We start from the raw sequence: 57019 nt of genomic DNA, 5'->3' as shown, positions 1-57019 counted from the left end.
TGTGCGGGATCCTCGTGATCGCCGCCTGGGTCTGTCTGTCGTACGGGATCCCCGGGCGCCGCGCCCTGCTCGGCGGGGGCGGTGTGCTCGCGCTCATCGCGCTCGGCGCGGCCTTCAGCGAGCTGGTCTCGGCCTGGACGTATCCGCTGCTCGCCCTGGGCCTGGCGGCGGTCGTCGGCGGGCTGCTCCTGGCGCGGCGCGGCCGGCGCGGGCTCAGCCTCGTCGCGCTCGCCCTGCTGGCCGGGGCGCAGATCGCGCAGGCGGGCGTGACGGTGGCGTATGGGGACCAGCAGCGGGCCGCCCGCATGGACGGCTACCCCGCCTGGGGCGCCGAGCACACCGAACGGGCCGCCCTGGAGTCGGACGCCTCCGGCTGGCCCGCCTACCGCACCGACCCGGGGCAGCGTCAGATCACCAACAACGATCCACTGCTGCTCGGCGGCGAGGGCGGGGCGTACTACTCCAGCCTCACGCCGGAGGTCCTGAACCGTACGATGACCGCGCTCGGCGGCGGCTGGACCTCGCGGGGGCGGGCGCTGCAGAGCCTGGACAATCCGGTGACCGACGCGATCTTCTCCGTGGGGGCGCGGGTGCGGGTCGCCCAGAAGGGCGGCTCGCCCGCGCTGATCCGGGCCGGTGCGACTCCGCCGCTGGTCACCCTGCGGCCGCCCGGGCCGGAGCCGGTGTACGGCGACAACCCGTTCCGCAACCAGGAGTTGCTGCTCGGCGCGCGGGTCTACGCGACCCGCACCCTCGCGCAGGGGTGCCCCGCCGGGACCGACATCTTCCTGTGGGCTCCGGAGCACTTCGGCACGGCTCGGCTCGGCGACGGGCCCGTGGTCGAGATGCGCGGGGGCGCGCCCAGCCGGCGGGCGCCGCTGATCCCCTTCGGCCCCTCGGCGGGGCCGGGCCGTGCCTCCCGCGTCACCCTGTCCCCCGCCGATCGCGACGCGTCCCTCGGCTGCCTCGACCGGGCGGCCCTCGCCCGGGCGGTGGGGGTCCTCCGGGGTACGGGTGCGACCCGGGTCACCGTCTCGGACAGCTCGGTCCACGCGGAGCTGCCCGCCGGGGCTTCGGGGACGGCGGTGTTCGCGATGCCGCGTATCGCGGGGTGGTCGTGCGGGGTGAACGGCTCGGCCCCGGCTCCGGCGGGCGACCATCTGGGCCTGGTCGCGGTCGCGTTGCCGGCCGGGGCGCGGTCGGTGGACTGCGGCTTCCGTCCGCCCGGGCTGCGCTCGGGGTCACTGGTGGGCGGGGTGGCCCTGCTCGCCCTCGCGGGAGTGGGGGGGTGGGGGCGGGTGCGGCGCCGCTTCCGCCCTCGGAGGGATTAGCCCCCACCCCGCCCCTCCCCGAAACCCTCCGGGGGTTGAAGAGACCCTGGGGGCTCCGCCCCCAGACCCCCGTTCGCGCCTAAAGGGCGCTCGTCCTCAATCGCCGGACGGGCTATAGGTGTCCCAGCACCCGGCGCTGCTAGGGGCGCGGGGAACTGCGCGAGCGGGTACTCCGGGGCGGGGGTGGGCGGGATCGTCAGGTGCCGCGGAGTTCTCGTTGGTGGGCCAGCGCGCGGCGCAGCTCCGTGGGGAACGGGTGCTGCGCCCCGTAGACCCGCTCCGCGTCCCACAGCAGAGCCTGCCCGTACTGGTGGGCCGATCCGTGGTCGCCCACCGCGAGGAGCAGATGGCCGATGCGGTGGCGGACCTCGAACGGGCGGGCCGGGTCCGTCCCGGCGTACAGGGACTCGAAGCCGGGCAGCACCGCCCGGTACTCCGCGAGTGCCGCGGCCGCGTCCCCCAGCTGTTCCAGGCACTGCGCCACGTCGTGGCGGAAGTCCAGCGCCTGCGCGTCCCCCGCCCCCGCCTCGGCCGCCCGGTCCACGGCGAGGCGGCGCAGTTCGGGCAGGGCGCGGCGGTACTGGCCGTCGTCCATCAGCGTCGCCGCGTACTGCTTGCGCAGGATCCGCACCACCGGCGAACCTTCGCCGTGCTCGGCCGCCGCTGCGGGCAGGATCGAGCCGAGGATGTCGACGGCCTGGGTGATGCGGCCCTCGCCGAGCAGCCGCTTGACCTCGTCGACCGCGCCCGCCACGTCCGGCCTCGGCGGGGCCGCCGGCACCGGCGGCACGGACGGGGCGGCGGTGACCCGGTCGGGCCAGGGGGCGTGCGGACGCAGGAACGGACGGGTCGGGTCGAGCGGCCCCGCCGGGCCCGGGCCGCCGCGCGCGGGCAGCAGCGGCACCAGTGCCTCGTACACCTCCTGCGCACAACTCGGCCTGTCCTGAGGGTCCTTGGCGAGCAGCCGCAGCACCAGCGCTTCGAGCGGCTCGGGCACCTCGGGGCGCAGCCCGCGCACCGCGACCGGCGGCTCGTACAGATGGCGGTGCAGCACGCCGAGCGCGGTGGACCCCGCGAACGGGACGTCCCCGCTGAGCAGTTCGTGCAGCAGCACGCCGAGCGCGTACAGATCGGTGTACGGGCCGACGGCGCCGCCCATCGCCTGTTCGGGCGCCATGTAGGCGGGCGAGCCGATGGGTGAGCCGGTGTGGGTGAGCCGGGTCGTGTCGGCGTCCAGGACGGAGGCGACACCGAGGTCCAGGACGGTCAGCGTGCCGTCGGGGCGCACCATCACATTGCGCGGCTTGAGGTCGCGGTGGACGATCGGCACCGCGTGCACCGCCGAGAGCACCGCGCACAGCTGGGCGGCGACGGCCACCGTCCACGGCCACGGGTAGGGCTCGTGCTCCGCGAGGTGGTCGGCGAGGTCGGAGCCCTCGACGTACTGCATCACCAGGTACAGGTCGTCGCCGTCGCTGCCCGCGTCGTGCACGGTGACGAGCCCGGGGTGGTCGACCTGTGCGGTCACCCGGCATTCGCGCACGAAGCGGCGGCGCAGCTCCTCCGCGTCCCCTCCGGCACCGCCGCCCGCGACCCGGTCGGGCCGCAGCAGCTTCACCGCGACCCGGCGGTCCAGGCGCCGGTCGTAGGCCGTCCACACCTGGCCCATGCCGCCCTGGCCGAGGAGTGCCGCCAGCTCGTAGCGCCCGGCGACGACCCGCCCCACGGTCATCGGCCCTCGCCCTGGGGCCCCTTGCGCAGGTACTGCGACAGCTCGTCCAGCTCGGCCCTGACCTGGTCGATCCGGGGCGCGGCCGGGGTGCCCGGCTGCGGCGGCACGGGGGCCCGGGGCGCCGAGGCCGGGGGAGCCGGGAAGGGGGTGCCGCTCGGCACGGGGGTGTCGGCGTACGGATTCGGGTACGGCCCGAACCGCGGGGCCGTGGGGCCGGGTATGTGCGGCGGGCCGTATCCGGCGGGCGCGTACCCGCCGTACGCGAGCGGCGGGGCGTAGGCGTGCCGGATGTCGGCGTACAGGAAGAACGCGGTGCTGGCGACGGCGAGCGCGAGCAGGCCGATCATGCCGACGTCCATCCGCCAGTCGTTCTCGTCGGGCGCGCGCATGATGTAGGCGAAGAAGAAGACGGACACGGCCAGATCGGCCCAGAAGACCACCCAGTGCGCCCGGCGCCGGGTCACGATCGCGAGCCGCAGCGGCGCGGTCCACGCCAGCATGCCGATGCTCAGCAGCGGCAGCAGCGCGAACAGGACGCGCAGCACGATCTGCCCCGCCCCCGAGGGGCGTGTGGGCTGCGGCGGTCCATAGCCGGGGCCGTGCATCGCTGCTCCTGGGACTGGGACGGACGGTTCAGGGGTTCGAGCTCAGGGACATGAGCGTATACACCGCCACCGACAACGTCCCCGGCGATCCCCGGGCCGGTATCCAACCGTCATCAGTGCCCGGCCGGGCCCCGGTTCCGCCGTCTGGCCGCCGCACCCCGGACGTCCGGGTGCCGGCCCGTCACCCGGGGTCGACCGTGCCGTCCGTCAGGCCGTCGTGCAGGCCCTGCACGAGCTGTTCGCCGAGCCGTCCGGCGAGCCGCAGCGCGTCCTCGAACGCGGCGAGCGCGCGGAAGCGCTCGCCGTAGCGCCGCTGTTCGGCGAGCGGCAGCCGGGGCAGTTGCAGCCTGCGCACGTCGAGCCGGGACGCGGTGGTGGCGTGGCTGCTGGCCTGGCGGTTGTTGGCGGTGCCGCGCAGGTATCCGGCGAGGAACCACGGGTCGAGGGCGGCCGGGTCGGGCCGCAGGAGCTGGAGGCTGCGGCCGAGGGCGGCGCCCGCACCGGCCTCGTCCACGACCCGGGCGACGGTGCCGCCGCCGAGCACGGGCACCACGACATCGCCCGCCCGCGTCAGCACCGGCTCCTCCGCCGGCCCTTCGGGCAGCGTGCCCGAGGGCGCGGTGCCGGCCAGCACGTCGTGCTCGGTGAGGACGGCGGGCCCGGGGCCGGTGCCGGTGCCACCCGACCGCAGCACCAGGGCGCCCGCGCGGGCGAGTTCGCCGACGGTGGTGAGCTGCCGCCGGGCGCCCTCGCCCGGGGCGGGCGCGGCGGGCGGCGGGGTCAGCTCGGCGGTGCGGCGCAGGGTCGCGTCGAGGCGCTCGCGGACCTCGTCGAGCGCGGCGGTGCCGCCTTCGGCGGCGGGCGGCGGCAGATGGCGGGCCGGGGCGAGGTCGACGTCGTCGTCGAGGAGCTCGATGACGGGCACCGACCGGCTGACCCCGGGCTGTTCGGCGGCCGTGCCGTCGCGGTCGAAGGGGGCCCAGGCGTCGAGCACCGCGGACCGCAGGGCGGACCAGGGCAGCCGGTCGCGGCCGCCGTCGGCCGCGACGCCCTCGACGCCGGCGGTGTCCACGAGGAGCAGCTCGGGGGCGCCGCGCAGGGCGGCGCCCGGCTTGCGCAGCACCCACAGGTGCAGCGGGATGCCGTACGGGGGCGCGGCTCCGGCGGGCAGTGCGACGACCGCGCGCAGGGCGCCGCGGCGCAGCAGGTCGGCGCGGACGCGGCGCCCGGAGCGGCGGGACGCGGCGGCGGGCGGCATCAGGAGCACGGCGGTGCCGCCCTCGCGAAGGCGCGCCAACGCGTGCTGCACCCAGGCCAGTTCGGACTCGGTGCGGGCCGGGAGGCCGTACTCCCAGCGCGGGTCGTAGGCGAGTTCGTCGTGGCCCCAGGCCCGCTCGTTGAACGGCGGGTGGCACAGCACGGCATCGGCGGCGAGGTCGCCGAAGGCATCCGCGCGCAGCGAGTCGGCGGCCCCGGTACGGATGGCGGCGGAGCCCGCGAGGGCGAGCCGGAGCCCGGTGAGCGCGGCGAGGTCGGGGTCGGCGTCCTGGCCGTGCAGAGCGGTGGCGCCGGGCAGCGCGGCCAGCAGGGTGCCGGTGCCGCAGGCCGGGTCGAGCACGCTCTCGGCCGGCCCGGCGAGCGCGGCCATCAGCGCCGCGGGGCCCGGCGGAGTGAGCGTGTACTGACGGGGGTTGGCGTCCAGGTGGCGTCCGAGCAGGAACTCGAAGGCCCCCTGGGGCCCGTCCTCGGCGGCGAGTTCGGCGGCGCCGCGCAGGAGGGGGAGGGAGGCGGCGAGTTCGGCGGCGCCGGGACTGCGTACGGAGAGGCCGTGAACGCCGGGCGCCCCCGGAGGCAGGTCGCGTACCCCTGCGGACCCGTCGCGTCCCCCTGCGAGCTGGTCGCGCCCTCCACCGGACCGGTCGCGTCCGCGTCCGAGCCGTTCCCCCAGCACCCGCTCGACCAGGTCCGCCAGCGGCTCGGCGAGTCCATCGTCATCGAGGGCCGTCAACTTCCGCCATTTCAGCGGGTGTTGGCGTACGGCGAGGAGGGCACAGCCCACGTGGACCAGGGCGGTGAGGGCTCCCGCCGGGTGGCCCGAGACCTGTTGCCAGACCCGTTCGCGCAGCGACACCTCGGCCAACTTGCCCTGCGCGCGCAGCCATTGCTCGACCTCGCAGAGCGCGAACGAGGGGCTGGTCTCGGTGCCGCCGACCGGCTTGGGGAAGTCGGCATGCCTGCGGCGCCAGTTGCTGACGGCCGCCCGGCCCACCCCCGCGAGCCGGGCGATGGTGGCGGCGGTCACCTCCGAGGCGGCCACCTCTGCTGCGTGCTCCGGCACCTGACTGCTCCCCTCGTTGCCGTAACGCCGACCCTACCGAACGACAGCGGAGCACTCCATTCACACCGTGAACAATCTCAACTCCGTGAACCTTGTTGACTCGGTTCACAACCGTCTGCTCTGATGTGCCCGGGCCCGCCATCCGTCGGCGCACCCGACCCGCCTCGCTCCATGCCCCCAGGGGGAGTTCACGTCATGCGTCGCCGCACCATCGCCACCGCCACGGTCCTGTTCACCTGTGTCGCCACCACGGCCCTGACGGCCTGCTCGGGCTCCGGCTCGACTTCGGCGTCGGCCTCGGCTTCGGCTTCGGCTTCGGCTTCGGCCTCGGCCAAGGAGTCGCCGGCCACCGAGTCCCCGGCCGCCGCGAAGGGGCCGTACGCGAACCTCACCGGCGGGCAGATAGTGACCAACTCGTTCCGGGCCACCCGCCAGGCGACCTCGTTGCACCTCAAGGCGAACATCGCCGACGCCAAGGAGGGGCCCAGCATTTTGGACCTCTCCATGGACCACAAGGGGGACTGCACCGGCACCATGGGCCAGGGCAAGGACACCGTCAGGATCATCAAGACCGGCCACGTCGTGTATCTGAAGACGCGCGACTCGGGCACCAAGTGGGTGAAGACGAACACGGCGTCCTCGGACGGCAAGGAGCTGGCTTCGGCCTGCGACCTGAACACCTTCCTGAACGGCTTCCAGGGCAACGACACCGACACCGCGGCGAAGAAGGGCGCGACCAGCACGGTCGGCGGCCGGGCCGCGATCGTGATCACCGAGACCGATGGGCCCGAGCACTACACGCTCGACGTGGCAACCACCGGCAAGCCCTATCTCCTGAAGGAGGTCGTCGTGGGCGGCGACAGCCCCGGCACCATGGAGTTCTCCCAGTTCGACCAGCCGATCCGCGCGGTCGCCCCACCGAAGTCCAGCATCATCACCGGCTGACGCACCATCACGTCTTCCGGTGCCTCACCCCGCCGGAAGCTTCTGGTCGCGGCAGCCGTCCAGGACCGTCTTCATCGCGGACTTCTCCGCGTCGGTCAGCCACACGCCGTACTTCTTCTTCACGGCCACCTGGTCCGCCACGTACGTGCAGCGGTACGCCTTGTAGGGGGGCAGCCAGGTCGCCGCGTCGCCGTCGCTCTTGCGGCGGTTGGCGCTCGCGTCGACGGCGATCAGGTTGAGCGGGTCGTTGGCGAACGCGGCCCGCTTCTGCTTGTCCCACTGCTGGGCGCCCTTCTGCCAGGCGTCCGAGAGCGCCACCACGTGATCGATGTCGATCTTGCTGGCGCCGCGCTTGAAGGTGATGGACTCGCCCGTGTACGGGTCGTGCGTCAGCGTCCCCGACGCCACGTCGCACTTGTCCTTGAGCTTCACGTCCGTCAAGTCCCGCTTCAGTATGTCCTCGCGGGTCTCGCAGCCGTTGTGGTCGGTGTCGGTCCAGCCCTTGCCGAACTGGTCCCGGGTGTAGCCGGTCTTCGGCGCACGGCCCTTGACCGGCAGCGCGTCGACCGCGGCGAGCGCGGAGCCGGCCGCGCCCTTGGGTCCGGGGGCGCCGCTCTTCCCGGTGCCCACGTCGCCACCGCAGCCGGTGAGGACGAGGGAGGCCGCGAGGGCGGTCACGGGCAGGGCAATTCGGTACATACGCATCAAGGCGGGCCGTCCTGGCAGCAGTTGGCGGAACCTCGCAATCGTAGGTACTCCTACCCGGCATGCCGCGGGTCAACGGTCCCGAAAGGGACAGCCGTCCGGCCTTGATCACCCCGGCTCGACCGGCGCACGGGCCCGGGCGCGGGCCCGCCGGAGGGAGCGCCGGGAGCACAGCGGGCGGGCGGCACCCTTCGGCGCCGCCCGCCCGCACGCGGCTGTGGCTCAGGACCCCAGGATCGTGGTGAGGAACTCGCCGGTCCAGGCGAGCAGTTCCCGGCCGACGACCGGCTTGCCGCCGATCTTCCCGGCGGTCGGGCGCGGCACCAGGATCTGCCGGGCGGGCGCCTTGATGACGGTGCGGGGGTAGAGCCGCTTGAGGCGGAGCTCCTGCGACTCCCTCAACTCCACCGGCGCGAAGCGGATGTTGGGGCCCTGGAGCACGATCTCGCCGACCCCGCAGGCGCGGGCCAGCATGCGCAGTCCTGCCACGAGCAGCAGGTTCTCGACCGGCTCCGGCAGCTTGCCGTAGCGGTCGGTGAGCTCCTCGCGCACCGCCTTGACGTCCTCCTCGGAGTTGGCCGAAGCGATCGCCCGGTAGGCCTGGAGGCGCAGCCGCTCGCCCGGCGCGTAGTCGTGCGGGACGTGCGCGTCGACCGGCAGCTCGATCTTGACCTCGAGCGGCGCCTCCTCCTGCTCGCCGCCCTCCATCTGCGCCCGGTAGTCGGCGACCGCCTCGCCGACCATGCGCACGTACAGGTCGAAGCCGACGCCCGCGATGTGCCCGGACTGCTCGCCGCCGAGCAGGTTGCCCGCGCCGCGGATCTCCAGGTCCTTCATCGCCACGTACATGCCCGCGCCCATCTCGGTGTGCTGGGCGATGGTGGCGAGCCGCTCGTGCGCGGTCTCCGTCAGCGGCTTCTCCGGCGGGTACAGGAAGTAGGAGTAGCCACGGTCACGGCCGCGGCCGACCCGGCCGCGCAGCTGGTGCAGCTGGGAGAGGCCGAAGTTGTCGCCGCGCTCCACGATGAGGGTGTTGGCGTTGGAGATGTCGATGCCGGACTCGACGATCGTCGTCGACACCAGCACGTCGAACTTCTTCTCCCAGAAGTCGACCACGACCTGTTCGAGCTGGCTCTCGCCCATCTGGCCGTGCGCGGTCTGGATGCGCGCCTCCGGCACGATCTCGCGGAGACGGGCAGCCGCCCGGTCGATGGACTCGACCCGGTTGTGGATGTAGAAGACCTGGCCCTCGCGCAGCAGTTCACGCCGGATGGCCGCGCCGATCTGCTTCTCCTCGTACGGCCCGACGAAGGTGAGGACGGGGTGGCGCTCCTCGGGGGGCGTGGTGATCGTCGACATCTCGCGGATGCCGGTCACGGCCATTTCGAGCGTACGGGGGATCGGGGTCGCGGACATCGTCAGGACGTCCACGTTGGCGCGGAGCTTCTTCAGCTGCTCCTTGTGCTCGACGCCGAAGCGCTGCTCCTCGTCCACGATGACCAGGCCCAGGTCCTTGAACTTGGTCTCGGAGGAGAAGAGGCGGTGCGTGCCGATGACGAGGTCGACCGAGCCGTCCTTGAGCCCCTCAAGGGTCGCCTTCGCCTCGGTGTCGGTCTGGAAGCGGCTCAACGCCCTGACGTTGACCGGGAATTGGGCGTACCGCTCGGTGAACGTGCCGAAGTGCTGCTGCACCAGAAGCGTGGTGGGCACGAGGACGGCGACCTGCTTGCCGTCCTGTACGGCCTTGAACGCGGCGCGCACCGCGATCTCGGTCTTGCCGTAGCCGACGTCACCGCAGATCAGCCGGTCCATCGGGACCGTCTTCTCCATGTCCTCCTTGACCTCGGCGATCGTGGACAGCTGGTCGGGGGTCTCCGCGTACGGGAACGCGTCCTCCAGCTCGCGCTGCCAGGGGGTGTCGGCGCCGAAGGCGTGGCCGGGCGCGGCCATGCGCGCGCTGTACAGCCGGATCAGGTCGGCGGCGATCTCCTTGACGGCCTTCTTGGCGCGCGCCTTGGTCTTGGTCCAGTCGGCGCCGCCGAGCCGGTGCAGCGTCGGGGCCTCGCCGCCCACGTACTTGGTGACCTGCTCCAGCTGGTCGGTGGGGATGTAGAGCCGGTCGCCGGGCTGGCCGCGCTTGGCGGGCGCGTACTCGACGAGCAGGTACTCGCGGGTCGCGTTCTGCACGGTGCGCTGCACCATCTCGATGTAGCGGCCCACGCCGTGCTGCTCGTGCACGATGTAGTCGCCGACCTCAAGGGTGAGCGGGTCGATGGTCTTGCGGCGGCGGGCCGGCATCCGGCCGAGGTCCTTGGTGGCGCTGCGCTGACCGGTCAGGTCCGTCTCGGTCAGGACGGCGAGCCTCAGTGCCGGGTCGATGAACCCGAAGTCGATGGCGCCGCACGCCACATGGACGACCGAGGGGGTCAGCTCGTCCAGTTCCGCGTCGAGCCGGGCCGCGATGCCCTCGCCGCCGAGCACCTCGACGGTGCGCGACGCCGGTCCGTGCCCCGCCGTCACGTACACGGCGCGCCAGCCGTCGGCGAGCCACTGCTTGGTGTCGGCGAGCGCGCGCTGGGTGTCGCCTCGGTACGTCTCGGGGGCGTGCATCCCGAGCTTGAGGGTGTCCTCGTCGAAGTCCGCCTCGTCGGCGGCGAACGGGGACACCGACCACCACATCATGCCGAGCTCGCGGGCCCGGTCGCGGACGTCGGCGATGCCCCACAGCGATGCGGCGTCCACGTCGATGGGCGCCTGCCCGCCGCCGGCGCTCGCCGCCCAGGAGGCCTGGAGGAACTCCTGGCTGGTGGCGACCAGGTCCGCGGCCCTGGTCCGGACCCGCTCGGGGTCGCAGACCACGGCCATGGAGCCCTTGGGCAGCACGTCGATGAGGAGTTCCATCTCGTCGACGAGGACGGGGGCGAGGGACTCCATGCCCTCCACCGCGATGCCCTCGGCGATCTTCCCGAGCAGTTCGCCGAGCTCGGGATGCCGCTCGGCCAGGGCCGCGGCGCGGGTGCGCACGTCGTCGGTGAGCAGCAGCTCGCGGCAGGGCGGCGCCCACAGGCCGTGCTCGGCGACTTCGAGGGAGCGCTGGTCGGCGACCTTGAAGTAGCGGATCTCCTCGACGTCGTCGCCCCAGAACTCCACGCGCAGCGGGTGTTCCTCGGTGGGCGGGAACACGTCCAGGATGCCGCCCCGGACGGCGAACTCCCCACGCTTCTCGACGAGTTCGACGCGGGCGTACGCGGCGGCCGCGAGCCCCTCGACGACCTCGCCGAGGTCCGCGCTCTGCCCGGTGCGCAGTGCCACCGGGACCAGCTCCCCGAGCCCCTTGACCTGCGGCTGGAGGACCGAGCGGATCGGCGCGACGACCACGCTGACCGGGCCGGCCGAGGGGTCGTCCCCGCTGGGGTGGGTGAGGCGGCGCAGCACGGCGAGGCGGCGGCCCACGGTGTCGCTGCGCGGCGAGAGGCGTTCGTGCGGCAGCGTCTCCCAGGAGGGGTACTCGGCGATCTCCTCGGCGGGCAGCATCGAGCGCAGGGCCGCGGCGAGGTCCTCGGCCTCGCGGCCGGTGGCGGTCACCGCGAGGACCGGGCGCCCGGCCTCGCGGGCGAGGGCGGCGATCGCGAAGGGCCTCGCGGCCGGGGGGCCGACCAGGTCGACGTGCATCCGGTGGCCGTCGGTGGCGGCCTTCACCGCTTCGGCGAGCGCGGGGTCTCGTACGACGGCGTTCAGCAGACCGTGCAGGCTCATGAAGGGTTCCATCCCGGGGAGTGGGCAACGCGAACCGCCCGACACGTCGTACGGGCCGGGGTCTCCCAGCGTACGACGCCCCGCACCCCCTCGCCCCCGGGGTGCCCCGGGCCCCCCGGACCCCGCCGCCCCTGCGCCCCCCGCCCGGCGAGGCCCGTTTTGCGCAGTTACCCGCGCCCCTGACCCCGTTTTCGTCCGTCCACCGTGCGTGGTTGCTCGCGTGGTTGTCCCCCACCCCGCCCCTTCCCGAGACCCTCCGGGGGAGAGTTCTTCGGCTGCGGACCGTGGGGGCCGTTCGCGCAGTTCCCCGCGCCCCTAAATGCCTTGGTGTCGGCCAGCACCCGGTTCTTGAGCCCGTCCGGCGTTTGAGGACGAGCGCCCTTGAGGCGCGAACGGGGGTCTGGGGGCGGAGCCCCCAGGGGTGGCTGGGAGAAAGTTGGGGGCAGGTGTCAACCGAGGGCGGCACCGGGGGCGTATACCCCGTGAGACCTATCCAGCCACAGGAGCCGCATTGACCGACGCCGAGTTCGAGGAGTTCTACGCGCACTCCGTGAAACCGCTGGTCGGCCAGGTGTACCTGATGACCGGCGACCTCCACGAGGCCCAGGACGTCGTCCAGGAGGCCTTCGTCCGGGCCTGGGGGCGCCGAGGCCGCCTGGACACGGGCGCCGGCCCCGAGGCCTGGGTCCGCACCGTGGCGTGGCGCCTCGCCGTGAGCCGCTGGCGAAGGGGCCGCCGCGCCGCCGAGGCCTGGCGGCACCACAGCCGCGCGCACAGCGCCGAGGCCCCGGCCCCCGACGCCGGCACCGTCGCCCTCGTCGACGCCCTGCGCGGGCTTTCCGACCGCCAGCGCCGCGTCGCCGTACTGCACTACGTGTGCGACCTGAGCGTGGACCAGGTCGCACACGAGACCGGCATCTCCGCCGGCACCGTCAAGACGCACCTTTCGCGCGCCCGGGCCGCCCTCGCGCCCCGTCTCCTGGAGGAGGAACACGGTGTCTGACCTCGACGAGGCGCATCGGGGCGACGAACCCCTCGCCCGCGCCCTGAAGCGGGCCGCCGAAGCGGGCGGCGGCGCCACCCGGCCCGAGCCCGCCGCGCACGTGGCCGCCCGCGGGCTGCGGCGCCGGCGCCGCAACCTGGCCGCGCTCGCCGCCTGCGCGGTGTGTCTGCTCGCCGGGTCCGGCGCCGCGCTGGGCCTGCGCCTCGGGCAGACCCCGCCGGCGCCGCCCGCCTCCGTCCCCACCCAGGGCTCGCTCTCCCCCGCGTACAGCTCGGGCACCCCGTCCTCCGGCGCCACCCCGTCCTTCGGCCCGCCGCCGCCCTCAGACGCGACCCCGTCCGGCTCCCCCGTGGGCTCCGTCTCCTCCGGCTCCCCCACCCCCTCGGTCCCGCCCCCGTCCTTCTCCGTCACCCCGACCACTCCCAACCGCTGACCCAAGGAGCACCACCCGTGTCCGGAGTCCTCCTCGCCCTGCCCGAGACCGCCGCCCGGAAGGGGACGGCGGGGGAAAGGCCCGGCAAGAACGGGCCGCCCCGGCCGCGAATACGCCCGCGGCCGGCCGCCGATCCCTATCTGCTGGCCGCCGCGCTCTTCGCCGCGTACACCGCGCTCAGCGTCCTGCGCTACCGGCGCATGGAGACGCTGTCCTGGGATCTGGGGATCTTCGAGCAGGTGGTCCGCGCCTATGCGCACCTCCAGGCACCCGTCGCCGACCTCAAGGGGTCCGGCGCGAACGTCCTCGGAGACCACTTCAGCCCGGTGACCGCGCTGCTCGCCCCCGCCTACCGGCTGTTCCCCACGCCCGTCACGCTGCTCGTCGCCCAGTCCGCGCTCTTCGCCCTCGCCGCGATCCCCGTGGTCCGTGGCTCGGCCCGGCTGCTCGGGCGGTGGCCGGCGCTCGCGATCGGGGTCGCGTTCGGACTCTCCTGGGGGATCCAGCGGGCCGCCGACTTCGACTTCCACGAGATCTGCTTCGCCGTCCCGCTGATCGCGTTCGCCCTGGAGGCGGTGCTGCGCGGGCGGTGGCGCGCGGCCCTCCTGTACGCGCTGCCCCTCGTCCTGGTGAAGGAGGACCTCGGCCTGACGACGGCCGCGCTCGCCGCCGTGGTCGCGGTGCGCGCCCGGCGCACCTCGCCGCTCGCGGTGCGCTGGGCGGTGGTGGTCGCCGCGTTCGGGGCGGTGGCCGTCCTGGTCACGCTCACCCTCGTCATCCCGGCGTTCAACTCCGCGGACAGCTACGACTACTGGACCAAGATGCACGGCGGCGCGGGCCCGCTGGCCGCCTGGGACGTCAAGCTCAACACCCTGCTGTGGACACTGATCCCCACCACGGGACTCCTCGCCCTGCGCTCCCCGCTGCTCCTCGCCGCGCTGCCCACCCTCGGCTGGCGCTTCCTGGCGTCGGACGACCACTACTGGTCGACGGACTGGCACTACAGCGCCGTCCTGATGCCGGTCCTCGCGCTCGCCCTGGCCGACGCGGTGGCCACCGCCCGCACCAGCCCGCGCCCCTGGCTGCGCGCGTACGCCCGCAACCTGCCCGCCTGCGCGGCCGCCGCGGCCCTCGCCCTGACGCCCTCGCTGCCCCTCGCGTCGCTGACCGCTTCGGCCACGTACGGCAAGAGTCCTCAAGTGGCCGCCGTGGAGCGCCTGTTGGAGCGGATTCCGGACGGGGCGACGGTGGAGGCGGACATCGGGCCGATCGCCCGGCTCACCTCCCGCTGCCGGGTCTTCTGGGTGGGCACCGCCCGCCCGGTGGTCCCGCGCTACATCGCGATCGACAACTCCGACGGCTGGGCGGGCGACCCCGTCCGGTACGCGACGACCCTGCACCCCGGCGCCGCGTACACGGTCACCGGGGTGGCAGGGGGTTACGTACTGCTCAAGCTCCAGCCGCAGCAGGTGCGCTGACGGCGTCAGCCGTCCGCCGCGATCGCGTTCAGCACGTTCATCCGGCCCGCCCGGAAGGCGGGTATCAGGGCGGCGAACAGGCCCACGAACGCGGAGGCCACGAACACGGTGAGGATGGTCGGCCAGGGGATCTCCAGGACGCCCATGCCTTCCAGGGCGAGCAGCTTCTGCGCCGTGGTGCCCCAGCCCATGCCGAGCCCGAGGCCGAGCAGCGCGCCGAACAGGGCGATCACCACCGACTCCAGGCGGATCATCCGGCGCAGCTGCCGGCGCGAGAGGCCGATCGCCCGCATCAGGCCGATCTCCCGGGTCCGCTCGACCACCGAAAGGGCCAGCGTGTTCACCACGCCGAGCACCGCCACGATGATCGCGAGGGCGAGCAGCCCGTACACGATGTTCAGGAGCTGGCCGATCTGGTCCTTGAGGTCCTGCTTGAAGTCGGCCTGGTTCTGCACCTTGTACTGCGGATAGGACTTCAGGGACTCCTTCAGGGAGGCGTAGGCCTCCTTGGCCTTTCCGTCGTCGGCCTTGGCGAACATCAGCATGTTCTTGGGCATCTTGTCGGCCGGCAGATACCGCTCGACGGTCGTGATGTTGGTGTACATCGCGCCCTTGTCGACGTTGGTGTCGTCCGAGGTGATCGCCGCGACCCTCAGCCGGGCGGTGGTGCCGCCCTTGAAGGCGACGGTCATCGTGTCGCCGACCTTGATCCCGTGTTCCCCGGCGTAGGTGTCGCCGACCGACATGGCGCCGCTGCCGTACGCCGCCGCCAGGTCACCGGCGACGGTCTTGCGCCGCAGGTCGTCCTTGTAGGTGGGGTCGGCGGCGGTGACCTGGTCGTTCTGCGCCTTGCCGTCGGGGGCGGTCAGTCTGGCGTCCACCGACTTGTAGTTGGTGACGTGCTCGATGCCCGGCGTCTTCTTCAGGGCGTCGGCGGCCTGCGGCACGATCGGCTGGCCGGTGCCGGAGGAGACGATGAAGTCCGCGCCGACCGACTTGTCGAGCTCGCTGGTGGCCGAGGCGACCATCGAGGAGCCGACCACCGACAGGCAGGCCACCAGGGCGAGCCCGATCATCAGGGCGGCGCCCGTCGCCCCGGTGCGCCGCGGGTTGCGCAGCGCGTTGCGCTCGGCCATCCGCCCCACGGGGCCGAACATCCGCAGCACCAGCGCGCTGATCACCCGCACCACGACGCCCGCGAGCAGCGGTCCGACGACGACGAACCCGATCAGGGTGAGGACGACGCCGACGCCGAGCAGGCCCGAACCGGCCGCCGCCTTCGAGGAGTTGGCGCTGGCGAACAGGGCCGCGGTGCCGGCGGCGGTCAGGACGAGCCCGATCGCGGCCCGGATCGCGCCGGCCTTGCCGTCGGCGGGGGTGCCCGCGTCGCGCAGGGCGGCCATCGGCGAGATCTTCCCCGCGCGGCGGGCCGGGACGTAGGCGGCGACGATCGTCACCACGACGCCGAGGATCAGCCCGATGACGGGTGTCGTCCACTTGACGGTGAGGTCGCCGGTCGACAGGTCCATGCCGATCGAGCTCATCAGCTTCATCAGGCCGACCGCGAGGCCCACCCCGGCGCCGACGCCGAGGGCCGAGCCGAACACGCCGAGCAGCAGGGCCTCCACGAGCACCGAGCGGTTGACCTGCTTGCGGCTGGAGCCGATGGCGCGCATCAGGCCGATCTCGCGGGTGCGCTGGGCGACCAGCATCGAGAACGTGTTGATGATGAGGAAGATGCCGACGAGGAAGGCGATCCCGGCGAAGCCGAGCATCGCGTACTTCATCACGTCGAGGAACGAGCCGACGCTGTCGCGGCCGGCGTCGGCCGCCTCCTTCGCCGTCTGCAGCTTGTAGGGGCCCGAGCCGAGCGCGGCCGCCACGTCCTGCTTGAGCCGCACGTCGCTGACGCCGTCGGCCGCGGTGACGTTGACCTGGGTGAACTGGCCGGTGGCGCCCAGGAGTTCGCGCTGGGCGGTCGCGGTGTCGAAGTAGACGATGGCCGCGCCGGGGTTGGTCACCTTGAAGGTGGCGATGCCGGTGATCTTCGCGGTGAAGTCGCCGGTGACGGCGATGGTGCGCAGCTCGTCGCCGATCTTGAGGTGGTGCTTGTCGGCGGTGTCGGCGTCGACCATCATCTCGGTCGGCCCGCGCGGGGCGCGGCCCGAGGTGATCTCCATCGCCTTGAGGTCGTTGTCGGTCCAGTTGCCCGCGATGGTCGGGGCGCCGGTGGTGGAGCCCATGTTCTCGTTCTTGGCGTTGACGACCGTGACGCTGGTGCTGCCGATGCCGCCCTCGGCCTTGCGCACGCCGGGCACCTCCGCGACCTTGTCGACGAGGGACGCGGGCAGCGAATCGGGCTTGCCGGTCTGGGACGGGGCGCCGTCCCCGGAGGCCGACTTGGGGCTGACGGTCACATCGGCCGAGGTCGCCGCGAACAGCTTGTCGAAGGTGGTGTTCATGGTGTCGGTGAAGACGAGCGTGCCGCACACGAACGCCACCGACAGCAGGACCGCGACGGCGGAGAGCGCCATGCGTCCCTTGTGCGCGAGGAAGTTGCGCAGCGAGGTCTTGAACACGCTCATGACGTACGCCCCCGCGCGTCGAAATCCTTCATGCGGTCCAGGACGGCGTCGGCGGTGGGGCGGAACATCTCGTCCACGATGCGGCCGTCTGCCAGGTAGAGCACCCGGTCCGCGTAGGAGGCGGCGACCGGGTCGTGGGTGACCATCACGATGGTCTGGCCGAGCTCGTCGACGGACTGGCGCAGGAAGCCCAGCACCTCGGCGCCCGCCCGCGAGTCCAGGTTTCCGGTCGGCTCGTCACCGAAGATGATCTCCGGCCGGGCCGCCAACGCCCGTGCCACGGCCACCCGTTGCTGCTGGCCGCCCGAGAGCTGGGTCGGCCGGTGCTTGAGCCGCCCGGCCAGGCCCACCGTCTCCACCACGCGCTCCAGCCACCGCGCGTCCGGCTTGCGGCCCGCGATGTCCATCGGCAGCGTGATGTTCTCCAACGCGTTCAGCGTCGGCAGCAGGTTGAACGCCTGGAAGATGAACCCGATCCGGTCCCGGCGCAGCTGCGTCAGCTTCTTGTCCCTGAGCCCGGTGATCTCGGTCTCGTCCAGGTAGATCTGGCCGCTCGTCACCGTGTCGAGGCCGGCCAGGCAGTGCATGAGCGTGGACTTGCCGGAGCCCGACGGGCCCATGATCGCGGTGAACTGCCCCCGGGCTATGTCCACATCGACCTGGTCGAGGGCGACCACCCGGGTCTCCCCCGACCCGTACGCCTTCACGACCTGGCGCGCCCGTGCCGCGACCGCCGCACGCCCTCCAGTGCCCCCGTGCCGAGGAATGGTCACAGCCGTAGTCACGGTGATTCTCCTTGGTGTCATGCAGCCGGTCGCCCGCCAGTGCGGGCGCCCCCTTCGGCTTAAAACCAAGGTAAGGAACCGGCCGCGCCCGGCACCTCCTCCGCCGGGACGAACCCGCCCTCCCCCGAAGTAGGGCCCACCCCCTAGGGGTCTCCGTCCCAGGGACCACTACGTGTCAGGGCCTCCTCCACCCCTGCCGCCGCTCCAGCCCCCAGTGAGAAGGTGGGACCCCCAGATGCATGCACAGTGAAGGGATCTCGGTGAGCGTCTCCGACGGAACACCCCACACCGAAGCGATACCCGGCGCGGCACCCGCCGCCGTCGCCCCGCGCGGGCGCGGCCCGGTCGTCGCGGCCCTCATGATGGGCATGGCCCTGGCCGCCCTCGACGGCACCATCGTCTCGACGGCCGTCCCCCAGATCGTCGGCGACCTCGGCGGATTCGCCGTCTTCTCCTGGCTGTTCAGCGGCTATCTGCTCGCCGTGACCGTCACCCTGCCCGTGTACGGAAAGCTCTCCGACACCTTCGGCCGCAAGCCCGTCCTCATCGCCGGCGTCATCGTCTTCCTCGCCGGCTCCGTCCTGTGCGCGTTCGCCTGGAACATGGCCGCGCTCATCGCGTTCCGCATCGTCCAGGGCCTCGGCGGCGGCGCCCTCCAGGGCACCGTCCAGACGATCGCCGCCGACCTGTACCCGCTGAAGGAACGCCCCAAGATCCAGGCCAAGCTGTCCACGGTCTGGGCGACCTCCGCCGTGGCAGGACCCGCGCTCGGCGGGCTCCTCGCCGGCTACGCCGACTGGCGCTGGATCTTCCTCATCAACGTGCCCGTCGGCGCGGTCGCCCTGTACCTGGTGGCCCGGTACTTCATCGAACCCGCCCGCGAGGCCCCCGCCACCCGGCCGCGCATCGACTGGGCGGGCGCCCTGTGCGTCTTCGCCACCGGCGCGCTGCTGCTCACCGCGCTCGTCCAGGGCGGCGTCGCCTGGCCCTGGCTCTCGGCACCCTCGCTCGCCCTGCTCGCGGGCAGCGCCGCCTGCGCCGCCCTCACCGTGGCCGTGGAGCGCCGGGCCGCCGAACCCGTCATCCCCGGCTGGGTGTGGCGCCGGCGCACCATCGCCGCCGTCAACCTGGCGCTCGGCGGGCTCGGCCTGCTCATGGTCGCCCCCACCGTGTTCCTGCCCACCTACGCCCAGTCCGTGCTCGGCCTGAACCCGACCGCCGCCGGGTTCGTCCTGTCCGTGATGACACTGAGCTGGCCGGTCTCGGCCGCCCTTTCCAGCCGCGTCTACAACCGCATCGGCTTCCGCAACTCCGCGATCACCGGCATCGCGCTCGCCGCCCTGATCCTGGCCGCCTTCCCGCTGCTGCCCTTCCCCGGCCAGGCCTGGCAGCCCGCCCTCCTGATGCTGCTGCTCGGCGGCGCGCTCGGCCTCTTCCAACTCCCCTTGATCGTGGGCGTCCAGTCGACGGTCGGCTGGTCCGAGCGCGGCACCACCACCGCGTCCGTCCTGTTCTGCCGCCAGGTCGGCCAGTCGGTCGGCGCGGCCCTGTTCGGCGCCGTCGCCAACGCCACCCTCGCGGCCCGCCTGGCCCACGCCCCGATGCCGGGCCTGCCCGGCGACCTCGACTCCGTCTCGCGCGCCCTGCACCACCCGGCGTCCCTCACCGCCGACGCCGCCGACTACCTGCGCCGGGCGGTGGCGAGCGCGGTGGACCACGTCTACATCGGCGCCGCGATCGCGGCCGTCCTGTCCCTGCTCGTCCTGGTGTTCCTCGCCCCGCGCCGCTTCCCCGTCCTCACCGAACCCGGCAAGGACTGAACTGCCCTACAGGGCAAGCGAGTTGGCGGTCAGCTCTCGTTCTCCGGGGAGCGGCCGGTGAGGGTGGCCAGGCTGTTGCGGACATGCGTCATGTGCGCCTGCACCTCCTCGCGGGCCGCGGTGTGCTCGCGCAGCACCCGGTCCGTCTCCGCCCCGATCCGGTCCTCCCGTGCCCGCGCCCCCGCCACCAGCTCGGCGGCCCGCGCCTCCGCGTCCTCCTGACCGCGGTGCGCGTTCTCCTCGACCTCGGCGAACGTGCGCCGCGCCTCGTCGAGCCCCGCCTGTGCGGCCGCCGTCAGCTCGGCGATCCGCGCGTCCAACTCGGCCTCGCGGGCGGCCCGTTCACGCTCGTCCGCGGCCAGCGCATCGGCCCGTTCCCGGTCCTGCCCGGCCAGATAGGCCTCGCAGCGCCCGCGCATCCCGTCCAGGTCACCGGCCGCCTCCTCGCGGCGCTCCTTGGCCTCGGTACGGGCCGCGAGGCGCAGCTCGTCCGCCTCGGTGCGGGCGGCGAGCAGCGTCTGCCGCACCCGCGCCTCGGTCGCCGCGAGCAGGGCCTCGGCGCGCGCCCGCGCCGCGTCCCGCAGCGCCCGGCCCGCCTCCTGGGCGGCGAGCACCTGCCCGGCCGCGGCCTCCTCCGCGCCGGCCCGCACCGCCTCGGCCTCCTCGACCGTCAGGGCGAACAGCGAGGAGGCCCGGCTGCCGAGCACCTCGTACGTCTGCGGGGCGAGCGCCGCGACCTGCTCGGCGAGGACGGCCGCCTGGGCGCCCATCTGCTTGGCGAGGACGGTGAGCCGGGCCGCCCGCTCCCACGCCGCGTCCCGCTCCCGCGACAGCGTGGCCAGGGTGCGGTCGACCTGGTCCGTACGGTAGCCGCGGCCCCGGCCGACCCCGAACGGCTGTGCCGCCGGTGGCGACGATGCTGCGCTCATCCCTGAAGCCTCTCTCCCGCACCCACTGGCGCCCGGTACGCGTTCTGGCTGCCCGGCGCTCATCCTGGCCGATCGAAGCGAAATGGTCATAACGCGACACTCCGCCCACACGGCACGGTCAAGGATGCGTCAATCGGCGCCAGAACCCGGAATCACCCAGGTGCCACACGCCAGAGGCGCCCACCGCGACCCGCACGGTGAGCGCCCCGGCCCGACGAAGGCGACGCGAAGGCGACGCTCAGAGCAGCCCGTCCCACAGCTGCTCGAGAAGCACCGACCACCAGCTCTCCGGCGACGCGAGCGCCGCCGGGTCGAGCGCCGCGAGCTGTGCCTGGAAGTCGACCGTCCAGCGGCCCGCCTGCTCGGGGTTCAGCCCGAACCGCAGCCGCCACATCCGGCCGAGCAGCGCCAGCGAGCGGACGAACTCGGGCAGCCCCGAGTTCACGAACTGCGGCGGCACCGACTGCCCGCCGGGACCCGCCTCCACCGGCACGGCCACGATGTTCGCGGTCCCGTACTGGACACAGATCGCCCGCCCGAAGTCCGAGCCCATCACCAGATACGAACCCGCGTCCGCGGCCGGCCGCACCCCGCGCTGCTGCGCGAGCTCCGCCAGCGTCGGCACCGGCTGCCCCGGCACGGCCTGCGCCCAGAAGAACGGCCCGAAGTCCACCGGCAGACCCGCCCACACCAGGGTGACCGCCACGACCTCCGGCACGCCCTGACGCGACACCGCGCGCTGGTCGAAGCGGAACACGCCCTGCGGACCGAACGCGCCCGCCAGCTCGTGCGCCACGCCCTCCGGCGGCAGCGGCGGCACCGGCTGCACCGCCGGAATCGGCGCCCGCACCGGCTGCGGCCTGGCCGGACCGTCCGCGACCTGCGCCAACTCGCCCTGGTGGGTGAGCAGATGCTGGACGCCCTGCCGACGCGAGCCGTGGTCCTTGCCGTACGGGGCGACATGCGTGATCCGCACCTGCGGCCACTGCTCGCGGATCATCCGCGCACAGTAACCACCCGGCAGCTCGCACGACTCCAGCTCCGTGTGCAGCTCCAGGACGTGGTCGGCGGGCACGTTCATCGCCCGCAGCTCGTGGAAGATCTGCCACTCCGGGTGCGCGGTACCGGGCGCCGAGCGACGGATGAGCTGCTGCTCGGACCCGTCGGGCGCGCGATAGCGCAGCACCGCCTGATACCCGGGGCCGACCGTCGGAAGCCCCGCCGGGGGCTGCTGCGGATAGCCGTACGCGGGCGGCGCCTGCGGCCCGGGCCCACCGGGCGGCACACCGGGCGGCCCCGGCGGCAGCGGCGCACCGGGCCCGCCGGGCCCCATCTGCGCGGGCCCCGCCAGCATCGTGGCCGCCTGGTGCACCCCGCCACCGGGCACCCCGGGAGCGGCCGGCGGCTGCGGTCCCGGCTGACCGGGCGGACCGGGAGGCAGCGGCTGACCCGGCGCTCCGGGCGGGCCGGGCGGCATCGGCGTGCCCGGGCCGCCCTGGCCGGGCGGGCCCACGCGGTTGGGGTCCGCGAACATCGTCGCGGCGTGGTGCACCCCGCCCGGGGGCGTACCGGGTGCACCCGGAGCACCGGGCGGCATCGGGGCGCCGGGAGCGCCGGGCGGCCCAGGGGGCAGCGGCCGGCCCGGAGCACCGGGCGGGCCGGGCGGCACCGGAGCGCCCGGGCCGCCCTGACTCGGCGGGCCCACGTGGTTGGGGTCCGCGAACATCGTCGCGGCCTGGTGCACCCCGCCCTGCGCGGGCGGCGGCGTCGGCGCCGCCGAGCCAGGCGGCTTCGGCCCCTCGGGGCCGAGCTGCGAGACCAGCTGCGTCGGCAGGTAACCGCCCGCAGGAGCGCCCGGCGGCGGAGTCGCACCCGGCGCCGGAGGAGGCACCGGCGCACCCGGGCGGGCACCGGGAGTACCGGGCGCACCCGGCGGCGGCGGAGTCGTCGAACCCCCGCCCCGCGCGGCGCGCGCACCCGGAGGCGGGCCGGCCGCCTTGCTGGTGGCGGCATCCGAGATGTCCCCGGCACCGGCCGCCGGACCCGTCGGCGCGGCCGGGGCGGCCGGCGGCGGAGTCGAACCCTGCGGCGCCGCCTGCGGGTTGTACGCGGGCGCGAGCGCCGTCGGCGGCAGCTGACTGCCCCCCGCCATCAACGCCGTCTTCGCCTCGGGCAACACCCTCGGCGGCGCGGCGTCCTCACCGTCCGTACCGGAGAGCGGCGGCGCGAACACCGTCGCGGGCAGCGGCACCGAACCGTCGTCCGACCCCGCGTTGGTGTCCGTCCCCGCCCACGGGGTGGCCCCGGCGGGCGCACCGGAGGCCGAAGCCGCCGACGCGGGCTCGGGCCACGCGGGCGCGGCCGGTCCAGGAGCGGGAGCCTCGGGAGCGGGCGCGACGGAAGCCGGACCACCCTGGGACGCACCGGAACCGGAAGCCGAAGGGGAAACCGCCGAGGAGCCCTCGCCCCGCCGGTCCGGGATCCCCAGCTTGTCCGCCGCCTCCTGGAGCCACTCCGGCGGACTCAACAAGAACGACGTCTGGTTCAGGTCGATCCGTGCCGGCGGCTCCGGCGCGGCCGGCACGTCCTCGGGAACCCCGTACTCCTCCTCGTACCGCCGGATCACCTCACCGACCGGCAGCCCCGGCCACAGCGTCGCCTCGCCACTGTCCCGGGCGATCACCAGACGCTGCGCGCCGCCACCGCCCGAAGGGCCGTTCTCGCGGTCCTCCGCCCACACCACGAAACCCAGCTCGAACTCCCGCACCCGCACCTCACGGTGCTGATACGCGGGCACATCGCCATTGATCCACTCTTCGGCACGCTCCTGCGCCTGAGCGAAAGTCACCATCGGCCGGCTCACTCCCCTACCGAGGACGTCTCGACGGCGCGCGCGAAGCCGCCGTCCACCATCAGATTCGCCACGGTCTCCAGCTCCGGCGGATTGCCCGCCAGCCGCGCGAGGAACGCGTCGAAATCCTCACCGCAGGGCAGCAGCAGACGCTCCACCCGCTCGTTCACGCTCAGCCCGTCCTGATCCCGCGCGTCGTCGTACGCGCAGAACCACACCGAACCGACCGCCGAACCCTTCACCTTCACCGCGAGCAGCCCGCCCTGCACGAAGGCGACGCCCAGATAGTCCTTGGTGAGGTGGTCCCGCAGACACTTGTTGATGTAGACGAGGTCGTTGACCGCCGCCTCGTCCCGCACCGTGAAGAACGGCTGGTCCACCAGGAGGCCCAGCTCCGCGTCGAGCGCCGCGCCCACCGGGGCGCAGCCCCCCGCCGCCTTCAGGAACGACCGGTAGGCGCCCGGAAGCCGGTACCCCAAGTCCTCCTCCACGCCCAGGAGTTGGGACTCCGTCACCGACACCGAACCCTTCGGCAGACCGAAGTGCGCGGGCCGCGTCTCCTGCAACGGACGCGTACCGCGCTTGTCGTGCTCGACCCGCGCCGTCGCCAGACCGCCGTAGTGCCGCAGCAGCGCCTTCACCTCGACCGGCACCAGTTCGAGACGACGGCCCCCGGGCACGTGGTGCCACGTCCAGCCGTGCGGCGTCGCCACCGGCGCCACCGTGTCCCACAACTCGTGCCCCGCCGCGGCCAGCGCCGCGTTCGCCGACACGTAGTCGGTCAGCCGGAGCTCGTCCACCCCGAAGCCCTCGGGCGGCTCCGCGATCTCCGCCGCCGCACGCGCGTACGCCGAGAAAACCGGGAAGCCGTTCTCGTCCACCCGCACCCCTCTGGGATGCCGGGAGGCCCGGACCGGATCCGGGAAGTGCACGACCTGCCCGGCATAGGCCGCGTTCGGTGGCGCGGCATGCTGCCCGAGCCGACCTGTCGTCATGGCGGTTGCCCCCTGCTGCGTGCTGCTGCGTCTGGCTGGTGGGACCAGAGTATGCGGTGCCGCAATACCGGCGGCCGGCCCCGCAATTCGGTCACCAACCGTCACCCGCATATCACCCTGCGCCCGCGACGCGCGGCTTATCACGCCCCAGCTTCCGTATCAGCGCCCGCATTTGGCAGGCTGTCACCGCAACTCGGGGGCGCTGACACGTGCGGCTGAAGCCGCCGCCAGTGGGAGGAACACAGCACCATGCACACCGCACCAGGCGAAACATCCGCAACAAGCGCGATAAATGAGACACCCGCGCCCGGCGACCCGCGCCTGCGCTGGAGCGCCGCCGCCACCACCGCCACGCCCTTACTCAGACACCGCCGCGACGGCATCCTCCCCGCCATCGCCGCCGCCCTCTCCGTCCGCGGCGAAACCCTCACCTGCACCGCGGGCAAGGGCGAACAGCCACCCGCCCTGCACCCCCTCGTCCAGGACTACCTGGACACCCTCACCAGCGGCCAGCGCGAACGCTTCACCGGCCGCTGCCCCGAAGCGATCCTGCTCTCCCGACACCTGACCGCCGTCGAGACGGCCCGCTCCAAGCGCGCCCAGCGCAAACCCCTCACCCACGGCGAAGCCCGCCGCGCCCTCAAGCACGCCAAACTCACCGCCCGTCGCATACGCGAGGACGGCGACCCCCTCCACGGCAGCTACGCCCCGCCCTGCCGCTCCTGCGCCGCCCTGCTCGACCACTTCGGCGTCCGCAGCGTCGAACCCTGACCGACCCCCACCCCGCCGAACTCACGGAAAGGCCGCGGCCGATGCCGGACGTCTCCACCACCCGCTTCCCCGTCCCCGTCGACGCCGCCCTGCGCACCGCCGGCTGGCAGCCCGGCCGCTGGGACATCCGCCAGGCCGAAGCCTGGGCCGACGTCCTGCGCGCCCACACCTCCCCCGCCGGCCACCGCCACACCGTCTTCCCCGCGGCCGTCGAGGCCTGGGCCGAATTCGGCGGCCTGCGCCTCACCGCCCCCGGACCCGGCCGCCGCAACGCCCCCGCCGCCCTGCGCTTCGACCCCCTCGCCGGCCTCCACCTCGCCCGCACCCTCGCCGACCTCGGCCGCGCCCTGGAAACCGACATCGCGCCGCTCGGCGAGGAGGGCGACCAGCAGGCCGTCCTCGCCATCGACGCCGAAGGCCGCGTCTACTCCCTCGACCACAGCGGTGACTGGTACCTCGGCCCCGACATCGACCACGCCCTCAACACCCTGATCACCGGCACCCAGCCCATCCGCCTCACCTCCTCCTGACCCCGTCCACCCGTCACCCACACACGGGGCCAGGCCCCCCGCCCCCGCCCGCCCGGGGCGGCCCGCGCCCCCAAAACCCGTTCTCGGCTGCGGACCGTGCTCGCTTCTCGCGCAGTTCCCCGCGCCCCTTTTGCAGCGCCGGGTGCATGGGCATCCTCAGCCCGTCCGGCGATTGAGGACGAGCGCCTTTAGGGCGCGAACGGGGTCTGGGGCGGAGCCCCAGGGTCCTTCAACCCCCGGAGGGTCTCGGGAAGGGGCGGGGTGGGGAAAGGCTCCCAGGGCCCGGGGCCGAGCCCAGGGACTACGAGGCCACCGGGGCCCGGTCGGGCAGGACCGCCGACACCCGGAACCCGCCCGCATCCGTCGCACCCGACACGAACACCCCGCCCAGCGCCTTCACCCGCTCCCGCATCCCCACCAGCCCATTGCCCCCACTGGGCAGCCCCGCATCCGCCGTGACACCGTCCGCCGGACCGTTCTCCACCTGCATCGCCACCTCGGCCTCCCGCCGAGCGAGCCGCACCATCACCTTCGCGCCCGCCGCATGCTTGTGGACGTTGGTCAACGCCTCCTGCACCACCCGGTACGCCGTCTGCTCCACCAGCGCGTCATACCCCCGCGCCTCCCCCTGCACCATCAGCTCCACCACCATCCCGGCCTCCCGGGACTGCCCCACCAGCGCCTCGATGTCCGCAAGACAAGGCCCCTCCTCCGCGGCTGCCGCGGCCGCGGCAGCCGCCGCCCCCACCGCCGCCAACGGCACCGGATCCGCCCGCACCGCCACCGGCTGCTGATCCGCCCGCAACACCCCGAGCATCTCCCGCAACTCCGTCAGCGCCTGCCGGCCCATGTCGCCGACCAGCGCCGCGTTCTTCACCGCCTTCTCCGGATCCTTGCGCGCCACCGCCTGCAACGCCGCCGCGTGCACCACCATCAACGACACCCGGTGCGCCACCACGTCATGCATCTCCCGGGCGATACGCGTCCGCTCCTCCGTACGCGCCCACTCCGCCCGCTCCTCGGCCCGGTCCGCGAGCAGCGACAACTCCCGCTCCAGCGAATCCGCCCGCTCCCGCAACGACTCCATCAACCGCCGCCGCGCCCCTATATACAGCCCGTACAGCAGCGGCGGCCCCGTGATCCCCAGCGACATCACCGCCGACATCAGCGGCACGTACCAGTACCCCGGGTCGTAATCACCCCGTGCCACGCTCTGATGCAGCCTTACGAACGTGACGATGAACGTCCCCGCCACCGACATCCCCGCCAGCAGCGCCGTGATCCGGCGCGGCACGTCCGACGCGGCCAGCGTGTACAGGCCCACCACGCTCAGCAGAAAACCCATGCTGGCCGGCGTCACCGCGATCGAGACGAGCACCACGGCGATCGGCCACCGGCGCCGCAGCACCAGCGAAGCCCCCGCCACCAGGCCGAGCAACACCCCGGCCGGCACGGGCAAACCCGCGTTCCCGGCGAAACCCACACCCTCCAGCGCGCACTCCAGCGCGGAGAACACCCCGAGCGAGACATCCAGCACCGCGCTGCGCCTGCGCTCCCACCACCACCAGCCACGGGAGGTCAACCCCGTGGCTTCCTGGTAAGCCCCCGTTGCGGTCATGGCTCCCAGACTACGGGCGGGCGCGAACGATTTTCCTATGGCTTTCGTCCCGCGCGCGCTCCACAGAATCCGCCCCAACACGCCGTGAAGCGGTACGAATCCTACGATCCGGCGAATCGCCCGGATATTCGAGCGCGCGTCCGGGCGCCGGACGAACGTGTCCGTATGACATCAGCCACACCCGGCGAATACGCCGGCTTCGAGACCCCGCGACAGCCGAAGCGGACGAAGCGCCCGAACGCCAAGGACGACCTGCGCGAGCGGGCGAGAGCGCTCCGCACCCGGGGCATGACGTACGACGAGATCCAGGCCGAGCTCGGCTGCTCCAAGAGCTCGATATCGCTCTGGGTCCGCGACCTTCCGAAGCCCGAACCCCGCTACACCGACGAAGAAAGGCGCGCCCTGATGAACGAGGGCCTCGCGCGCCTGCGCGCGGCCCAGGACGAGCAGCGCCGAGAGACGAAGAGGGCGGCACGCGACGGGATCGGGCGACTGTCCGAACGGGAGCTCTTCATGGTGGGCGTCGGGCTCTACTGGGCAGAGGGAACCAAGGACAAGACCTACCGCCGCACCGAGCAGCTGCAGTTCATCAACAGCGATCCCGACGTGATCAAGGTGTACTTGCGGTGGCTGGAGCTGCTGGGAGTCCCACGCGAGCGGATGCGCTTCCGCGTCAGCATTCACGAGTCCGCCGACGTCGCCGAGGCCGAACGGTTCTGGGCCGGTCTGGCCGGAGTCGACGTCTCGACCTTCCAGCGGGCCACCCTCAAGAAGCACAACCCGCGCACCAAGCGGAAGAACACCGCGGAGGCGTACCGGGGGTGTTTGGTGGTCTACGTGGCGAAAGGTGCCCATCTATACCGTCGCATGGAAGGCGCCTGGTACGGCATAGTGTTGGGTGCCGACCCGGCGACCTGACCAAATGTCCGGTTTAGCCGGTTTCCATCCCCCGTGGTGTAATTGGCAGCACTGGGGCTTTTGGTGCCCTATGTCCGGGTTCGAGTCCTGGCGGGGGAGCTTCGTGGTTTCGGGTCCTGACTGGTACCAGTCAGGACCCGCCGCATTTCCCCCGCCCCCACCCCGATTTCATCCGCGAGACCCCCCGCTATCCTTCGGTTGTCCACCCCCCGAAGCCGAAGGGCACCTCCGTGAGCGCAACCCGCCCGGCCGCCGTCGTCGTCCTCGCCGCGGGTGAGGGCACCCGCATGAAGTCGGCCACTCCCAAGGTTCTGCACGAGATCTGCGGGCGTTCGCTCGTCGGGCACGTCGTGGCAGCCGCCCGTGAGCTGGATCCCGAGCACCTCGTCGTGGTCGTCGGCCACGCCCGTGAGCAGGTCTCCGCCCACCTGGGTGCGATCGACGCCGGAGTGCGCACCGCGGTCCAGTACGAGCAGAACGGCACCGGCCACGCGGTCCGGATGGCGCTGGAGGAGCTGGGCCAGTCCATCGAGGGCACGGTCGTGGTGGTGTGCGGCGACACCCCGCTGCTGACCGGCGCGACGCTGGCGGAGCTGACCCGCGCACACGAGAACGACCGCAACGCGGTGACCGTGCTGACCGCCGAGGTCGACGACTCCACCGGTTACGGCCGCATCGTGCGGGACGACGCCTCGGGTGCGGTGACCGCGATCGTCGAGCACAAGGACGCGTCCGAGGCGCAGCGCGCGATCCGGGAGATCAACTCGGGTGTGTTCGCGTTCGACGGGGCGCTGCTGGCCGACGCGTTGGGCAAGGTGCGTACGGACAACAGTCAGGGCGAGGAGTACCTGACGGACGTGCTGGGGATTCTGCGGGAGGCGGGGCACCGGGTGGGTGCGTCGCTGGCGGGGGACTTCCGGGAGATCCTGGGGATCAACAACCGGGTGCAGTTGGCGCAGGCGCGTCGTCTGCTGAACGACCGGCTGCTCGAGCGGGCGATGCTCGCGGGTGTGACGGTGGTGGATCCGGCCTCGACGTTCGTCGATGTGCAGGTGACGTTCGAGCAGGACGCGGTGGTGCTTCCGGGTACGCAGCTGCTGGGGTCGACGCATGTGGCCTCGGGTGCGGAGGTGGGTCCCAATTCGCGTCTGACGAACACGGTGGTGGGCCGGGACGCGCGCCTGGACAACGCGGTGTCGTACGACTCCGAGGTGGGCGAGGGCGCGACGGTGGGTCCGTACGCCTATCTGCGGCCGGGGACGCGGCTGGGCGCGAAGGCCAAGATCGGTACGTATGTGGAGACGAAGAACGCGTCGATCGGTGAGGGGACGAAGGTTCCGCATCTGTCGTACGTGGGTGACGCGACGATCGGCGAGTACACGAACATCGGCGCGGCCAGTGTGTTCGTGAATTACGACGGTGAGGCGAAGCATCACACGACGATCGGCTCACACTGCAAGACGGGTTCGGACAACATGTTTGTTGCTCCCGTCACAGTGGGGGACGGCGCTTACACCGCCGCGGGTTCGGTGATCACGAAGGACGTGCCGCCCGGTTCGCTGGCCGTCGCCCGTGGCCAGCAACGGAATATCGAGGGTTGGGTGGAGCGCAAGCGTCCGGGAAGTGCTGCCGCGCAGGCTGCTCAGGCTGCGGCCGAGCAGTCGGGCGGGGAGAACTGACCGGATTCGGGTGCACCTTTCTCGGGCTACCGTGATAGGTGCACATATTCGGCTGGCTCGCCGCGAAAGGGACCGCGCGGGTGCAGCAGCATCGAACACGTCTGAGGAGACTGTGCTGTGACCGGGATCAAGACGACCGGCGAGAAGAAGCTGATGCTCTTCTCCGGCCGCGCCCACCCCGAGCTGGCCGAGGAGGTCGCGCACCAGTTGGGTGTGGGCCTCGTGCCGACGAAGGCCTTCGACTTCGCGAACGGTGAGATCTACGTTCGTTTCCAGGAGTCGGCGCGTGGTGCGGACTGCTTCCTGATCCAGAGCCACACGGCTCCGATCAACAAGTGGATCATGGAGCAGCTGATCATGATCGACGCCCTGAAGCGGGCGTCGGCGCGATCCATCACCGTGATCGTTCCGTCGTACGGCTATGCCCGTCAGGACAAGAAGCACAAGGGCCGTGAGCCGATCTCGGCGCGGCTGGTGGCCGATCTGCTGAAGACCGCGGGTGCGGACCGCATTCTGACGGTCGATCTGCACACGGACCAGATCCAGGGCTTCTTCGACGGTCCGGTGGATCATCTGACGGCGCTGCCGGTCCTCGCGGACTACGTGGGCGCGAAGGTCGACCGCTCGAAGCTGACGATCGTGTCTCCGGACGCGGGCCGGGTGCGGGTCGCTGACCGCTGGTGCGACCGGCTGGACGCGCCGCTGGCGATCGTGCACAAGCGCCGTGACAAGGAAGTCGCGAACACGGTGACGGTGCACGAGGTCGTCGGTGACGTGAAGGGCCGTGTCTGCGTCCTGGTGGACGACATGATCGACACGGGTGGCACGATCTGTGCCGCCGCGGACGCCCTGTTCGCGCACGGCGCGGAGGACGTCATCGTGACGGCCACGCACGGCATCCTGTCGGGTCCGGCCGCGGACCGTCTGAAGAACTCCAAGGTCAGCGAGTTCGTGTTCACGAACACGCTGCCGGATCCGTCGGATCTGGAGCTCGACAAGATCACGGTGCTTTCGATCGCTCCGTCGATCGCCCGCGCGGTGCGCGAGGTGTTCGAGGACGGCTCGGTGACGAGCCTCTTCGAGGAGAACTAGCTTGTAGTTGCTGGGAGTTGGGGCCGCGTCCGGTTTCGGGCGCGGCCCTTTCTCATGTCCTCTCGCGGCTGTGGCGCAGGGCGTCGACGGCGATGCGGGCGGCGCGGCCGATGGCGGCGTCGGCGGCGGGCAGGGTCGCGGCGGTGGAGGCGGCGCGGGTGAAGACGGCGACGGCGTAGCGGCCGCCGTCGGGGTATTCGACGACGCCGGCCTCGTGGCGCTGGGTGGGCAGGGTGCCGGTCTTGCCGCTGACGCGTACGTCGTCGAAGGGGAAGCCGGAGGCGAGGCGGTGGCTCCAGGCCTGGACGCCGAGCACGGCGCGGAGTTCCTCGCCCCAGGCCCCCGCGCAGACGTCGTCGCGCCAGATGGCGGTGAGCAGGGCGGTGATCTCGCGGGGTGTGGAGCGGTTGGTGCGGGCGGGGTCGAGGACGGTGAGGCGGGCGACGGCGGCGGGGTCGACGAGGGCGGCGGGTCCGCTGTCGCCGGTGTCGTCGACCATCGTGGCGTAGAGGCCGGCCTGGTTGTGGACGGCGATGGTGCGGGTCAGGCCGAGGGCGTTCATGGTGACGTTGACGGTGTCGAGGCCGAGGTGGTCCCACAGGATGTCGGCGGCGGCGTTGTCGCTGACGGCGACGGCGAGGGAGGCGAGGTCGCGCAGGCTGAGGCGGGCGGCGTCGCGCATGACGGCGAGTCCGGTGGGCCCGGGTGCGCGGGCGCCGGCCGGGATGTCGACGGGGGTGGTGGGGTCGAGGCGGCCGGCGGCGGCTTCGCGGTAGAGGGTGGCGACGAGGCACAGCTTGTGGACGCTGGCGGTGGAGACGGGGGTGTCGGCGGCCAGGGCGACGGTGGCGCCGGTGTCGATGTCGGTGGCGCAGAGCGCCCCGCCGAGGCCGGCGTCGGTGAAGGCGGCGGTGATGCGGCCGCGTACGGGGGTGTTCACAGCGGGAACTCCGATGCGGGGCGGGGGAACAGGCGCCGCTGGGGGGCGGTGGGGACGAGGCCGGCGTGTTCGCGCAGGACGTCGTGGGCGGCTTCGGTGAAGAGGCGTACGGCGGGCCCGTCGCGTCCGGCGGGCCAGGCGGTGGAGGTGCGCCAGGTCAGGGGGTTGCCGCGCAGGGGGCGCCAGGTGGTGCCGGGTTCGGGGGCGGGCCGGGGCACGAGGGCGACGACGTGGGTGCCGGACAGGATGAGGGCGCGGGTGAATTCGATGCCGGCGACTTCGCGTACGGCGCTGGGGGTGCAGCCGTGGCGGGCGCAGGCGGTGAGGGTTTCGTCGTGCAGGGCGGGGGCGGTGGGGCGGGGGAAGAGGACGAGTTCGCGGCCGTCGAGGTCGGGCACGTCGATCTCGGGGTGTCCGGCGAGCGGGTCCTGGTCGGCGAGGAGGGCGCCGAGAGGCTGGTGGAGCTGGGGGCCGAAGCCGAGCCCGGTGGCGGGGCAGGGGTGGCGGACGATGCCGGCGTCGAGGGTGCCGGCGGCGAGTTCGGCGGTCAGCTCGGCGGTGGGCAGTTCGCGCAGGTCGAGTTCGCCGCCGGGGCTGCGTTCGCGGTAGGCGGTGAGCAGGGCGGCGACGGTGGCGCCGCCGAGCTGGGGCGGGACGGCGGCGCGCAGGGTGCCCGCCGCGCCGCCCTGGACGCGGCCGACGAGGGTGCGCAGCCGGTCGGCGGCGTCGAGCAGGGTGTCGGTTTCGGCCAGGACGAGGCGGCCGGCGGGGGTGAGGGTGGCGCCGGTGCGGCCGCGGTCCAGGAGGCGGACGCCGAGTTCGCGTTCCAGGCGCTGGATGCGCTGGGACAGGGAGGGCTGGGCGACGCGCAGGCGTTCGGCGGCGCGGCCGAAGTGCTGTTCTTCGGCGACGGTCCGGAAGTACCTGAGGTGCAGCAGCAGGTCCATGAACAGCAAGAATAGGCGAACGCCTATGGGAGCGGCTTCGATAAGTCCGTGCCGGTCATCGGCCCGGAGTTGATCCAATTGGGCGGCCGGGGGGTGGCCGGGTACTCTGGGTCAGTTGCTCGGCGAGGGAGGCCGTACCTGAGGTACGGCGGTCCGTTATCGACGCGCTCTTCGTAGCAGGCCAGTCGTGGCCGGGTGACCACCATCGCTGGATCACTTTTACGAGGAGTGCACATGTCCGAGGTCAAGCTCGCCGCTGAGGTCCGTTCCAACTTCGGCAAGGGCGCCGCCCGCAGCATCCGCCGCGAGAACAAGGTTCCCGGCGTCATCTACGGTCACGGCACCGAGCCGGTCCACGTCACCCTGCCGGGCCACGACCTGCTGCTCGCGCTGCGTACCGCGAACGTCCTGCTGTCCCTGGACATCGACGGCAAGACCGAGCTCGCGATCCCGAAGGCCGTCCAGCGTGACGCCATCAAGGGCTACCTGGTCCACGTCGACCTGCTGCTCGTCAAGAAGGGCGAGAAGGTCACGGTCGAGATCGCGGTCGAGACCGAGGGCGACCTGGCCCCGGGCAGCTTCCTGGTCGAGAACGTGCTGAACACGATCTCCGTCGAGGCCGAGGCCACCCACATCCCGACCTCCGTCTCCGTCTCCATCGAGGGCCTTGAGGCCGGCGCGGCCATCCACGCCAAGGACATCAAGCTGCCGGCCGGCACCACCCTGGCCACCGACCCCGAGGCCGTCGTCATCCAGATCCTGGCCGCGCAGGCCGAGGAGCCGGCCGCCGACGCCGAGGCCACCGAGGGCGCCGAGGCCTGAGCCGCACGCTCTGCCTGAGATCCGTGCCGGGCACGGACTCCGACGGGGCGGCGGGCCACACTTGGCCCGCCGCCCCGTTTTTTCTGTCTGTTCTTCTGTCTGTTTTTTCCGTCTGCACGTGATCGAGGAGACGCAGCCCCCATGACGACCGACGACGCGAACGCACCCTGGCTGATCGTGGGCCTGGGCAATCCGGGTCCGGAGTACAGCGCGAACCGGCACAACGTCGGGTTCATGGCGGCGGATCTGCTGGCCGAGCGGATGGGCGGCCGGTTCAAGGCGCACAAGGCGCGGGCGCAGGTGGTGGAGGGGCGGATCGGTCCGCCGGGGCCGCTGAACCGCCGGGTGGTGCTCGCCAAGCCGATGTCGTACATGAACCTGTCGGGCGGCCCGGTGACGGCGCTGCGCGACTTCTACAAGGTGCCGGTCGCCAACATCGTTGCCATTCATGACGAGTTGGACATCGACTACGGGGTGCTGCGGCTGAAGCTGGGCGGCGGGGACAACGGGCACAACGGTCTGAAGTCCATCACCAAGTCGCTGGGCGCGGACTATCACCGGGTGCGGTTCGGCATCGGGCGTCCGCCGGGGCGGATGCAGGTGGCGGACTTCGTGTTGAAGGACTTCTCCTCCACGGAGCGCAAGGAGCTCGGCTACTTCGTGGACCGGGCGGCGGACGCGGCCGAGGCGCTGGTGATCGAGGGCCTGGAGCGGGCCCAGTCGACGTACAACTCCTGACAACGGCTCCCAAAGGGGCCGCCGGCCCCGGCCGGGGTTTGACCGTGCGCGGTCATTGCCGCCAGGATCGCGCCCCATGACGAGGCGGAGCCGTACCTTCCTGCTGGTCGTGGTGCGGGCCGCGGCGGCCCTGGTCGCCGTGGTGCTCGTGGTGGCCGGGTTCTGGTCGTCGTGGGGCACCGCGCAGCACGTGGTCCTCGCGAAGGGGCGCGACCACGGCAGGCTGACGGTGACGTCCTGCGCGGACGACGTGTGCACGGGTCCCTTCGTGCCCGTGGGCGATTCCGCGCCGCACGCGCGCGTCACGATCCCCGAGTCGGTCGCGGCGAGCCGGGGCGACCGGCTGCCGGTCGTCCTGAAGCCCGGCACGGACGAGGCCGTCCGCACCGGCCTCGCGGGCCTCCTGTACGCCTGGCTCCCCCTGGCCGGAGCGCTGCTCCTGGCCTCGCTGCTGGTCGCGGGGGGTCTGCGGATGCCTCGGACGGCGTGGGCGATGGGTCTCCTCGGCGCCGCCGCGATGGCCTCGGCGTTCATCGCCCTGTAGCCCTCTGCTCCTCAAACGCCGGAGGGGCTGGGGGGCCTTGACCCCGCCTGCGAACCGCGCGGGCGGTGCGGGCCGTTCGCGCAGTTCCCCGCGCCCCTAAACCCGTTCTCGTCCGTCCACCGTGCGTGGCTGGTCGCGCAGTTCCCCGCGCCCCTAAATGCCTCGGTGCCGGCCAGCACGGGCATCTTCAGCCCGTCATGGGGGTCCCCCCTGGCCCTTGAGGCCTTGGGGGAGTTTGAGGACGAGCGCCCTCAAGGCGCGAACGGGGTCTGGGGCGGAGCCCCGGGAACGCACACCGCCCCTTCCCACATCCCCCGGAGGGTTGCGGGAAGGGGCGGGGCGGGGAACAAACCCCGGGGCCGGGGTCAGCCCGTGTTGCGCAGGCCCGCCGCCACGCCGTTCACCGTGAGGAGAAGGGCACGGGACAGGAGCGGGTCCGGGGCTTCGCCCCGGTCGGCCGCCGCGCGCTGGCGTGCGAGCAGCGCGACCTGGAGGTAGGAGATCGGGTCGAGATACGCGTCCCGGATCGCGAACGTCTGCTGCAACACCGGGCTGGCGCCGAGCAGTTCGTCCCGCCCGGTGATCCGCAGAACCTCCCGCACGGTCAGCTCGTGCTCCGCCTCGATCGTCGAGAACACGTGCTTCAGCTCGTCCGGCACGAGCGTGTCGACGTAGTGCCGGGCGATCCGCAGGTCCGTCTTCGCGAGCGTCATCTCCACGTTGGAGAGGAAGTTGCGGAAGAAGTGCCAGCGCTCGCTCATCTCGTCGAGCACCGTGTCGAGCCCGGCCTCGCGCAGCGCCTTGAGCCCGGAGCCGACGCCGAACCAGCCGGGCACGATCTGCCGGGACTGGGTCCAGCCGAACACCCACGGGATGGCCCGCAGCCCGTCGAGGCCCGCACCGGAGTCGGGGCGGCGCGAGGGCCGCGAGCCCAGGTGCAGCTCGGCGAGCTGGTCGACGGGGGTGGACGCGAAGAAGTACGCGGGCAGGTCGGGGTCCTCGACCAGCTTGCGGTACGCCGAGTGCGCGGCGTCGGACACCGTGTCCATGGCCGCGTCCCAGCGCGCGAGCGCCTCGTCGGACTGGCGGGGCGCGGTGTGCAGGGCGGAGGCCTGGAGCGTGGCCGCGACGGTCAGCTCCAGGTTCTCCCTGGCGAGGGACGGGATGAGGTACTTGTCGGAGATGACCTCGCCCTGCTCGGTGACCTTGATCTCGCCTTCGAGGGTGCCCCAGGGCTGGGCGAGGATCGCGTCGTGCGAGGGGCCGCCGCCACGGCCGACGGTGCCGCCGCGGCCGTGGAAGAGCCGCAGCCGTACGCCGTAGCGGTGGGCGACGTCGCGCAGCCGGCGCTGGGCGCGGTGGATCTCCCACTGGGAGGTGGTGATGCCGCCGAACTTGGAGGAGTCCGAGTAGCCGAGCATGACCTCCTGGACGTCGCCGCGCAGCGAGACGAGGCGCCGGTAGGAGGGGTCGGCCAGCATCTCGTCGAGGATGACGTCGGCGGCGCGCAGCTCGTCGGTGGTCTCCAGGAGCGGCACGATGCCGATCTTGGCCCAGCCGCCGTGCAGGTCGAGGAGGCCGGCCTCGCGGGCGAGGACGGCCGCGGCGAACACGTCGTCGGCGCCCTGGCACATCGAGATGATGTACGACTCGATGACCTCGGGCCCGAACCGCTCGAAGGCTTCCTTGATGGTGCCGAACACGCCGAGGGTCTTCTCGCCGGCCGCGTCCAGCGGGGCCGGGGTGGGGGCGAGCGGGCGGCGCGAGCGGAGCTCCTTGGCGAGGAGCTTCTGCCGGTAGTCGCGCGGCATGTCGGCGTAGCGCCAGGACTCCTCGCCGAGCCGGTCGAAGAGCTGGCCGAGCGCGTGGTGGTGGGCGTCGGCGTGTTCGCGGACGTCCATGGTGGCGAGCTGGAGGCCGAACGCCGCGAGGGTGCGGATGGTGCGGTCCATGCGGCCGTCGGCGAACAGGGCGCCGCGGTGGGCGCGCAGCGAGGTCTGGATGAGGGTGAGGTCGGCGATCAGGTCGGCGGTGCCGAGGTAGTCGCGGCCGGGCTGGTGGGTGGTGCCCTTGGCGAGCCGGTCCTTGGTGTGGACGAGCTTCTGCCGGATGGCGGTGGCCTTGAGCCGGTAGGGCTCCTCGGCGTTGAGGCGCTTGTAGCGGGGGCTGATCTCGGGGAGTGCTTCGAGGTCGGCCTGGAGCGAGCAGAGCAGCTCTTCGGTGGCGCCCGCGTAGCGGATGGAGTTGGAGAGCAGTCCGCGCAGGAAGTCGATCGTGTCGAGCGCGTCGTTGATGCCGTGCTCGTGCTGGAGGATCAGCACGTCCCAGGTGACCTTGGGGGTCACGTTGGGGTTGCCGTCGCGGTCGCCGCCGATCCAGGTGCCGAAGGTGAGCGGGCGGGTGCCGGGCGGCAGCTCGACGCCGACGCGCTCCAGCTCGGCCGCGAGGTCCTCCAGTACGTCCCCGACGGCGCCGGCGTGCAGCTCGTCGAGGTAGTAGATGGCGTTGCGGGCCTCGTCGGCCGGTTCGGGGCGTACGACGCGGAGCTCGTCGGTCTGCCAGATCAGGTCGATGTTCTCGGCCAGGCGCAGGTCGTGCCGGCGCCGGTCGGACTCGACGACCGGGGTTTCCAGGAGCTCCGCGATGCGGCGCAGCTTGTTCAGGACGGAACGGCGGGCGGCCTCGGTGGGGTGGGCGGTGAAGACCGGCCGGACGTTGAGGTTCTTGACGCTCTCGCGGACGTGCTCGGGGTCGCCGTCCTTGAGCATGTCGGCGGTGCGGGCGAGCAGGCTGCCCTCGGCTGCGCGGTGGGCGCGCAGTTCGCGCCCGCGGTGGACCTGCTCGGTGACGTTCGCGAGGTGGAAGTAGGTGGAGAACGCGCGCACCAGCTTGGCGGCGGTCTCGACTTCGGTGCCGCCGAGGAGTTCGGCGGCGGCTTCGCCGTCGCTCCGGGTCAGCGCGCGGACCCGCTCGACGAGCTCGAGGAGCTCGGGTCCCTCCTGTCGGACGAGGGTCTCGCCCAGGAGGTCACCCAGTCGGCGGATGTCGGCGCGCAGCTCGTTGCTGGCGGCGGGAGTCTGGTCGGCACTGCTCACAGGTGCGGCTCCTTGCAGTGTTTGAGCACGTCTGGAGGGTTCTGGAGGCTTGCGGACCGCGCTGTCCGACGACACCCAGGATAGGTGTCCCATTCCGCCCCGCCGTCACGGGCTCTTGTCCCCGGCCACGGCACTGCCATACTTACGTTGCCGTAGGTTACGCATCCGTAGCCAGGCAATTCCGCTCGTTTTCCTCACCCTGCCGGGGGTACTCCCCATGACCACCAGTCCCGATCTGCTTACTTCGTCGGACGAGGATCCGCTGCCGTCCGCGACGCTGGGCGGCGAGAAAAAACGCGGCATCGAACAGATCGCCCTGCTGCTCTTCATCACCGTCCCCTTCGTCGCGCTCGTCCTCGCGGTGCCGCTCGCCTGGGGCTGGGGTGGGGTCAGCTGGCTCGATCTCGGCCTTCTCGTCTTCATGTACTACCTGGGCTGCCACGGCGTGACGATCGGTTTCCACCGCTACTTCACGCACGGCTCGTTCAAGGCGAAGCGCCCGCTGCGGATCGCGCTCGCGGTCGCGGGCTCGATGGCCGTGGAGGGGCCGCTGGTGCGCTGGGTGGCCGACCACCGCAGGCACCACAAGTTCTCGGACGCGGAGGGCGACCCGCATTCGCCGTGGCGTTTCGGCGAGACGCTGCCCGCGCTGATGAAGGGCCTGTGGTGGGCGCACATCGCGTGGATGTTCGACGAGGAGCAGACCTCGCAGGAGAAGTACGCACCGGATCTCCTCGCCGACCCGGCGATCCGCCGCATCTCGCGCGACTTCGTGTGGTGGACGGTCCTGTCGCTCGCGATCCCGCCGCTGGTGGGGGGTCTGGTGACGATGTCGTGGTGGGGCGCGTTCACGGCGTTCTTCTGGGGCTCCCTGGTGCGGGTGGCGCTGCTGCACCACGTGACGTGGTCGATCAACTCGATCTGCCACGCGGTGGGCAAGCGTCCCTTCAAGTCGCGTGACCGCAGCGGCAACGTGTGGTGGCTGGCGGTGCTCTCGTGCGGCGAGTCGTGGCACAACCTGCATCACGCGGACCCGACGTCGGCCCGGCACGGGGTGATGCGGGGGCAGATCGACTCCAGTGCCCGGATCATCCGCTGGTGCGAGCAGCTGGGCCTGGCGTACGACGTGCGCTGGCCGAGCGAGGCCCGTATCGACTCCAAGCGGAACGAGGACGGCCGGTCCCGGCGCAAGGAAAGGGCCGCCGAGGCGGCATGATGGACGACGTGGCGACCGACTCCAGCACCACCCGTACCACCAGCACCACTGGTTCCTCCCGCTCCGCCGGGGCCTCCGGCTCGGCCGAGAAGCCCCGACGCACCCGCCGGACCCGGATGACCGGGGCCGAGCGCCGGGAGCAACTGCTGGACATCGGTCGCACGCTCTTCGCCGAGAAGGGCTTCGAGGGCACCTCGGTCGAGGAGATCGCCGCGAAGGCGGGGGTGTCCAAGCCGGTGGTGTACGAGCACTTCGGCGGCAAGGAGGGGCTGTACGCGGTCGTCGTGGACCGGGAGATGCGCTCGCTGCTCGACGGGGTGACGGGGGCGCTGACCGCGGGTCATCCGCGCGAGCTCCTGGAGCAGGCCGCGTTCGCGCTGCTCGACTACATCGAGACGTATACGGACGGGTTCCGCATCCTGGTGCGCGACTCCCCGGTCGCGCAGTCGACCGGGACGTTCGCCTCGCTGATCTCCGACATCGCCACCCAGGTCGAGGACATCCTGGGCCTGGAGTTCAAGGCGCGGGGCTTCGACGCGAAGCTGGCGCCGCTGTACGCGCAGGCGCTGGTCGGCATGGTGGCGCTGACCGGGCAGTGGTGGCTGGACGTGCGCAAGCCGAAGAAGGCGGAAGTCGCGGCGCATCTGGTGAATCTGGCCTGGCACGGTCTGGACGGTCTTGAGCAGAAGCCGCGCCTCATAGGTCACCGCAAGAGCTGACCCCTGACCGACGAGTACCGGCCGCGGGCGGCACCGCGGCAAACGGGAGCGCCCCGCCCCCTCTCCATGAGGGGGCGGGGCGCTCCCGTCTCAGGCCGTCGGCTCCAGAAACTCCAGGCGGTTGCCGACCGGGTCCTCGGAGTAGAACCGCCGGTGGCCCGGCAGGTTCTCGTCCCAGACGACCCGGGCGCCGTGTTCGCCGAGCCGGCGCGCGTACGCCTCGATCGCGGTGACGCGCAGCCCGGGGTGGGCCTTCCTCGCCGGCCTGAAGTCCTCCTCGATGCCCAGGTGGAGCTGCACGTCCCCGTACCGGAACCAGCAGCCGCCACGGGCGGCGAGGGGCGGGGGCTTGGGGATTTCGGTCATGCCGAGCACGTCCGCGTAGAACGCCCTCAGCCGTGGCTCGCTGCCCGGTGGGGCGGCGAGCTGGACGTGGTCGACAGCGGCGAGCATCGCCGGGGCCTCCTACTTCTTCCTGGCCACGGCGAAGATGCGGCGGAAGGGGAAGACGGTGCCGTGCGGGCCGGGCGGGTAGGCCTCGCGGAGGCGGTCGCGGTATTCGGCGAGCAGGGCGTCGATGGCCTCCTGGTCGCCGTCGAGGGCGGTCAGGACGGGGCGCAGGGCGGTGCCCTTGACCCAGTCGAGGACGGGGTCGGGGCCGGTCAGCAACTGGCAGTAGACGGTTTCCCAGACGTCGGTCTCGCAGCCGAGATCGGCGAGGCGGGTCAGGTAGTCGGCGGGTTCCAGAATGTGGACGTAGCGGCGGCCGTGGTCGTCGAGGCGGCCGCGCCAGCGCGGGGATTCGCAGAGTTCGGCGAGGATCGCGTGGCTGGGCGAGGTGAAATTGCCCGGGACCTGGAAGGCGAAGGTGCCGCCGGGGGTGAGCCCGTCGATCCAGGCCGGGAACGACTCGGGGTGGTTGGGGACCCACTGCAGCGCCGCGTTGGAGACGATCAGGTCGTACGGCTCGCCGGGCGTCCAGTGCGTGGCGTCGGCGACCTGGAAGTCGAGCCAGCCGCCGCCCGGGGTGGTGCCGGCGTAGTCCTTGTCGGCCTGGGCCAGCATCTGCGAGGAGAGGTCGAAGCCGGTGATGCGGGCGTCGGGCCAGCGGTCGGCGAGGCGGACGGTGACATTGCCGGGGCCGCAGCCGAGGTCGGCTATCCGGGGCGAGAGGCCGCCGGTCGCGGGCAGGTCGGGTATGCGGGTGAGCAGGTCCAGGAACGGGCGCGTGCGGTGCCCGGCGTGGCGCAGATACTGCTGCGGGTCCCAGACCGGAGGCCCGGGCGGTGTGGTCGGCGATGAATCGGAATACATGTTCGAGCCCCCTTGCAGGTACGGCTGGGCGAAGCGGAACAGGGTCCCGGCCCCTCCATGCCCAATGGTGGCTCGATATATATCTTGACGTCAAGAGACTTCACATCGAGGGACCCTCTACACTGATCGACATGGAGGACGAGGTCGACCGATTGGTCGCTGCATGGCGCCGAGAGCGCCCGGACCTCGACGTGGAACCACTCGAGGTGCTCAGCCGGGTCAGCAGACTGGCCCGCCATCTCGACCGGGCCCGCAGACTCGCGTTCGCGGAGCACAGCCTGGAGCCCTGGGAGTTCGACGTACTGACGTCGCTGCGCCGGGCCGGGGCGCCCTACCAGCTCTCCCCCGGCCAGCTCCTGACGCAGACGCTCGTCACCTCGGGCACGATGACCAACCGGATCGACCGGCTCGCCAAGAAGGGCCTGGTCGAGCGGCTGCCCGACCCCAGCGACCGGCGCGGGGTCCTGGTGCGACTCACGCCCGAGGGCCGCGACCGGGCCGACCAGGCGCTCGCGGGACTGCTCGAGCAGGAGCGGGCCATCCTCGGCGAGCTCAGCCGTCAGCAGCGGGGCGAACTGGCCGCGCTGCTACGCCAGTTGACCGCCCCGTTCGACAACATCCCCGGCTAGGTCGACCGGGCCCACACCGGCCCGTCGGGCCAGCGCGACGGCCGCGAGCGTGGAGTGCACGCCCAGCTTGCCCAGCACGTTCTGCATATGGGTACGCACCGTGTGCGGGGACAGGAACAGCCGCTCGGCGACCGCCTTGCGCCCGAGACCGGCCACCATGCAGCGCAGCACCTCGCGCTCGCGCGGGGTCAGCGACTCGACGAGCCGCTCCGACTCGGTGCGGTGCTTGCGCGCGGCCGTCAGCTCCCGCAGCACGCCGGTGAGCAGCGCGGGCGGCAGATGCGTCTCGTCCCGCAGTACGCCCCGGATGACGGCGAGCAGCCGCTGCAGCGAGCAGTCCTTGGCGACCCAGCCGCACGCACCGGCCTGCAGGGCGAGGGCGGCCCGGCGCGGGTCGTCCTTCTCGGCGAGCACGACGGTACGCACCGCGGGCTGGCCCGCCCGGACGCCCGCGACCAGCGAGATGCCGTCCACCAGGCCGTCCGCGCCGCCGCCCTCGGGCACCACGCGGGCGACCGGGACCGCGGCCGACGCGCCCAAGTCCGCGTCGACGAGCATCACATCGAATCTGCGGCCCTCGGCCGCGCCCCGCTCCAGGCAGCGCAGCGCCGCGGGGCCGCTGCCGGCCGCGGCGACGTCCACGTCGGGCTCCGCCGCCAGGGCCGCGGCGAGCGACTCGGCGAAGATGCGATGGTCGTCCACCACGAGAACTCGGATACGTACCAAGTGACACCCCCAGGGTCCGGTGACGGACCGGTACGGGTACGACGCCCGGAGCCGGGCGACCGCAGACGCACGGCCGCCGCCGTGCACTGAGTTCTACCCCACCCCGGGCGACGTACCCGACTGTCTCGCCCCCTGATCAACACCGGCCCCCACCGGTGCTGTGCATCAGCGTAGGGCCGTGAGCTGTGAGCGGAAGGCACTTTGCCGAACTCATTGAACCCGTGCGGCTACTTGGCGTGCGCGAATGTTTAGGGTGAGTTCCATGTTCCGTCTTGAGACAGAAGTGGACAAGGGCCGGCAGGCACAGCTGAGGCGGCGGCTGCGGGACACCAACACCGAGCGGTCCCCGGCGCTGCGCGCGCTGCGGGGCACCCCCGCCGAGCGGGAAGTGCCGCTCCACGTCTGGGGGTTGAACGAGGAAGGGCTGCTGGCCGGGGGCCTGACGGGGCGGACCTGGGCGGGCTGGCTGCACGTCGACCTCCTGTGGGTCGACGCGGGGCTCCGCGCGGGGGGTCTCGGCACCCAACTCCTGTACCGGGCCGAGGAGTTGGCGCGGGTGGAGCGGGGGTGCGGGTTCGCTCGGGTGGAGACGTGGGACTTCCAGGCGCCGGGGTTCTACCGGGCGCGGGGGTACGAGGTGGTGGCGGCGATCCCCGACTATCCGCCCGGGGTCACGGAGTACACCCTGACGAAAAGGCTCGGCTGACCCGGCCCCCCTGGGGCTCCGCCCCAGACCCCGGGGGTTTCCCCACCCCGCCCCTTCCCGCAACCCTCCGGGGGTTGAAAGGACCCTGGGGGCTCCGCCCCCAGACCCCCGTTCGCGCCTGAACGGCGCTCGTCCTCAAACGCCGGACGGGCTGAGGATGCCCATGCACCCGGTGCTGCAAAGGGGCGCGGGGAACTGCGCGAACGGCACCCACGGTCCGCAGTCGGGATCGCACACCGGGCGAGGGAACCCCTCAGACCAGCCGCCGCGCCCCCGCCGACGGCACCGCCTCGAACACCCGGGGTGAGGCCCACCCGGAACGTTCGAAGGCGACCACCACGGACTTCGCGACCGCCCCCAGCACCGCCTCCTCGGCCAGGACGATCGCCGAGCCCCCGAAGCCCCCGCCGGTCATCCGCGCCCCGAGGGCCCCCGCGGCCACCGCCGTCTCGACCACCAGGTCCAGCTCCGCGCAGGACACCCGCAGATCGTCCCGGAGGGAGGCGTGGCCCTCGGTCAGCACCGGGCCCACCCCGTGGACGTCGCCCGCCGCCAGCAGCTCCGCCACCCGCGCCACGCGCTCGTTGTCGCTCACCACGTGCCGCACATAGCCCCGCACGTTCGCGGAGGACAGCTCCCCCAGCGCGTCGGGGAGTCGCGCGAAGGGGAGTTCGCGCAGGGTGCGTACACCCAGCTCCCGCGCGCCCCGTTCGCAGCCGGCGCGCCGTTCGGCGTACGCGCCGTCTCCCAGCGCGTGTTTCACGCGGGTGTCCACGACCAGGAGCCGCAGACCTCGCGCGGGAAGGTCGAAGGGGATGTGGCGGGTCGTCAAGTCCCGTGCGTCCAGGTGCAGTACGTGACCCTCGGTGCAGCACGCCGACGCCGTCTGGTCCATGATTCCGCAGGGGACGCCCACGAACGCGTTCTCCGCCCGCTGGGACAGCGAGGCCAACTCCGGCATGGAGAGCGGGAGTTCGTACAGGTCACGCAGGGCGAGCGCCGTGACCACCTCAAGGGCCGCCGACGACGAAAGGCCCGCCCCCGTCGGCACCGTCGACGTGAGATGGACGTCGGCGCCCGGCACCGTGTGCCCCGCCTCGCGCAGGGCCCACACCACGCCCGCCGGGTAGGCCGCCCAGCCCGCGCCGGACAGCGGCTGGAGCTCGTCGGTGCGCAGCTCCACCACCGGGCCCTCGATGTCGGCCGAGTGGATCCGCAGGACCCCGTCCGTGCGCCGGGCCACCGCCGCCACCGCCGTGTGCGGCAGGGCGAGCGGCATGACGAAGCCCTCGTTGAAGTCGGTGTACTCGCCGATGAGGTTGACCCGGCCGGGTGCCGCCCACACGCCTTCGGGCTCGTACCCGTACAACTCCCGGAAGGCGGAGCTCACTTCACTCACCGGCGGGCTCCGTCCGGCGGGCGAACGCCCAGGCGTCCGCGACGATGTGGGCGAGGTCGGCGCGCGAGGGCTGCCAGCCCAGGCGGTCGTGGGCGCGCGCGGCGGAGGCGACCAGGACCGCCGGGTCGCCGCCGCGCCGGCCCGCGACGACCTCGGGGATCTCGTGCCCGGTCACCTTGCGTACGGTCTCGACGACCTCGCGGACCGAGAACCCGTTGCCGTTGCCGAGGTTGCAGACGAGGTGCTCGCCCGCCGTCGCCGCGTCCAGGGCGCGCAGGTGCGCCTCGGCGAGGTCCGCCACGTGGATGTAGTCGCGGACGCAGGTCCCGTCGGGGGTGGGGTAGTCATCGCCGTAGACCGAGATGAACTCCCGCTGTCCCAGGGCGACTTGGAGGACCAGGGGGATCAGGTGGGATTCCGGGGAGTGGCGCTCCCCGCAGCTTCCGTACGCGCCCGCCACGTTGAAGTAGCGCAGGGACACCGCGGCCAGGCCGTGGGCCGCGCACTCGCCGGCGATCATGTGGTCCACCGCCAGCTTGGAGGCGCCGTAGGGGCTGGTGGGGGCGGTGGGGTCGGTCTCGGTGATCGGGGTGGAGACGGGTTCGCCGTAGGTGGCCGCCGTGGAGGAGAACACCAGCGTCCGCACGCCCGCCCCGCGCATCGCGGCGAGCAGCGCCATCGTGCCGCCGACGTTGTTGGTCCAGTACTTCTCGGGGACCACCACCGACTCGCCCACCTGTGAGAACGCCGCGAAGTGGAGGACCGCGTCGAAGGAGGGGTCCAGCCATTCGGCGGCGTCCTGGATGCGGCCCTCGATGAACTCGGCCCCGGCCGGGACGGCCTCGCGAAAGCCGGTGGAGAGGTCGTCGAGGACGGTCACCGTGTGGCCGGCCTCGACCAGGTGGGCCGCCACCACGCTGCCCACGTATCCCGCGCCGCCCGTCACCAGGTACTTGCTCACGTGCTTGCCACCTCTCGCAGTCGCTCGGCCGCGGCCTCCGGCGGCACGTCGTTGATGAACACGCTCATGCCGGACTCGGAACCCGCGAGGTACTTCAGCTTGCCGGAAGTGCGGCGGATGGTGAAAAGCTCGAGATGCAGGCCGAACTCGGCCCGGTCGACGGCTCCCTCGCCCCGGAACGGCGCCTGGTGCCAGGCGGCGATGTAGGGGGTGGGCGGCTCGTCGGGGCCGAAGATCCGGTCGAAGCGCCTCAGGAGTTCCAGATAGATCCGTGGGAACTCCGCGCGCGCGTCCTCGTCGAGGGCCCGCAGGTCGGGCACGCGGCGCTTGGGGTGGAGGTGCACCTCGTAGGGCCAGTGGGCGGCGTACGGCACGAAGGCCACCCAGTGCTCGCCCTCCAGGACGATCCGGTCGCCCTCGGTGAGCTCCCGCTGGACCACGTCGTCGAAGAGGTTGCGGCCGCCGGTGCGCTCGCGGTGTTCGGCGAGCGAGCGGAGCATGAGGGCGGTGCGGGGGGTGGTGAAGGGATAGCCGTAGATCTGGCCGTGCGGGTGGCCGAGGGTGACGCCGATCTCGGCGCCCCGGTTCTCGAAGCAGAACACCTGCTGGACCTGCGGGAGTTCGAGGAGTTCGGCGGTGCGGTCGGTCCACGCCTCCAGGACGAGGGCGGCCTGGTCCTCGGTGAGGTCGGCGAAGGACGCGTCGTGGTCGGAGGTGAAGCAGACGACCTCGCAGCGGCCGGAGTCGCCGGCGAGCGAGGGGAAGCGGTTCTCGAAGACGACGACGTCGTAGTCGGCGGCCGGGATCTCGCTGTCGCGGCCCTCGCGCGAGGGGCACAGGGGGCAGGCGTCGGCGGGCGGCAGATAGGTGCGGCCCTGGCGGTGCGAGGCGACGACCACCGTGTCGCCGAGCAGTGGGTCGTGGCGCAGCTGGGACGCGGTGGACACCGGGTCGAGGGGGCGGCGGTCCGTCTCGTCCCGGACGAGGTCGTCCCGCGCGTCGTAGTAGAGCAGCTCACGGCCGTCGGCGAGCCGGGTCGACGTCTTCTTCACCTGCAACCTCCACCATCCAACAGAATCGCACACAAGAAACCACAAGCCAACAGGGTCCGTCAATGACCGTGCAAGCGGTTGCCACGCCGGGACCGATCCGGCCCGCCATGACGGCCCGATGCCCGTTCGATCACAATCAAACAAACAATCTCATCAAAACTGTTCAGTTTCTGAACATGGAGGCGTAGGTTCCCGTCCGGATCAGTAAGCGCGACGAAGCGAGTACGCATGCAATATCTGGCCGCGGGGCTTCGGCTCCCCACCAACGGGCTCGACTACACGATTCTGGCGATCTACTTCATCGTCGTTCTGGGCATCGGCTTCGCCGCCCGCGCCAGCGTGAAGACCAGCCTCGACTTCTTCCTGTCGGGCCGCTCACTGCCGGCCTGGGTGACCGGGCTCGCCTTCGTCGCGGCCAACCTCGGCGCCACCGAGATCCTCGGCATGTCCGCGACCAGCGCGGAGTACGGCGTGGCCGTCGTGCACTGGTACTGGATCGGCGCGATACCGGCGATGGTCTTCCTCGGGCTCGTGATGATGCCCTTCTACTACGGGTCGAAGGTCCGCTCCGTACCGGAGTTCCTGCTCCAGCGCTTCGACAAGTCGGCGCACCTGCTCGCCTCGGCGCTCTTCGCGTTCGCCGCGGTCCTGATCGCGGGCGTCAACCTCTACGCCCTCTCGATCGTCGTGGAGGCCCTGCTCGGCTGGCCGCAGTGGGTGGCGATCGTCGTCGCCGGGCTCTTCGTCCTGGCCTACATCACCATCGGCGGACTCTCCTCGGCGATCTACAACGAGGTGCTCCAGTTCTTCGTGATCATGGCCGCGCTCATACCGCTGACCATCCTCGGTCTCAAGCGGGTCGGCGGCTGGGACGGTCTGACCAGCTCGCTCAAGAGCAGCCACGGCGACAACTTCCTGTCCGCGTGGGGCGGTACCGGCATCGGCCAGTCCAACCCGCTCGGCGCGAACTGGCTGACCATCGTGCTCGGCCTCGGCTTCGTGCTGTCCTTCGGCTACTGGACGACCAACTTCGCCGAGGTGCAGCGGGCGCTGTCCGCGAAGAACCTGAGCGCCGCCCGGCGGACCCCGCTCATCGCCGCGTTCCCGAAGATGTTCATCGTGTTCCTGGTGATGATCCCGGGCCTGGTCGCGGCCGTCCTCGTGCCGAAGATCGGCACCCCCGGCTCGTCCCTGACGTACAACGACGCGATCCCGCTGCTCATGCAGGACCTGCTGCCCAACGGCGTGCTCGGCATCGCGGTGACCGGACTGCTCGCCGCGTTCATGGCGGGCATGGCGGCCAACGTGTCGTCCTTCAACACCGTGTTCACGTACGACATCTGGGCCAAGTACGTGAAGAAGGACCAGCCGGACGGCTACTACCTGCGCTTCGGGCGGCTGATCACGGCGATCGGAGTGCTCGCCTCCATCGGTACGGCGTTCATCGCCTCCTCGTTCACCAACATCATGGGCTACCTCCAGACCCTGTTCTCCTTCTTCAACGTGCCGATGTTCGTGGTGTTCGTGATCGGCATGTTCTGGAAGCGGGCGTCGGTGAAGTCGGGCGTGTGGGGCCTGTTCGCGGGCACCACGGCCGCGATGGTCAACTACTTCTGGATCTACAAGCAGGGCGTCATCTCGATCCCGACCGACCAGGGCGCCAACTTCGTCTCCGCGATCGTCGGGTTCGTGGCCGGCGCGGTCGTGATGGTGGCCGTCACCCTGTTCACGGCGCCCAAGCCCGCCGCCGAACTCGCGGGTCTGGTGTACGGGACGAAGTCGCCCGGCATCGAGGAGCCGCCCGCCGAGGGCGACAGCGCCTGGTACCGCCGGCCCGCCCTGCTCGGCTGGGGCGCGATCGTGCTCGCCGCGCTCTGCTACGTCCCCTACTCGTTCTGACCGGAGGCCTGACATGTCCGAACTACAGCGTGAAGTCTCCGAGTTGGAGAAGAAGTCGGCGTCGGCCGCGCGGCTCTTCGACATCCGCCGGATCATCGGTGGCCTGTTCACCCTGTACGGGGTGATCGTCGGGGCGGCGGGGGTCTTCGCCTCCGACGCGGATCTGAAGAAGGCGCAGGGGATCAACATCAACCTGTGGACCGGGCTCGGCATGCTGGTCCTCGGGGTGTTCTTCCTCGTGTGGCTGAAGCTGCGCCCCACCGCTCCCCCCGTCCCCGAGGACGGCTGAACCCCGAGGAAGACCGAGCCCGAGCGGAGCCGAGCGGCTCGCGGGGCGCCCCGGCTCCGGCTAGGGCGCCTTGGCGTGGGTGGCCCGGTCGAGCAGGCCCGTCCGGGCGGCGAGGGCCGCGGCCTCCAGGCGGGAGCCCACCCCCAGCTTCATCAGGACCCGCTGGACGTGGGTGCGGGCGGTGGACGGCGCTATGCCCATGCCCGCCGCGATCAAGCGGGTGTCCTCGCCGTCCGCCACCCGGACCAGGACCTCCACCTCGCGCGGGGTCAGCAGCTGCAGCAGCCGCTGGCCCTCGTCGTCGGGCTGGGCCGCGGGGTTGAGGAGTTCGGCGAAGGCGCCCTGGAGGAGCTGCGGGGCGACCGCCGCCTCCCCCGCCCTGGCCTTCACCATGGCCCGCTCGACGCCCTCGATGCGCTCGTCGTGGCGCACATAGCCGGACGCCCCGGCCGCGAACGCCGCCGCGATCCCGCGCGGGCTCGGCACCGGACCGAGCACCACCACGGCGACCTGCGGCCGCTCCCTTTTGATCCGTACGATCGGGTCGAACACACCGGGCTCGGCGGGTGCCGCCGTGCCGAGCAGGCACACCTCGGGTGCCCGGCTCACCACCAGATCGGCGGCCCCGGCGACCGGAGCCGCCGCGGCGAGGACCCGGTGGCCCCGCAGTTTCAGCGCCGAGGCGAGTGCCTCGGCGAGCAGCCGGTGGTCGTCGACCACCATGAGCCGCACGCCCATCGAGCTACCCCCATCCCCCGGCCCCTCTTGCCCCGGCAAGCTACACGCTTGTTCGACGCCGCGCGCCTCTTACCGGCAAGAAGCCCCCAGAATGCCGAATTCTCCTGCATTCAGGCCTGGTTGAGGAAGTGCGGGGGGGAAGCGAAACGACAGTCTCGGCCGTTTTCCGGCGGCTCGCGCGCCCTTGACCTGCGGTGGGAGACGCGGGTAAGGGCGGCGCGAAATGGGCGGGAAAAAGGCGAAAGCCCCGCCGGTGGAAGCGAACTCCGTCGGCGGGGCCTTCGTCGGGCGGCGGCTCAGCCGGTGCCGGTCGCCATGAACAGGAACTTCTTCTCGGCGTCGCTCGCCGAGTACGGCTTGCTCAGGAGCTGCGCGCCCAGGTACAGGCGGCCGTTGCCGTAGAGGATGTCTGCGTACTTCCCCGAGAACGACGTGATCGCGTCGCGGACGGTGCGTTCGGCCGGGTTCTCCAGGAGCAGCGTCGACTTGAGGCTGCCGCCGTCGATGCTGACGACCTGGGTGCCCTTGTCGTACGGGCCGTTCTTGTAGGCGATGACGTTGGTGCCGTCCATGCGCAGCGGGAACAGCGTGTAGCCGTCGCCCGCGTCCGCCTTGCCGGGCACGGCCTGGCCGGTGGTCAGGTCGAAGGCGACGAGCTCGTTGGTGCGGCCGAGCGAGCCGGAGCCGTTCGCGGCGTTCTCGTGCTCCTCGGTCGGCACGTACAGCTTGCCGCCGCCGGCCACGACCATCGTGCACTTCTCGACGGAGGTGCTGTCGCAGCTGGCCGAGTACTTGTCGCCGGGCGCCGGGATGCGCGCGAGCAGCTTGCCGGTCTTGTCGTCGACGGAGAAGAAGTCGGAGATGCCGCTGCCGTCGCCCGCGCTGTCACCGACGTCGGCGGCGAGCACCAGGGGCTTGGTGGAGACGATGTGGGCGTAGTCGATGCCGGGCAGCATCTTGTACGTGGAGATCGGCTGGCCGCTCTTGGGGTCGAGGGGCTGCACGTTGAGGGTGGGCTTGTCGTAGTCGCCGCACTTGCGGACGGCCACGAGCGCGTCACCGCCGCCGTAGCCGACGTCCTTGCACTGGTCGGCCGTGGTGGTGGGCTTCCACAGCTCCTTGCCGGTGTTCAGGTCCCAGGCCGCGCCGCCGTCGAGACCGCCGGCCGCGACGGTGCCCGCGCCGAGGGTGATCTCGTCGAAGCGGGTCTTGCGGTCGCCGTTGGCACCCTTGATGTCGGCCTGCCACAGCAGCTTGCCCGTGTTGAGGTCGAGGCCCGCGGCCTCGGTGCAGGAGGCGTACTTGGCGCCGTTCTCCTGGCTCTCGAAGGCGAACGCGGTCTTGCCGTCGGCCGAGACGTGCGTGGTCGACTCGCAGACGTTGCCGGTCAGCGGGAGCTTCCAGAGCTGGGTGCCCTTGGCGGGGTCGTAGCCGACGATCTCCTTGACGCCGGACTTGACGTACACCTTGTCGGTGAGCCAGGAGCCGTGCACGCCGGTGAGGTCGGTGACCTTGGGCTGCGGGGTCTGGAAGAGCACCTTGGCGGCCGTGTTGGAGGGCGCCTTCTCCTTGCCGCCGCCCCCGGTCGCGCTGCCGCCGTCGCCCTTGGCGCCGCCGGTGTCGCCCTGCTGGGCGTCGTTCTTGCCGTCGTCCTTGCCGGAGGCGTACCAGATGCCGCCGCCGACGATCAGGGCCACCGCGACGACCGCCGCGATGATGATCGTCAGCTGGGTGTTGGGCTTCTTGCCGCCGGGCTGTCCGCCGGGTCCCGGCGCGCCCGGCATCCCGTACTGCGGCTGCGCGGGCTGGGTCGGCGGCTGCCCGGGGTAGCCGTATCCGGGCTGCGCGGGCTGGCCCGGGTAGCCGTAGCCCGGCTGCTGGGGCGGCGGGGCCTGCGGGTAGCCGTAGCCGGGCTGCTGCGGAGGCGTCTGGGGGTAGCCGTAGGCCGGGGGTCCGGCCGGCGGCGGGGTGTTCGGGGGGCCCGCGGGCGGCGGCGGGGTGGGTGCGCCGAAGCCGCCGGCGGGCGGCGTCTGGGGGGCGCCGAACCCGGGGGCCGGGGGCTGCTGGGGTGCGCCGAAGCCCGGGGGCGTGTCCTCGGGCCTCGGGGGCTGCTGCGGTGGCTGGGGTGGCTGGCTCATGCCGGGAGAACCTCTGACTGGAGGGCGGGGAGGGGGAGTTGGGGCGTCACTTGCCGAAGGACAGGATCGCGTTGTCCTTCTTGGTGGCCTTGGGGCTGTTCACCCGCCCGTTGAGGAGGAACACCCGCCCGCCCGCATAGGTGAGGTGGGGACTGAAGAAGGCCTGCTCGGTACCGGCGGCCGCCGACGGGCTCTGCAGCGTGATCTGCGGAGTGCCGCCGGTGGCGGGCAGGGTCGCGACCGCGGCCCCCGTGTCGTCGACGCCGGGCTCGATGTAGACCACGACCTTGCCGTTCTCGACGGTCAGCGGCTGCATCATGCGGCCCTTGGGGGCGGCCGCGTGCCACTTCTCCTTGCCGGTGGCGAGGTCGATGGCGACCACGTCGTTGCTGCGGCCCACCCCGAGCTCGGGGCTGTCCTTGCCCTCGGTGGAGATGTAGAGGGTGTTGGCGTCGGCGGCCGTGCCCGAGCAGTCCTGGAGCTGGCGGTCCACGATGCCGAACCCACTACAGTTCGCGGTCAGTTGGGACTTGGAGTCGACCTGCGAGCGGATCTTGCCGTCAGCGGTGAAGGTGGAGATGTTCCACGACTTCTTGTCCTTGTTGGTGGCGTAGACGACCAGCGGGTCCATCGAGTAGATGCGCCGGATCGACCAGCCCTTCTCGTACTGGTAGTTCCACTTGGACTTGCCGGTGGCCGGGTCCAGCTCCTGCAGGAGCTCCGACTGCGGGGCGTCCATGCTGGTGTTCTTCGGGTCGTTGCAGGTGCCCACGGAGATCAGCTTGGGGCCGCCCGCGAACGCGTCCGAGCTGCAGTTGCCGGTCTTCGGGGTGCCGTAGAGCTTCTTGCCGTCGCTGATGGAGAAACCGCTCGCGCCGCCCATGCGGGCAAGGGCCACGGTGTTGCCGCTGATCGCCATGTCGAAGCTGACCATGATGTCGAAGGCGTTCTCGGACGGCACCGGCGCCTTCCAGCCCACCTTGCCCGCGGCCAGGTCGACCATCTGGAGCTGGTTGCACTTGGCGTCCTTGGTGTTGTTCTCCAGGACGCCGAAGACGATCTTTCCGTCGGCGGTGGTGTCGTGCGGGGCGCCGCAGATGGGGGTGTCCAGGGACACCTTCCACTTCTCCTTGCCGTCGCCCACGGCGTAGCCGACGGCCTCCTTGTACATGGCCTTGACGACCACGTCACCGAAGCGCCAAGGGCCGTACTGCTCGGCGCCGTTCTGGGTCAGCGCCGTCTCGTTCTCGTGCAGCCACACCGGCACCTCGCCCGCCTTGAGGCCGGCGTTGATGTCGTCGGACCCGGCGCGGCCGTCGCCCTTGCCGTCCCCCTTGTCGACGGAGGGGGCACCCGTGGGCAGCGCGCTGTGGCTCTTGTCGGCGACGGGCTTCTTGTCGTCGCCGCCACCGCTCGTCGCCAGGTACACGCCGCCGCCGATGACCAGGAGGCCCGCGACCGCCGCGGCCACGATCATCGCGGGCTTGCCCTTGAACGGGTTCTTGCCGCCACCGCCCTGCGGCGGCACCGGGCCGCCCGGGTACTGCGGCTGACCCGGGTAGCCGTAACCGCCCTGCTGGGTCTGCGCGTAGGGGTTGCCCTGCGTGGGGGGCCCGCCGGGCGCCCCGGGGTAGCCGTAGCCGCCCTGCTGGGGCGCCGTCGGGTAGCCGTGACCGCCCTGCTGCGGCGGGGCGGTGGGGTAGCCGTAACCCGGCTGCTGCCCGGGCGCCTGCGGGTAGCCGTACCCGGGCTGCCCGGCCGGCGGGGCCGGGGGCGCCTGCGGGGGCTGGGCGGGCGGGGTGGGCGGAGCGGCCGGCATCTGCGGCGGCTGGGGCGGCGGCCCCTGAGGCTTGTCCTGCGGCGCTCCGAAGCCACCCTGCGGTGGCTGAGAACTGGGCGGCTGGGTCACAGCGAGATACCCCCGAATTTGCGTCTTTGCGTCTTTACGTCAGTCGAACGGAGCTACTTTCTATCACTCGGAGCAGCGCGCGCCACGGGCCGGTCATCCCTGTTCCCAAGGGAGAACCGGCCCGTAATGCCGCCGTTACTGACTCTGTACGCCGTCTCTACGCGAGGGCCGCGAGACGTCCGCAGGAGTGTGCCTCAGGCCTCCTCGGCCAGTTCGAGCCAGCGCATCTCCAACTCGTCGCGCTCGACGATCAGTTCACGCAGTTCGGCATCCAGTTTCGCCACCTTCTCGAAGTCCGTGGCGTTATCGGCGATTTGCGCGTGCAGATGCGTCTCGCGCTCATTGATCTTGTTGAGCTGCCGCTCGACCTTCTGGAGTTCCTTCTTGGCGGCGCGGGCGTCCTGGGCCGAGACGGTGTTCGTCGGCCGGGCGGTGGGGGCCGCGCTCGGGGCGGGCGCGGACTCGATCATCCGCTGCCTGCGCTCCAGGTACTCGTCGATGCCGCGCGGCAGCATCCGCAGCGCCGCGTCGCCGAGCAGCGCCCACACGTGGTCGGTGGTGCGCTCGATGAAGAACCGGTCGTGGGAGATGACGACCATGGAGCCCGGCCAGCCGTCGAGGAGGTCCTCCAGCTGGGTCAGCGTCTCGATGTCGAGGTCGTTGGTGGGCTCGTCGAGGAACAGCACGTTGGGCTCGTCCATGAGGAGGCGCAGCAGCTGGAGCCGCCTGCGCTCGCCACCGGAGAGGTCGCCGACCGGAGTCCACTGCTTCTCCTTGGAGAAGCCGAACTGCTCACAGAGCTGACCGGCCGTCATCTCGCGGCCCTTGCCGAGGTCGACCCGGTCGCGGATCTGCTGGACGGCCTCCAACACCCTGAGCGCGGGCGGGAGTTCGGCCACGTCCTGGGAGAGGTAGGCGAGCTTGACGGTCTTGCCGACGACGACCTTGCCGGCGGCCGGCTGGGCCTCGCCCGCGGTGCGCCAGGCCTCGGTGAGCGCGCGGAGCAGCGAGGTCTTGCCCGCGCCGTTCACCCCGACCAGGCCGATGCGGTCGCCGGGGCCGAGCTGCCAGGTGAGGTGCTTGAGCAGCAGCTTCTCGCCCGCCTGTACGGTCACGTCCTCCAGGTCGAAGACGGTCTTGCCGAGCCGGGCGTTGGCGAACTTCATCAGCTCGCTGGTGTCGCGCGGCGGCGGCACGTCGGCGATGAGTTCGTTGGCGGCCTCGATGCGGTAGCGCGGCTTCGAGGTGCGGGCCGGGGCGCCCCGGCGCAGCCAGGCCAGCTCCTTGCGCATCAGGTTCTGCCGCTTGACCTCCTCGGTGGCGGCGATGCGCTCGCGCTCGGCGCGGGCGAAGACGTAGTCGGAGTAGCCGCCCTCGTACTCGAAGACCGAGCCGCGCTGGACGTCCCACATGCGGGTGCAGACCTGGTCGAGGAACCAGCGGTCGTGGGTGACGCAGACGAGCGCCGAGCGCCGGGCCTGGAGGTGCCGGGCGAGCCAGCTGATGCCCTCGACGTCCAGGTGGTTGGTCGGCTCGTCGAGCACGATCAGGTCGGGCTCGCCGATGAGCAGCTTGGCGAGCGCGATGCGGCGCCGCTCGCCGCCGGACAGCGGGGCGATGACGGTGTCCAGGCCCTGCGCGAACCCGGGCAGGTCGAGCCCGCCGAAAAGGCCCGTCAGAACATCGCGGATCTTGGCGTTGCCCGCCCACTCGTGGTCGGCGAGATCGCCGATGACCTCGTGCCGCACGGTGGCCTGCGGGTCGAGCGAGTCGTGCTGGGTGAGCACGCCGAGCCGCAGCCCGCCGACGTGGGTGACGCGGCCGGTGTCCGGCTCCTCCAGCTGCGCGAGCATCCGGATCAGGGTGGTCTTTCCGTCGCCGTTGCGCCCGACGACCCCGATCCGGTCCCCTTCGGAGACGCCGAGGGAGACTCCGTCGAGCAGGGCACGGGTCCCGTACACCTTGCTGACTGCCTCGACATTGACCAGGTTGACGGCCATTTCACTCCTGAGCAGGGGGATGGATCGTCGTCCAGAGTAGTCGCCGCGGCGGGCTCGACGGCTTCCGGCGGACGATCAAGGCAACGGAGGGTCCCTCGGGTCCGGCCTCAGCCCGCCAGTACGGTCGCGCCCGGGGCCGGGGACGTGGTGGTGCGGGCGGTGCGGCAGGTGCCCGACGCGGTGAGGGCGGTTGCCACCTGGTGGGCCGCTTCGGGGTCGGCGCACAGGAAGGCCGTGGTGGGGCCCGAGCCCGAGACCAGGGCGGCGAGCGCGCCGGCCGCCGTGCCCGCCGCGAGGGTGTCCGCGAGCGAGGGGCGCAGGGAGAGCGCGGCGGCCTGGAGGTCGTTGGTGAGGGCGGCCGCGAGCGCCTTGGCGTCGCCCGTGCGCAGCGCGTCCAGCAGGGCCGGGGCGGCGGCGGGTTCGGGGGCGTCCGGGCTGAGGCGGTCGAACTCGCGGTAGACGGCCGGGGTGGAGAGCCCGCCGTCGGCGACCGCGAACACCCAGTGGAAGGTGCCGCCGACGTCCAGCGGGGTGAGCTTCTCGCCGCGTCCGGTGCCGAGGGCCGCGCCGCCGACCAGGCTGAAGGGGACGTCGCTGCCCAACTCGGCGCAGATGTCGAGGAGTTCGGCCTGTGTGGACCCGGTGCCCCACAGGGTGTCGCAGGCCACGAGCGCGCCTGCGGCATCGGCGCTGCCGCCGGCCATGCCGCCCGCGACGGGGATGTCCTTGTCGATGTGGATGTGCACGTGGGGCTCGATGCCGTGGCGGGCGGCGAGGAGTTCGGCGGCCCGGGCGGCGAGGTTCGTGCGGTCGAGGGGGACCTGGGCGGCGTCCGGTCCCGCGCAGGTGATGCGGAGTTCGTCGGCCGGGGTCACCGTGACGGTGTCGTGGAGGGCGACCGCGAGGAAGACGTTGGCGAGGTCGTGGAAGCCGTCCGGTCGGGCGGGGCCCACGCTCAGCTGGGTGTTGACCTTGGCGGGGACGCGGACGGTGACGGTGCGGGGGGTCACGGGGGGCGGGCTCCTTCGGCTGGGGCGCCCTCATTTTCCCCCACCCCGCCCCTTCCCAAGACCCTCCGGGGGTTGAAGGACCCTGGGGGCTCCGCCCCCAGACCCCCGTTCGCGCCTGAACGGCGCTCGTCCTCAAACGCCGGACGGGCTGAAGAACCGGGTGCTGGCCGACACCAAGGCATTCAGGGGCGCGGGGAACTGCGCGAGAAGCGAGCACGGTCCGCAGCCGGAAACAGGGGGCCCGGGGCGCAGCCCCCGGAGCCCCCCCCCCCCCCCAACACCCCCCCCCGGGTAAAGGGCCGGGGGGCGCCGCACCCCCCCAACACCCC

General features: G+C 72.2%; 45 protein-coding genes and 1 tRNA gene (1 of these 46 only partly in view). 21 read left to right on the top strand and 25 right to left on the bottom strand.

The window, feature by feature from the left end:
• Positions 1–1331, top strand: partial view of a YfhO family protein gene (locus tag ACFYZA_RS35775; RefSeq protein ID WP_388494619.1) — the 3' portion only. Its footprint begins 1129 nt before the window's first position; the window shows 1331 of its 2460 coding nt (coding positions 1130–2460); the start codon falls outside the window, past its left edge; the stop codon is at positions 1329–1331.
• Positions 1332–1527: 196 nt separating this feature from the next.
• Here ACFYZA_RS35775 and ACFYZA_RS35770 read toward each other — a convergent pair whose 3' ends face one another.
• The 3 genes from ACFYZA_RS35770 to ACFYZA_RS35760 form a co-directional block, all read right to left on the bottom strand.
• Entirely contained in the window at positions 1528–3063 is a 1536-nt protein-coding gene (locus ACFYZA_RS35770; protein ID WP_388494618.1) for a serine/threonine-protein kinase, read from the bottom strand.
• Positions 3060–3668 carry a hypothetical protein gene (locus ACFYZA_RS35765; RefSeq protein WP_388494617.1) on the bottom strand — a complete coding sequence of 203 codons (609 nt, stop codon included), beginning with the start codon at positions 3666–3668 and terminating at the stop codon, positions 3060–3062. The genes ACFYZA_RS35770 and ACFYZA_RS35765 overlap by 4 nt, the downstream gene beginning before the upstream one ends.
• Positions 3669–3849: 181 nt before the next feature.
• Positions 3850–6006, bottom strand: a complete 2157-nt coding sequence (locus ACFYZA_RS35760; RefSeq protein ID WP_388494616.1) for an N-6 DNA methylase — start codon at positions 6004–6006, stop codon at positions 3850–3852.
• A 195-nt stretch (positions 6007–6201) separates the two neighbouring features.
• On the opposite strand from ACFYZA_RS35760, the gene ACFYZA_RS35755 reads away from it, so the two are divergent.
• Complete coding sequence (locus tag ACFYZA_RS35755) at positions 6202–6951, top strand: hypothetical protein (protein ID WP_388494615.1); 750 nt, start codon at positions 6202–6204, stop codon at positions 6949–6951.
• 24 nt (positions 6952–6975) lie between these two features.
• Here the strand turns inward: ACFYZA_RS35755 and ACFYZA_RS35750 are convergent, their stop codons facing one another.
• Positions 6976–7656, bottom strand: a complete 681-nt coding sequence (locus tag ACFYZA_RS35750; protein ID WP_382596053.1) for an HNH endonuclease family protein — start codon at positions 7654–7656, stop codon at positions 6976–6978.
• Between the two features lie 222 nt (positions 7657–7878).
• Positions 7879–11412, bottom strand: coding sequence for a transcription-repair coupling factor (mfd, locus tag ACFYZA_RS35745; protein ID WP_382599881.1), 3534 nt, complete (start codon positions 11410–11412; stop codon positions 7879–7881).
• A gap of 511 nt (positions 11413–11923) precedes the next feature.
• Between mfd and ACFYZA_RS35740 the strand changes: the two genes are divergently transcribed.
• Genes ACFYZA_RS35740 through ACFYZA_RS35730 form a run of 3 tightly spaced genes read left to right on the top strand, consistent with a single transcriptional unit; the run spans position 11924 to position 14326 of the window.
• A complete protein-coding gene (locus ACFYZA_RS35740; protein ID WP_382599879.1) occupies positions 11924–12415 on the top strand; it encodes a SigE family RNA polymerase sigma factor in 492 nt (163 codons plus the stop codon).
• Positions 12408–12848 (top strand): hypothetical protein, encoded by a 441-nt coding sequence (locus ACFYZA_RS35735; protein ID WP_382599877.1) that lies wholly within the window; start codon positions 12408–12410, stop codon positions 12846–12848. The genes ACFYZA_RS35740 and ACFYZA_RS35735 overlap by 8 nt, the downstream gene beginning before the upstream one ends.
• A 17-nt stretch (positions 12849–12865) precedes the next feature.
• Positions 12866–14326 (top strand): DUF2079 domain-containing protein, encoded by a 1461-nt coding sequence (locus ACFYZA_RS35730; protein WP_388494614.1) that lies wholly within the window; start codon positions 12866–12868, stop codon positions 14324–14326.
• Between the two features lie 5 nt (positions 14327–14331).
• Here the strand turns inward: ACFYZA_RS35730 and ACFYZA_RS35725 are convergent, their stop codons facing one another.
• Positions 14332–16911, bottom strand: a complete 2580-nt coding sequence (locus ACFYZA_RS35725) for an ABC transporter permease (RefSeq protein WP_388494613.1) — start codon at positions 16909–16911, stop codon at positions 14332–14334.
• The gene (locus tag ACFYZA_RS35720) at positions 16908–17696 is read right to left on the bottom strand and encodes an ABC transporter ATP-binding protein (protein WP_388494612.1); all 789 of its coding nucleotides are present in this window, start codon (positions 17694–17696) and stop codon (positions 16908–16910) included. The genes ACFYZA_RS35725 and ACFYZA_RS35720 overlap by 4 nt, the downstream gene beginning before the upstream one ends.
• Before the next feature lie 239 nt (positions 17697–17935).
• Between ACFYZA_RS35720 and ACFYZA_RS35715 the strand changes: the two genes are divergently transcribed.
• Complete coding sequence (locus ACFYZA_RS35715) at positions 17936–19516, top strand: MFS transporter (RefSeq protein ID WP_382599869.1); 1581 nt, start codon at positions 17936–17938, stop codon at positions 19514–19516.
• A 29-nt stretch (positions 19517–19545) separates the two neighbouring features.
• Here ACFYZA_RS35715 and ACFYZA_RS35710 read toward each other — a convergent pair whose 3' ends face one another.
• From ACFYZA_RS35710 to ACFYZA_RS35700, 3 genes are all read right to left on the bottom strand, one after another.
• Positions 19546–20445, bottom strand: coding sequence for a cellulose-binding protein (locus ACFYZA_RS35710; protein WP_382599867.1), 900 nt, complete (start codon positions 20443–20445; stop codon positions 19546–19548).
• A gap of 238 nt (positions 20446–20683) precedes the next feature.
• Positions 20684–23296, bottom strand: a complete 2613-nt coding sequence (locus tag ACFYZA_RS35705) for an SUKH-4 family immunity protein (protein ID WP_388494611.1) — start codon at positions 23294–23296, stop codon at positions 20684–20686.
• Between the two features lie 8 nt (positions 23297–23304).
• Positions 23305–24291 carry an SMI1/KNR4 family protein gene (locus ACFYZA_RS35700; protein WP_382599863.1) on the bottom strand — a complete coding sequence of 329 codons (987 nt, stop codon included), beginning with the start codon at positions 24289–24291 and terminating at the stop codon, positions 23305–23307.
• 249 nt (positions 24292–24540) lie between these two features.
• On the opposite strand from ACFYZA_RS35700, the gene ACFYZA_RS35695 reads away from it, so the two are divergent.
• Both ACFYZA_RS35695 and ACFYZA_RS35690 read left to right on the top strand, forming a co-directional pair.
• On the top strand, positions 24541–25062 hold the full coding sequence (locus tag ACFYZA_RS35695; RefSeq protein ID WP_382599861.1) for a YwqJ-related putative deaminase: 522 nt from the start codon (positions 24541–24543) through the stop codon (positions 25060–25062).
• A gap of 41 nt (positions 25063–25103) precedes the next feature.
• Positions 25104–25592, top strand: coding sequence for an SUKH-3 domain-containing protein (locus ACFYZA_RS35690; RefSeq protein ID WP_388494610.1), 489 nt, complete (start codon positions 25104–25106; stop codon positions 25590–25592).
• A 301-nt stretch (positions 25593–25893) separates the two neighbouring features.
• Here the strand turns inward: ACFYZA_RS35690 and ACFYZA_RS35685 are convergent, their stop codons facing one another.
• Entirely contained in the window at positions 25894–27210 is a 1317-nt protein-coding gene (locus ACFYZA_RS35685) for a sensor histidine kinase (RefSeq protein ID WP_382599856.1), read from the bottom strand.
• A gap of 165 nt (positions 27211–27375) precedes the next feature.
• Here ACFYZA_RS35685 and ACFYZA_RS35680 point away from each other — a divergent pair, with 165 nt between their 5' ends.
• The 4 genes from ACFYZA_RS35680 (at position 27376) to ACFYZA_RS35665 (ending at position 30899) form a co-directional block, all read left to right on the top strand.
• Positions 27376–28128 carry a hypothetical protein gene (locus tag ACFYZA_RS35680; RefSeq protein ID WP_388494609.1) on the top strand — a complete coding sequence of 251 codons (753 nt, stop codon included), beginning with the start codon at positions 27376–27378 and terminating at the stop codon, positions 28126–28128.
• Positions 28129–28155: 27 nt separating this feature from the next.
• A tRNA-Gln gene (locus ACFYZA_RS35675) sits at positions 28156–28227 on the top strand.
• Positions 28228–28358: 131 nt separating this feature from the next.
• On the top strand, positions 28359–29807 hold the full coding sequence (gene glmU, locus ACFYZA_RS35670; RefSeq protein WP_388494608.1) for a bifunctional UDP-N-acetylglucosamine diphosphorylase/glucosamine-1-phosphate N-acetyltransferase GlmU: 1449 nt from the start codon (positions 28359–28361) through the stop codon (positions 29805–29807).
• A gap of 117 nt (positions 29808–29924) precedes the next feature.
• A complete protein-coding gene (locus ACFYZA_RS35665) occupies positions 29925–30899 on the top strand; it encodes a ribose-phosphate diphosphokinase (RefSeq protein ID WP_100574128.1) in 975 nt (324 codons plus the stop codon).
• A 52-nt stretch (positions 30900–30951) separates the two neighbouring features.
• Here the strand turns inward: ACFYZA_RS35665 and ACFYZA_RS35660 are convergent, their stop codons facing one another.
• Both ACFYZA_RS35660 and ACFYZA_RS35655 read right to left on the bottom strand, forming a co-directional pair.
• On the bottom strand, positions 30952–31839 hold the full coding sequence (locus ACFYZA_RS35660; protein ID WP_388494607.1) for a serine hydrolase: 888 nt from the start codon (positions 31837–31839) through the stop codon (positions 30952–30954).
• Positions 31836–32786: a LysR family transcriptional regulator gene (locus ACFYZA_RS35655; RefSeq protein ID WP_382599848.1), complete on the bottom strand. Its 951-nt coding sequence runs from the start codon at positions 32784–32786 to the stop codon at positions 31836–31838. The genes ACFYZA_RS35660 and ACFYZA_RS35655 overlap by 4 nt, the downstream gene beginning before the upstream one ends.
• Before the next feature lie 234 nt (positions 32787–33020).
• Between ACFYZA_RS35655 and ACFYZA_RS35650 the strand changes: the two genes are divergently transcribed.
• The 3 genes from ACFYZA_RS35650 (at position 33021) to ACFYZA_RS35640 (ending at position 34890) form a co-directional block, all read left to right on the top strand.
• Positions 33021–33608, top strand: coding sequence for a 50S ribosomal protein L25/general stress protein Ctc (locus ACFYZA_RS35650; protein ID WP_382599846.1), 588 nt, complete (start codon positions 33021–33023; stop codon positions 33606–33608).
• Positions 33609–33749: 141 nt separating this feature from the next.
• A complete protein-coding gene (pth, locus tag ACFYZA_RS35645; protein ID WP_382599844.1) occupies positions 33750–34346 on the top strand; it encodes an aminoacyl-tRNA hydrolase in 597 nt (198 codons plus the stop codon).
• A gap of 76 nt (positions 34347–34422) precedes the next feature.
• Entirely contained in the window at positions 34423–34890 is a 468-nt protein-coding gene (locus tag ACFYZA_RS35640; RefSeq protein ID WP_388494606.1) for a hypothetical protein, read from the top strand.
• 365 nt (positions 34891–35255) lie between these two features.
• On the opposite strand, the gene ppc is transcribed toward ACFYZA_RS35640, so the two are convergent.
• Positions 35256–37985, bottom strand: a complete 2730-nt coding sequence (ppc, locus tag ACFYZA_RS35635; protein WP_382599839.1) for a phosphoenolpyruvate carboxylase — start codon at positions 37983–37985, stop codon at positions 35256–35258.
• A gap of 217 nt (positions 37986–38202) precedes the next feature.
• On the opposite strand from ppc, the gene ACFYZA_RS35630 reads away from it, so the two are divergent.
• Together ACFYZA_RS35630 and ACFYZA_RS35625 are read left to right on the top strand one after the other, a co-directional pair.
• Positions 38203–39201 carry an acyl-CoA desaturase gene (locus ACFYZA_RS35630; protein WP_388494605.1) on the top strand — a complete coding sequence of 333 codons (999 nt, stop codon included), beginning with the start codon at positions 38203–38205 and terminating at the stop codon, positions 39199–39201.
• Positions 39198–39920: a TetR family transcriptional regulator gene (locus tag ACFYZA_RS35625; protein WP_382599835.1), complete on the top strand. Its 723-nt coding sequence runs from the start codon at positions 39198–39200 to the stop codon at positions 39918–39920. Before ACFYZA_RS35630 ends, ACFYZA_RS35625 begins: the two co-directional genes overlap by 4 nt.
• A 90-nt stretch (positions 39921–40010) precedes the next feature.
• Here ACFYZA_RS35625 and ACFYZA_RS35620 read toward each other — a convergent pair whose 3' ends face one another.
• Together ACFYZA_RS35620 and ACFYZA_RS35615 are read right to left on the bottom strand one after the other, a co-directional pair.
• Positions 40011–40373, bottom strand: a complete 363-nt coding sequence (locus ACFYZA_RS35620) for a VOC family protein (RefSeq protein ID WP_382595853.1) — start codon at positions 40371–40373, stop codon at positions 40011–40013.
• A 12-nt stretch (positions 40374–40385) separates the two neighbouring features.
• Entirely contained in the window at positions 40386–41234 is an 849-nt protein-coding gene (locus tag ACFYZA_RS35615) for a trans-aconitate 2-methyltransferase (protein WP_382595850.1), read from the bottom strand.
• Positions 41235–41365: 131 nt separating this feature from the next.
• Between ACFYZA_RS35615 and tamR the strand changes: the two genes are divergently transcribed.
• A complete protein-coding gene (tamR, locus tag ACFYZA_RS35610) occupies positions 41366–41863 on the top strand; it encodes a MarR family transcriptional regulator TamR (RefSeq protein WP_382595847.1) in 498 nt (165 codons plus the stop codon).
• On the opposite strand, the gene ACFYZA_RS35605 is transcribed toward tamR, so the two are convergent.
• Positions 41822–42589: a response regulator transcription factor gene (locus ACFYZA_RS35605; RefSeq protein WP_161245848.1), complete on the bottom strand. Its 768-nt coding sequence runs from the start codon at positions 42587–42589 to the stop codon at positions 41822–41824. The genes tamR and ACFYZA_RS35605 overlap by 42 nt on opposite strands.
• A 262-nt stretch (positions 42590–42851) precedes the next feature.
• Here ACFYZA_RS35605 and ACFYZA_RS35600 point away from each other — a divergent pair, with 262 nt between their 5' ends.
• Positions 42852–43295 carry a GNAT family N-acetyltransferase gene (locus ACFYZA_RS35600; RefSeq protein ID WP_388494604.1) on the top strand — a complete coding sequence of 148 codons (444 nt, stop codon included), beginning with the start codon at positions 42852–42854 and terminating at the stop codon, positions 43293–43295.
• Between the two features lie 253 nt (positions 43296–43548).
• Here the strand turns inward: ACFYZA_RS35600 and galK are convergent, their stop codons facing one another.
• The 3 genes from galK to galT are packed head-to-tail and all read right to left on the bottom strand — an operon-like array spanning position 43549 to position 46707.
• Positions 43549–44694 (bottom strand): galactokinase, encoded by a 1146-nt coding sequence (gene galK, locus ACFYZA_RS35595; protein WP_388494603.1) that lies wholly within the window; start codon positions 44692–44694, stop codon positions 43549–43551.
• Entirely contained in the window at positions 44687–45655 is a 969-nt protein-coding gene (galE, locus tag ACFYZA_RS35590) for a UDP-glucose 4-epimerase GalE (protein WP_388494602.1), read from the bottom strand. The genes galK and galE overlap by 8 nt, the downstream gene beginning before the upstream one ends.
• Positions 45652–46707: a galactose-1-phosphate uridylyltransferase gene (gene galT / locus ACFYZA_RS35585; RefSeq protein ID WP_388494601.1), complete on the bottom strand. Its 1056-nt coding sequence runs from the start codon at positions 46705–46707 to the stop codon at positions 45652–45654. The genes galE and galT overlap by 4 nt, the downstream gene beginning before the upstream one ends.
• A gap of 228 nt (positions 46708–46935) precedes the next feature.
• Here galT and ACFYZA_RS35580 point away from each other — a divergent pair, with 228 nt between their 5' ends.
• Both ACFYZA_RS35580 and ACFYZA_RS35575 read left to right on the top strand, forming a co-directional pair.
• Positions 46936–48606, top strand: coding sequence for a sodium:solute symporter family protein (locus tag ACFYZA_RS35580; protein WP_382595833.1), 1671 nt, complete (start codon positions 46936–46938; stop codon positions 48604–48606).
• Between the two features lie 13 nt (positions 48607–48619).
• Positions 48620–48895, top strand: a complete 276-nt coding sequence (locus ACFYZA_RS35575; RefSeq protein WP_382595830.1) for a hypothetical protein — start codon at positions 48620–48622, stop codon at positions 48893–48895.
• A gap of 60 nt (positions 48896–48955) precedes the next feature.
• Here ACFYZA_RS35575 and ACFYZA_RS35570 read toward each other — a convergent pair whose 3' ends face one another.
• From ACFYZA_RS35570 to ACFYZA_RS35550, 5 genes are all read right to left on the bottom strand, one after another.
• The gene (locus ACFYZA_RS35570; protein ID WP_382595827.1) at positions 48956–49633 is read right to left on the bottom strand and encodes a LuxR C-terminal-related transcriptional regulator; all 678 of its coding nucleotides are present in this window, start codon (positions 49631–49633) and stop codon (positions 48956–48958) included.
• Between the two features lie 296 nt (positions 49634–49929).
• Entirely contained in the window at positions 49930–51771 is a 1842-nt protein-coding gene (locus tag ACFYZA_RS35565; RefSeq protein ID WP_382595824.1) for a PQQ-binding-like beta-propeller repeat protein, read from the bottom strand.
• 46 nt (positions 51772–51817) lie between these two features.
• Positions 51818–53590, bottom strand: a complete 1773-nt coding sequence (locus ACFYZA_RS35560; RefSeq protein WP_382595821.1) for a PQQ-binding-like beta-propeller repeat protein — start codon at positions 53588–53590, stop codon at positions 51818–51820.
• Between the two features lie 284 nt (positions 53591–53874).
• Positions 53875–55680: an ABC-F family ATP-binding cassette domain-containing protein gene (locus ACFYZA_RS35555; RefSeq protein WP_382595818.1), complete on the bottom strand. Its 1806-nt coding sequence runs from the start codon at positions 55678–55680 to the stop codon at positions 53875–53877.
• 107 nt (positions 55681–55787) lie between these two features.
• A complete protein-coding gene (locus ACFYZA_RS35550) occupies positions 55788–56690 on the bottom strand; it encodes a 4-(cytidine 5'-diphospho)-2-C-methyl-D-erythritol kinase (protein ID WP_382595815.1) in 903 nt (300 codons plus the stop codon).
• Between the last annotated feature and the right edge of the window lie 329 nt (positions 56691–57019).

Origin of the sequence: Streptomyces sp. NPDC001828 (genome assembly GCF_042892175.1) — a bacterium.
GTDB lineage: Bacteria > Actinomycetota > Actinomycetes > Streptomycetales > Streptomycetaceae > Streptomyces.
This window is presented reverse-complemented; position numbering and strand designations above follow the sequence as displayed.

What these genes read in the sequence shown, in the direction of transcription:
- ACFYZA_RS35770 (WP_388494618.1), bottom strand. Translation starts at nt 3,063, where the DNA reads ATGACCGTGGGGCGGGTCGTCGCCGGGCGCTACGAGCTGGCGGCACTC.
- ACFYZA_RS35765 (WP_388494617.1), bottom strand. Translation starts at nt 3,668, where the DNA reads ATGCACGGCCCCGGCTATGGACCGCCGCAGCCCACACGCCCCTCGGGG.
- ACFYZA_RS35755 (WP_388494615.1), top strand. Translation starts at nt 6,202, where the DNA reads ATGCGTCGCCGCACCATCGCCACCGCCACGGTCCTGTTCACCTGTGTC.
- ACFYZA_RS35750 (WP_382596053.1), bottom strand. Translation starts at nt 7,656, where the DNA reads ATGCGTATGTACCGAATTGCCCTGCCCGTGACCGCCCTCGCGGCCTCC.
- mfd (WP_382599881.1), bottom strand. Translation starts at nt 11,412, where the DNA reads ATGAGCCTGCACGGTCTGCTGAACGCCGTCGTACGAGACCCCGCGCTC.
- ACFYZA_RS35725 (WP_388494613.1), bottom strand. Translation starts at nt 16,911, where the DNA reads ATGAGCGTGTTCAAGACCTCGCTGCGCAACTTCCTCGCGCACAAGGGA.
- ACFYZA_RS35715 (WP_382599869.1), top strand. Translation starts at nt 17,936, where the DNA reads ATGCACAGTGAAGGGATCTCGGTGAGCGTCTCCGACGGAACACCCCAC.
- ACFYZA_RS35710 (WP_382599867.1), bottom strand. Translation starts at nt 20,445, where the DNA reads ATGAGCGCAGCATCGTCGCCACCGGCGGCACAGCCGTTCGGGGTCGGC.
- ACFYZA_RS35705 (WP_388494611.1), bottom strand. Translation starts at nt 23,296, where the DNA reads ATGGTGACTTTCGCTCAGGCGCAGGAGCGTGCCGAAGAGTGGATCAAT.
- ACFYZA_RS35700 (WP_382599863.1), bottom strand. Translation starts at nt 24,291, where the DNA reads ATGACGACAGGTCGGCTCGGGCAGCATGCCGCGCCACCGAACGCGGCC.
- ACFYZA_RS35695 (WP_382599861.1), top strand. Translation starts at nt 24,541, where the DNA reads ATGCACACCGCACCAGGCGAAACATCCGCAACAAGCGCGATAAATGAG.
- ACFYZA_RS35690 (WP_388494610.1), top strand. Translation starts at nt 25,104, where the DNA reads ATGCCGGACGTCTCCACCACCCGCTTCCCCGTCCCCGTCGACGCCGCC.
- ACFYZA_RS35685 (WP_382599856.1), bottom strand. Translation starts at nt 27,210, where the DNA reads ATGACCGCAACGGGGGCTTACCAGGAAGCCACGGGGTTGACCTCCCGT.
- ACFYZA_RS35680 (WP_388494609.1), top strand. Translation starts at nt 27,376, where the DNA reads ATGACATCAGCCACACCCGGCGAATACGCCGGCTTCGAGACCCCGCGA.
- ACFYZA_RS35655 (WP_382599848.1), bottom strand. Translation starts at nt 32,786, where the DNA reads ATGGACCTGCTGCTGCACCTCAGGTACTTCCGGACCGTCGCCGAAGAA.
- ACFYZA_RS35650 (WP_382599846.1), top strand. Translation starts at nt 33,021, where the DNA reads ATGTCCGAGGTCAAGCTCGCCGCTGAGGTCCGTTCCAACTTCGGCAAG.
- pth (WP_382599844.1), top strand. Translation starts at nt 33,750, where the DNA reads ATGACGACCGACGACGCGAACGCACCCTGGCTGATCGTGGGCCTGGGC.
- ACFYZA_RS35640 (WP_388494606.1), top strand. Translation starts at nt 34,423, where the DNA reads ATGACGAGGCGGAGCCGTACCTTCCTGCTGGTCGTGGTGCGGGCCGCG.
- ACFYZA_RS35630 (WP_388494605.1), top strand. Translation starts at nt 38,203, where the DNA reads ATGACCACCAGTCCCGATCTGCTTACTTCGTCGGACGAGGATCCGCTG.
- ACFYZA_RS35625 (WP_382599835.1), top strand. Translation starts at nt 39,198, where the DNA reads ATGATGGACGACGTGGCGACCGACTCCAGCACCACCCGTACCACCAGC.
- ACFYZA_RS35620 (WP_382595853.1), bottom strand. Translation starts at nt 40,373, where the DNA reads ATGCTCGCCGCTGTCGACCACGTCCAGCTCGCCGCCCCACCGGGCAGC.
- ACFYZA_RS35615 (WP_382595850.1), bottom strand. Translation starts at nt 41,234, where the DNA reads ATGTATTCCGATTCATCGCCGACCACACCGCCCGGGCCTCCGGTCTGG.
- tamR (WP_382595847.1), top strand. Translation starts at nt 41,366, where the DNA reads ATGGAGGACGAGGTCGACCGATTGGTCGCTGCATGGCGCCGAGAGCGC.
- ACFYZA_RS35600 (WP_388494604.1), top strand. Translation starts at nt 42,852, where the DNA reads ATGTTCCGTCTTGAGACAGAAGTGGACAAGGGCCGGCAGGCACAGCTG.
- ACFYZA_RS35580 (WP_382595833.1), top strand. Translation starts at nt 46,936, where the DNA reads ATGCAATATCTGGCCGCGGGGCTTCGGCTCCCCACCAACGGGCTCGAC.
- ACFYZA_RS35575 (WP_382595830.1), top strand. Translation starts at nt 48,620, where the DNA reads ATGTCCGAACTACAGCGTGAAGTCTCCGAGTTGGAGAAGAAGTCGGCG.
- ACFYZA_RS35570 (WP_382595827.1), bottom strand. Translation starts at nt 49,633, where the DNA reads ATGGGCGTGCGGCTCATGGTGGTCGACGACCACCGGCTGCTCGCCGAG.
- ACFYZA_RS35565 (WP_382595824.1), bottom strand. Translation starts at nt 51,771, where the DNA reads ATGAGCCAGCCACCCCAGCCACCGCAGCAGCCCCCGAGGCCCGAGGAC.
- ACFYZA_RS35560 (WP_382595821.1), bottom strand. Translation starts at nt 53,590, where the DNA reads ATGCCGGCCGCTCCGCCCACCCCGCCCGCCCAGCCCCCGCAGGCGCCC.
- ACFYZA_RS35555 (WP_382595818.1), bottom strand. Translation starts at nt 55,680, where the DNA reads ATGGCCGTCAACCTGGTCAATGTCGAGGCAGTCAGCAAGGTGTACGGG.